At 69.3% G+C, this 57,030-nt stretch carries 46 protein-coding genes and 3 tRNA genes (1 of these 49 only partly in view); 15 read left to right on the forward strand and 34 right to left on the reverse strand.

The genetic code is table 11. The annotated features are described in order from the left end of the window. The 4 genes from AC07O8_RS00005 to AC07O8_RS00020 all read right to left on the reverse strand — a co-directional run. On the reverse strand, positions 1–365 hold a 365-nt coding region (locus AC07O8_RS00005), incomplete at its 3' end, for a GTP-binding protein (protein ID WP_495046094.1). A gap of 49 nt (positions 366–414) precedes the next feature. Then, positions 415–489: transfer RNA gene (locus tag AC07O8_RS00010), tRNA-Thr, on the reverse strand. 71 nt (positions 490–560) lie between these two features. Further along, a tRNA-Gly gene (locus tag AC07O8_RS00015) sits at positions 561–634 on the reverse strand. Between the two features lie 82 nt (positions 635–716). Next, a tRNA-Tyr gene (locus AC07O8_RS00020) sits at positions 717–802 on the reverse strand. Positions 803–1,287: 485 nt separating this feature from the next. On the opposite strand from AC07O8_RS00020, the gene AC07O8_RS00025 reads away from it, so the two are divergent. Next, positions 1,288–3,933, forward strand: coding sequence for a TonB-dependent receptor (locus tag AC07O8_RS00025; RefSeq protein WP_495046095.1), 2,646 nt, complete (start codon positions 1,288–1,290; stop codon positions 3,931–3,933). A gap of 109 nt (positions 3,934–4,042) precedes the next feature. Here the strand turns inward: AC07O8_RS00025 and AC07O8_RS00030 are convergent, their stop codons facing one another. From AC07O8_RS00030 to trpE, 15 genes are all read right to left on the reverse strand, one after another. After that, on the reverse strand, positions 4,043–4,744 hold the full coding sequence (locus AC07O8_RS00030) for a DUF6445 family protein (RefSeq protein ID WP_495046096.1): 702 nt from the start codon (positions 4,742–4,744) through the stop codon (positions 4,043–4,045). A gap of 41 nt (positions 4,745–4,785) precedes the next feature. After that, complete coding sequence (locus tag AC07O8_RS00035) at positions 4,786–5,859, reverse strand: acyltransferase family protein (protein WP_495046097.1); 1,074 nt, start codon at positions 5,857–5,859, stop codon at positions 4,786–4,788. Positions 5,860–5,878: 19 nt separating this feature from the next. Further along, the gene (locus AC07O8_RS00040) at positions 5,879–6,595 is read right to left on the reverse strand and encodes a glycoside hydrolase family 16 protein (RefSeq protein WP_495046098.1); all 717 of its coding nucleotides are present in this window, start codon (positions 6,593–6,595) and stop codon (positions 5,879–5,881) included. Positions 6,596–6,897: 302 nt separating this feature from the next. Continuing rightward, positions 6,898–8,241, reverse strand: a complete 1,344-nt coding sequence (locus AC07O8_RS00045; RefSeq protein ID WP_495046099.1) for an MFS transporter — start codon at positions 8,239–8,241, stop codon at positions 6,898–6,900. A 52-nt stretch (positions 8,242–8,293) separates the two neighbouring features. After that, positions 8,294–9,775 (reverse strand): beta-N-acetylhexosaminidase, encoded by a 1,482-nt coding sequence (gene nagZ, locus AC07O8_RS00050; protein WP_495046100.1) that lies wholly within the window; start codon positions 9,773–9,775, stop codon positions 8,294–8,296. Between the two features lie 89 nt (positions 9,776–9,864). Further along, a complete protein-coding gene (locus AC07O8_RS00055; protein WP_495046947.1) occupies positions 9,865–10,875 on the reverse strand; it encodes an SIS domain-containing protein in 1,011 nt (336 codons plus the stop codon). Continuing rightward, on the reverse strand, positions 10,865–12,004 hold the full coding sequence (gene nagA / locus AC07O8_RS00060) for an N-acetylglucosamine-6-phosphate deacetylase (protein ID WP_495046101.1): 1,140 nt from the start codon (positions 12,002–12,004) through the stop codon (positions 10,865–10,867). Before nagA ends, AC07O8_RS00055 begins: the two co-directional genes overlap by 11 nt. Beyond that, positions 12,001–12,744: a GntR family transcriptional regulator gene (locus tag AC07O8_RS00065; RefSeq protein WP_297524264.1), complete on the reverse strand. Its 744-nt coding sequence runs from the start codon at positions 12,742–12,744 to the stop codon at positions 12,001–12,003. Before AC07O8_RS00065 ends, nagA begins: the two co-directional genes overlap by 4 nt. A gap of 14 nt (positions 12,745–12,758) precedes the next feature. Continuing rightward, a complete protein-coding gene (locus AC07O8_RS00070; protein ID WP_495046102.1) occupies positions 12,759–13,703 on the reverse strand; it encodes a glucosamine kinase nucleotide-binding domain-containing protein in 945 nt (314 codons plus the stop codon). 216 nt (positions 13,704–13,919) lie between these two features. Next, positions 13,920–14,621: a uracil-DNA glycosylase gene (locus AC07O8_RS00075; RefSeq protein WP_495046103.1), complete on the reverse strand. Its 702-nt coding sequence runs from the start codon at positions 14,619–14,621 to the stop codon at positions 13,920–13,922. Further along, the gene (trpC, locus tag AC07O8_RS00080; RefSeq protein WP_495046104.1) at positions 14,621–15,412 is read right to left on the reverse strand and encodes an indole-3-glycerol phosphate synthase TrpC; all 792 of its coding nucleotides are present in this window, start codon (positions 15,410–15,412) and stop codon (positions 14,621–14,623) included. The genes AC07O8_RS00075 and trpC overlap by 1 nt, the downstream gene beginning before the upstream one ends. Positions 15,413–15,438: 26 nt before the next feature. Beyond that, positions 15,439–16,479, reverse strand: coding sequence for an anthranilate phosphoribosyltransferase (trpD, locus tag AC07O8_RS00085; RefSeq protein WP_495046105.1), 1,041 nt, complete (start codon positions 16,477–16,479; stop codon positions 15,439–15,441). A 13-nt stretch (positions 16,480–16,492) separates the two neighbouring features. Then, on the reverse strand, positions 16,493–17,572 hold the full coding sequence (ltaE, locus tag AC07O8_RS00090) for a low-specificity L-threonine aldolase (protein ID WP_495046106.1): 1,080 nt from the start codon (positions 17,570–17,572) through the stop codon (positions 16,493–16,495). Next, positions 17,569–18,153, reverse strand: a complete 585-nt coding sequence (locus tag AC07O8_RS00095) for an anthranilate synthase component II (protein WP_495046107.1) — start codon at positions 18,151–18,153, stop codon at positions 17,569–17,571. The genes ltaE and AC07O8_RS00095 overlap by 4 nt, the downstream gene beginning before the upstream one ends. Positions 18,154–18,180: 27 nt before the next feature. Further along, complete coding sequence (gene trpE, locus AC07O8_RS00100; protein ID WP_495046108.1) at positions 18,181–19,665, reverse strand: anthranilate synthase component I; 1,485 nt, start codon at positions 19,663–19,665, stop codon at positions 18,181–18,183. A 392-nt stretch (positions 19,666–20,057) separates the two neighbouring features. On the opposite strand from trpE, the gene AC07O8_RS00105 reads away from it, so the two are divergent. From AC07O8_RS00105 to AC07O8_RS00115, 3 genes are all read left to right on the forward strand, one after another. Next, on the forward strand, positions 20,058–20,732 hold the full coding sequence (locus tag AC07O8_RS00105) for a chalcone isomerase family protein (protein ID WP_495046109.1): 675 nt from the start codon (positions 20,058–20,060) through the stop codon (positions 20,730–20,732). Between the two features lie 91 nt (positions 20,733–20,823). Continuing rightward, positions 20,824–21,720, forward strand: coding sequence for a substrate binding domain-containing protein (locus tag AC07O8_RS00110; protein WP_495046110.1), 897 nt, complete (start codon positions 20,824–20,826; stop codon positions 21,718–21,720). A 168-nt stretch (positions 21,721–21,888) separates the two neighbouring features. Then, positions 21,889–22,506: a nitroreductase family protein gene (locus AC07O8_RS00115; protein WP_495046111.1), complete on the forward strand. Its 618-nt coding sequence runs from the start codon at positions 21,889–21,891 to the stop codon at positions 22,504–22,506. 59 nt (positions 22,507–22,565) lie between these two features. Here the strand turns inward: AC07O8_RS00115 and gph are convergent, their stop codons facing one another. After that, entirely contained in the window at positions 22,566–23,225 is a 660-nt protein-coding gene (gph, locus tag AC07O8_RS00120) for a phosphoglycolate phosphatase (protein WP_495046112.1), read from the reverse strand. Positions 23,226–23,245: 20 nt separating this feature from the next. Continuing rightward, complete coding sequence (locus AC07O8_RS00125) at positions 23,246–24,178, reverse strand: LysR family transcriptional regulator (RefSeq protein WP_495046113.1); 933 nt, start codon at positions 24,176–24,178, stop codon at positions 23,246–23,248. A 176-nt stretch (positions 24,179–24,354) separates the two neighbouring features. Here AC07O8_RS00125 and AC07O8_RS00130 point away from each other — a divergent pair, with 176 nt between their 5' ends. Then, a complete protein-coding gene (locus tag AC07O8_RS00130; RefSeq protein ID WP_495046114.1) occupies positions 24,355–25,464 on the forward strand; it encodes an alkene reductase in 1,110 nt (369 codons plus the stop codon). Positions 25,465–25,556: 92 nt separating this feature from the next. On the opposite strand, the gene AC07O8_RS00135 is transcribed toward AC07O8_RS00130, so the two are convergent. The 4 genes from AC07O8_RS00135 to AC07O8_RS00150 form a co-directional block, all read right to left on the reverse strand. Continuing rightward, positions 25,557–27,074 (reverse strand): methyl-accepting chemotaxis protein, encoded by a 1,518-nt coding sequence (locus tag AC07O8_RS00135; RefSeq protein ID WP_495046115.1) that lies wholly within the window; start codon positions 27,072–27,074, stop codon positions 25,557–25,559. Positions 27,075–27,179: 105 nt separating this feature from the next. Next, positions 27,180–28,655, reverse strand: a complete 1,476-nt coding sequence (locus tag AC07O8_RS00140; protein ID WP_495046116.1) for an ATP-binding protein — start codon at positions 28,653–28,655, stop codon at positions 27,180–27,182. 40 nt (positions 28,656–28,695) lie between these two features. Continuing rightward, positions 28,696–29,403, reverse strand: coding sequence for a heavy metal response regulator transcription factor (locus AC07O8_RS00145; protein ID WP_495046117.1), 708 nt, complete (start codon positions 29,401–29,403; stop codon positions 28,696–28,698). Between the two features lie 70 nt (positions 29,404–29,473). Further along, positions 29,474–30,295, reverse strand: a complete 822-nt coding sequence (locus AC07O8_RS00150) for an alpha/beta fold hydrolase (RefSeq protein WP_495046118.1) — start codon at positions 30,293–30,295, stop codon at positions 29,474–29,476. A 287-nt stretch (positions 30,296–30,582) separates the two neighbouring features. Between AC07O8_RS00150 and AC07O8_RS00155 the strand changes: the two genes are divergently transcribed. Together AC07O8_RS00155 and AC07O8_RS00160 are read left to right on the forward strand one after the other, a co-directional pair. Further along, on the forward strand, positions 30,583–31,710 hold the full coding sequence (locus tag AC07O8_RS00155; protein ID WP_495046119.1) for a patatin-like phospholipase family protein: 1,128 nt from the start codon (positions 30,583–30,585) through the stop codon (positions 31,708–31,710). 23 nt (positions 31,711–31,733) lie between these two features. Beyond that, positions 31,734–32,915: a ComEC/Rec2 family competence protein gene (locus AC07O8_RS00160; protein WP_495046120.1), complete on the forward strand. Its 1,182-nt coding sequence runs from the start codon at positions 31,734–31,736 to the stop codon at positions 32,913–32,915. On the opposite strand, the gene AC07O8_RS00165 is transcribed toward AC07O8_RS00160, so the two are convergent. Further along, entirely contained in the window at positions 32,893–34,503 is a 1,611-nt protein-coding gene (locus AC07O8_RS00165) for a CHAT domain-containing protein (RefSeq protein WP_495046121.1), read from the reverse strand. The two genes, AC07O8_RS00160 and AC07O8_RS00165, sit on opposite strands and share 23 nt — an antisense overlap. Beyond that, on the reverse strand, positions 34,496–37,027 hold the full coding sequence (locus AC07O8_RS00170) for a PAS domain-containing protein (RefSeq protein WP_495046122.1): 2,532 nt from the start codon (positions 37,025–37,027) through the stop codon (positions 34,496–34,498). The genes AC07O8_RS00165 and AC07O8_RS00170 overlap by 8 nt, the downstream gene beginning before the upstream one ends. 379 nt (positions 37,028–37,406) lie before the next feature. Between AC07O8_RS00170 and AC07O8_RS00175 the strand changes: the two genes are divergently transcribed. Continuing rightward, positions 37,407–38,318 carry a bestrophin family protein gene (locus AC07O8_RS00175; protein WP_495046123.1) on the forward strand — a complete coding sequence of 304 codons (912 nt, stop codon included), beginning with the start codon at positions 37,407–37,409 and terminating at the stop codon, positions 38,316–38,318. Between the two features lie 66 nt (positions 38,319–38,384). On the opposite strand, the gene AC07O8_RS00180 is transcribed toward AC07O8_RS00175, so the two are convergent. Together AC07O8_RS00180 and AC07O8_RS00185 are read right to left on the reverse strand one after the other, a co-directional pair. Next, a complete protein-coding gene (locus tag AC07O8_RS00180) occupies positions 38,385–39,812 on the reverse strand; it encodes an aminotransferase-like domain-containing protein (protein ID WP_495046124.1) in 1,428 nt (475 codons plus the stop codon). 293 nt (positions 39,813–40,105) lie between these two features. Then, a complete protein-coding gene (locus AC07O8_RS00185) occupies positions 40,106–42,214 on the reverse strand; it encodes a sigma-54-dependent Fis family transcriptional regulator (RefSeq protein ID WP_495046125.1) in 2,109 nt (702 codons plus the stop codon). Positions 42,215–42,506: 292 nt separating this feature from the next. On the opposite strand from AC07O8_RS00185, the gene adh reads away from it, so the two are divergent. Then, entirely contained in the window at positions 42,507–44,027 is a 1,521-nt protein-coding gene (adh, locus tag AC07O8_RS00190) for an aldehyde dehydrogenase (RefSeq protein ID WP_495046126.1), read from the forward strand. A gap of 257 nt (positions 44,028–44,284) precedes the next feature. On the opposite strand, the gene AC07O8_RS00195 is transcribed toward adh, so the two are convergent. Further along, positions 44,285–45,835: a methyl-accepting chemotaxis protein gene (locus tag AC07O8_RS00195; RefSeq protein ID WP_495046127.1), complete on the reverse strand. Its 1,551-nt coding sequence runs from the start codon at positions 45,833–45,835 to the stop codon at positions 44,285–44,287. Between the two features lie 186 nt (positions 45,836–46,021). On the opposite strand from AC07O8_RS00195, the gene AC07O8_RS00200 reads away from it, so the two are divergent. The 4 genes from AC07O8_RS00200 to AC07O8_RS00215 all read left to right on the forward strand — a co-directional run bounded on the left by AC07O8_RS00200 (position 46,022) and on the right by AC07O8_RS00215 (position 52,871). Continuing rightward, positions 46,022–47,122, forward strand: coding sequence for a carbohydrate kinase (locus AC07O8_RS00200; RefSeq protein WP_495046128.1), 1,101 nt, complete (start codon positions 46,022–46,024; stop codon positions 47,120–47,122). Between the two features lie 65 nt (positions 47,123–47,187). Continuing rightward, complete coding sequence (locus AC07O8_RS00205) at positions 47,188–48,117, forward strand: pseudouridine-5'-phosphate glycosidase (protein WP_495046129.1); 930 nt, start codon at positions 47,188–47,190, stop codon at positions 48,115–48,117. A gap of 251 nt (positions 48,118–48,368) precedes the next feature. Then, positions 48,369–49,670: an efflux RND transporter periplasmic adaptor subunit gene (locus AC07O8_RS00210; protein WP_495046130.1), complete on the forward strand. Its 1,302-nt coding sequence runs from the start codon at positions 48,369–48,371 to the stop codon at positions 49,668–49,670. A gap of 60 nt (positions 49,671–49,730) precedes the next feature. After that, positions 49,731–52,871 carry an efflux RND transporter permease subunit gene (locus AC07O8_RS00215; protein WP_495046131.1) on the forward strand — a complete coding sequence of 1,047 codons (3,141 nt, stop codon included), beginning with the start codon at positions 49,731–49,733 and terminating at the stop codon, positions 52,869–52,871. A gap of 90 nt (positions 52,872–52,961) precedes the next feature. Here AC07O8_RS00215 and AC07O8_RS00220 read toward each other — a convergent pair whose 3' ends face one another. From AC07O8_RS00220 to AC07O8_RS00235, 4 genes are all read right to left on the reverse strand, one after another. Next, on the reverse strand, positions 52,962–53,570 hold the full coding sequence (locus tag AC07O8_RS00220; RefSeq protein ID WP_495046132.1) for a DNA-3-methyladenine glycosylase I: 609 nt from the start codon (positions 53,568–53,570) through the stop codon (positions 52,962–52,964). Between the two features lie 68 nt (positions 53,571–53,638). After that, the gene (locus AC07O8_RS00225; protein WP_495046133.1) at positions 53,639–54,118 is read right to left on the reverse strand and encodes a low molecular weight protein-tyrosine-phosphatase; all 480 of its coding nucleotides are present in this window, start codon (positions 54,116–54,118) and stop codon (positions 53,639–53,641) included. 19 nt (positions 54,119–54,137) lie between these two features. Then, positions 54,138–54,824: a ribulose-phosphate 3-epimerase gene (rpe, locus tag AC07O8_RS00230; RefSeq protein ID WP_495046134.1), complete on the reverse strand. Its 687-nt coding sequence runs from the start codon at positions 54,822–54,824 to the stop codon at positions 54,138–54,140. Between the two features lie 74 nt (positions 54,825–54,898). Next, positions 54,899–55,732 (reverse strand): substrate-binding periplasmic protein, encoded by an 834-nt coding sequence (locus AC07O8_RS00235; protein WP_495046135.1) that lies wholly within the window; start codon positions 55,730–55,732, stop codon positions 54,899–54,901. A gap of 181 nt (positions 55,733–55,913) precedes the next feature. Here AC07O8_RS00235 and apaG point away from each other — a divergent pair, with 181 nt between their 5' ends. After that, on the forward strand, positions 55,914–56,288 hold the full coding sequence (gene apaG, locus AC07O8_RS00240) for a Co2+/Mg2+ efflux facilitator ApaG/CorD (RefSeq protein ID WP_297524240.1): 375 nt from the start codon (positions 55,914–55,916) through the stop codon (positions 56,286–56,288). Continuing rightward, positions 56,288–57,030, forward strand: the 5' portion of a protein-coding gene (tlpB, locus tag AC07O8_RS00245; protein ID WP_495046136.1) for a transporter-like protein TlpB. Its footprint extends 1,255 nt past the window's final position; 743 of the gene's 1,998 nt are visible here — the first part of the coding sequence; it begins with the start codon at positions 56,288–56,290; the stop codon falls past the right edge of the window. The genes apaG and tlpB overlap by 1 nt, the downstream gene beginning before the upstream one ends.

The raw sequence follows: 57,030 nt of genomic DNA on the forward strand, positions 1-57,030 counted from the left end.
AGCAGGATGTGCTCGCGGGTCTGGGGCATCGGGCCGTCAGCGGCCGAGCACACCAGGATCGCGCCGTCCATCTGCGCCGCGCCCGTGATCATGTTCTTCACATAGTCAGCGTGCCCCGGGCAGTCAACGTGCGCGTAGTGGCGGTTGGCCGTCTCGTACTCGACGTGCGCGGTGTTGATCGTGATGCCACGCGCCTTCTCTTCCGGCGCCGCGTCGATCTGGTCGTACGCCTTGGCTTCGCCGCCGAACTTCTTCGACAGCACCGTCGCGATCGCTGCCGTCAGCGTCGTCTTGCCATGGTCAACGTGACCAATCGTGCCCACGTTCACGTGCGGCTTGGTACGTTCAAACTTGCCTTTTGCCATCATGCGCTCCTGGCGATCAGATCAATCAAGAAACGGGATAGAAGAGAGGTGGTGCCCATGGCGCGGATCGAACGCGCGACCTCTCCCTTACCAAGGGAGTGCTCTACCACTGAGCCACATGGGCATCGACACAGGATTGATGACCTTATCAGCAAACCTGTGTCGATATCTCGACACAACACCTTGAACTTCCTATGGAGCGGGAAACGGGAATCGAACCCGTGTCATTAGCTTGGAAGGCTAAGGTTCTACCATTGAACTACTCCCGCCCGGGAGTTTTCCAATTCCCACCGCTTGAACCGCGAAGCGGGTGACGATCACCCGCTTCGTTGCTCTTGCATGGGTCTGCCTTGGTGGAGGAGGCTGGATTCGAACCAGCGTACGCGTTAGCGGGCAGATTTACAGTCTGCTGCCTTTAACCACTCGGCCACCCCTCCAAGGCAAGCCCACGACTATAGCACCGTTATTTTTTGGCGCAAACAAAAAATCCGCCGGGAAGTGCGCGCGTGCGATTGGCGCTCTCTGGAGAGGACAGCCGGAAGGGAGGCGCAACGCGCGCCGGCCCGCATCCAGCGTGCCCCAGCGCACGCTCGGACACGCTCCGACAAGGACCACTCCTAATACCAATTTGCGACCAAGTGGTCTCATCCAAGAACGTTCCGACGGCGGAGCGGTCACCGAGACGGCGGATGCCCAGACACCGCTGTCCATGCGGGTCGCGGCGATGCCACAGCAGGGAAAACACCGGCGTCAAACTGGTAGCAAAGTGGCTTTACCGCTCGTTATAGTGGCATGGCATTGGTTGCATTGAGGTGTATCGGGGGCGCCAGCTGCATGCCACTCCGCCGAAGGGTGTCGTGATTTCAGGTGCCAAGTCTTCATCACGGCCACAACTCCCTGGCCACTCGAGGAGCAGTTCATCATGAAGGTCAACAAGACCCCAATCGCGGCGGCGGTGACGCTGGCGCTGCTGAGTGCGGCGTTTGCCGTGCAGGCGCAGGAACAGAAGAAAGAAGAAAACACGCAGCTGGACCAGGTGGTGATCACCGGCATCCGCGCATCGCTGCAGACGGCGGCCAACATCAAGAAGAACGCCAACGCGGTGGTCGATGCCGTGTCGGCCGAGGACGTGGGCAAGCTGCCCGACTCCGACGTCGGCCAGGCGCTGGGTCGCATTCCCGGCATCTCGGTCGGACGCGATTTCGGCGTCGGCGCCTCGGTGTCGATCCGCGGCACCGACCCGCAGATGACCCTGACCACCCTGAACGGCCACAGCGTCGCGTCGACCGGCTGGTATGACCAGAAGGCGATCGACCGCTCGTTCAACTACTCCCTGCTGCCGCCCGAGCTGATCGGCGGCATGGAGGTCTACAAGTCCTCCCAGGCCGACCTGACTGAAGGCGGCATCGGCGGCACCGTGATCGTCAAGACCCGCAAGCCGCTGGACCTGGATCCGAACGCCGTCTTCGTCAGCCTGAAGGGCGGCAAGGGCACGGTCAGCAAGGACTGGACGAAGGAAGTGTCCGGCCTGTACAGCTGGCGTGACAGCGGCAAGATGTTCGGCGTGCTGGTGTCGGGCGCCTTCGAGCGCGGCGACTACATGCGTCGCGGCATCGAGGCCGACGGCCGCTGGTCCGGCGACGTCACGCCGGGTACCTTCCTGCAGGAACGCGAGCGCAAGGCGTTCAACGTCAGCCTGCAGGCGCGGCCGACCAAGAACATCGACCTCGGCCTGAACTACACCCGCCTGGAGTACGACGCCGACGCGTCCAACACCACCCACTACCTGTACACGCTGCAGGACCCGGGCAAGGGTTACGCCGACACCAACGCCTGCGTGCAGCCGAGCCCGGATCCGGCGCTGCTGTGCCAGAAGACCAACATCACGCAGGCCAACGCGACCAGCACCTTCCTGCAGACCTGGGCGCGCGCCGCCAAGATGACCTCGGACACCGTGGTCGCGGAAGGTTCGTTCAAGGGCGACGGCTTCAAGCTCGAAGGCTCGGCCGGCACGACCAAGGCCGACGGCGGCACCTCGCTGACGACGAACTACAGCTACCTGGGCTGGGGCAACGCGCCGGGCCTGCCGAAGTGGTGGGGTTCGACCGACGCGACCGGCAAGAAGATCTCGATCTCCCCGGGCCAGGACATGAGCGTGCCGCTGAGCGCGCTGGGCGCGACCTCCACGCCTGAATCCTGGGCGACCGCCCGCGGTCCCAACAAGGACAAGGAAGACTTCGCCCAGGCCGACGTCACGATCGATCTGGACTACAGCATCCTGACCTCGTTCAAGGCCGGCCTGCGCGCGACCAAGCACACCTTCACGAAGGACGAGTACCGTCCGACGATGGTGACCACGCCGGTCAGCGCCAACACCGACACGCTGTTCAGCGGCACCATCCCGATGGGCACGCCGGGCTGGAGCGTGCCCAAGCCGAACCTGGGCGCGATGTTCGCGCTGGCCAATGCCAACGTGGCGAGCTGGACCCAGTCGCGCGGCGGCTACGGCGAGATCGAGGAAAAGAACACCGCCATGTACGGCATGTTCAACTTCGAGAAGGATGCCCTGCACGGCAACTTCGGCCTGCGCTACATCCGCACGAAGGCGAGCAACGACGCCTACGTGTTCGACGGCACGCCGCTGGCGGCCGGCGACGTTCCGCAGAACGTCGGCTGGAACACCACGAAGGCGCAGCAGAGCTCGACTTACCACGACTGGCTGCCCAGCCTGAACGTCGTGTACGACATCAACCGCAACACGCTGCTGCGCTTCGCCGCGTCCAAGGCGATCACGCGTCCGAACTACGACAACATGTTCGCCGGCGCCACGCTGGGCTGGAACGACCAGGTCCAGAACAACGAGACGGTCAACTACGGCACCCCGGCGCTCAAGCCGCAGTCGTCCAAGCAGGTCGACCTCGGCATCGAGTACTACTACGGCCGCGGCAACCTGGTGTCGGTGGCGGTCTTCCACAAGAAGATCGACAACTTCATCACCACGGCAACTCAGGTCAACCAGAAGATCGGTCTGATCAGCCCGGACACCGGCCTCGACAACTGGACGATCAACCGCTACATCAACGCGGGCGGCGGCAAGATCAACGGCCTCGAGACGCAGCTGAACCACTCGTTCGACAACGGCTTCGGCGTGGTGGCGAACTACACGTTCACGGATGCGAAGGCGCCCAAGACGAGCTACCAGGACGAGCTGAACATGTTCACGCTGTCCTCGCGTCACAACGTGAACCTGGTCGGCTTCTACGAAACCGACGTGTACAGCGCGCGCCTGGCCTACAACTGGCGCTCGAAGTACATGGTTCGCGAGACCGGCTACTACGGCAACCGCATGCATGACGACTACGGCACGCTGGACCTGAGCCTGGGCTGGAACGTCACGAAGAACCTGCGTCTGAGCTTCGAGGCGATCAACCTGACCAAGGAAGACGACGTGCAGTACGGCGCCGCCGGTTCGAGCACCACGCTGCGCCAGTCGCTCAAGGGCGGCTACCCGGCCTGGTCCTTCATGGGCGAGACGACGTACCGCATCGGCCTGAACGCCAAGTTCTGAATCCAGAACATCTCCGAGGGTCTCCCGGCCCTCTTCAAGCCCGGCTCATGCCGGGCTTTTTTGTTTCTGCCCGCGCCAGGCCGCGCCGGGCCGCGCGGACGAAGCACCCTCAGAAGTCGACGAACGTATTGACGGTGAGTCGACCGCGGCGCGGATCGTCGCTGATGCTGAGCGCGGGATTCACGCAGGCGGTGTGGATGAGCCCGCCCGAATAGACCACCAGCCGGTTGAACTTCGCCGGCAGCATGCCCAGGAACTCGAAGTGTTCATCGCCGGCGTCGAAGTAGCGCTGCGGCGGCGGCCGGCGCTCGATCTGCTCGCGGACCGACGCGCCGTAGCGTTCGGTGTCATCGGCCGTGACCCGCTGGAGCCCGGTGGCCTTGTGCCGATAGAACCCCGTGCCGCCATGACGGCCGTCGCAGAGGTACAGCAGGGCCGCCATGTAATGCGGTGCGCTCGAATCGAAGTGCGGCACCCGCTGCAGCGGACCAAGCCGATCCGCCGCCAAGGTGGTGAGCGAGAACATGCACGGCGTCTTGCGCAGCGGCAGGTCCTCGTCGATGCCGAAGTTGATCCGGATGAGCGGATCCAACAACGACACCAGTTCCTGCGAGTAGGCCTCGGGCGCCGTGGCGCGCATGCCGGGATAGCCCTTGCCCTCGGTCGCGCCGGGGCACAGTTCGAACGTGCTGTCGCAGGCGACCTGCACGAGCGCCTGGGGATGCTCCAGGAAATCGTCGATCAGCAGCACCTGATGGCCGCCGATGGTGAGCGACTGCACGTCGGGCGGCATGCGGATGGAAAAGCTCATCGCCCGATTCTCCGTCCACGCGCCGGACGGCGCGTCGGGGTTCACACCTTGATGTAGATCCGGCGTGCGTCGAGCACGCGCACGATCGCCCACCACACGCCGACAAACACCAGCGCGAAGGCGAGCGAGCGCCCGTACGGTCCGATGAGCGGCTCCAGCCAGCCGAAGCCGTGCGCGTAGAGCGGGTCCATCCAGCCGAAGCCCGCCAGGAACACCGTGCACATCCACGCGCCGGCATAGGCGGCGATCGCATTGACGCCGAAGCTGCGGAACAGCGGCGGCCAGCCGAGACGATCGATCAAGGCATGGGCCCCCAGCAGCGCCAGCGCGGCGAGACCGCCGGTGAAGAGCACGAACGACGGCGTCCACAGGTTCTTGTTGATCGGCATCAGGCCGATCGCGTCGAGCGCGAAGCCCGCGGCTGCCGCCGTGAGTCCGATGGTCGCGAGCTGCTTCAACGCGCCGCTGCGCAGCGCCTCGCCGCAACGCCAGCCGAGCAGCGTTGTCGCGAGCGCGCCCAGCGTGGTGACGATGCCTTCCGGATCATGGCCGAGGCCGGTGGCCGCGTCCCACTCATACCCGTGAGGTCCCAGCAGCCACGCATCGATGCGGCTGGCGATATTGCCGGCCTTGTCGAGCGGCCCGCCCCACAGCAGCAAGGCCCCATAACCGAAGAGCAAGGCGGCGATCCAGAGCCGCTGCCCGGTGGCCCGCCACTGGATCGCGATCAGCCCGGTGAACGCGAAGCACAGGCCGATCCGCTGCAGCACACCAGGAATGCGCAAGGCCGGCTTGCCCATCAACCACCAGGCGAGCGCGTGCAGCACCAGTCCGAGCACGAGGATGCGCAGCGCGCGCTTGACGACGGTGCCGCGCAGCGCAGCGCCGTCGCCCGCCTCGATCCGGGCGCCCATCGCGAGCGACAGGGACACGCCCACGATGAACAGGAAGAACGGGAACACCAGGTCGGTCGGCGTCCAGCCGTTCCAGGCCGCATGCTCCAGCGGGGCGTAGACGTAGCCCCAGTCGCCGGGGTTGTTGACCAGCAGCATCGCGGCAACGGCCAGACCGCGCAGCGCGTCGACGGACGCGATGCGTTTCGAGGAAGCATTCATGGGAATGAGGTCGGAGGAATCAGAAGTCGCAGCGGCTCTCGAGCGCCGGCTCGGCGGCCTGCACCTGGTCCAGCCGCGCGACGCCGCCGGCACGCCAGCGCTTCACCTGCGTCTCCACCTGGGCCGGACTCAGCACCGCGTCCTTCGCGTGGAAGACCCAGTCGACGTCTTCTTCGTACACGCGCGGCGGCCCGCCTGCCGGTCCCTGCGCCAGCGGGCCCTCCGGCGAGAACCACAGGTTGAAGTTGATCGACATCGGCACCACCGGGTAATTCCGTCCGCCGTGGTCGTCGACCTTGCGGCCGTCGATGAACCAGTGCGTCCGACCCTCCGCCACCTGCATCACCAGCGTGTGCCAGTCCTTGCCCGGCTCGCCCAACGCGCCGAATTCCTCGTGCTGCTGGTTGAAGGCCAGCCAAGGATCGAGCCTCACCGTCTGCCAGGTGATGCCGTAGATCCGCGTCTTCTCGCTGCCCCAGCCACCGTTGGGCAGGTACTCCCAGTCGAGCTCGCTGAACTCCGGGTCGAAGTCGTGCTTCAGCGGGCTCACCACGTAGAAGGTCTGAATCACGGGATCGCCGTCGGCGCCGCTCACCGGCCGGTCGCTGAAGCGCACCCGCGCGGCGTAGGTGCCGGCCAGGTACTTGCGCTGGTGGCAGACCTGGACCTGCGTCGTGCCCACACCAGTGCCGTCGGTCGTGCCGCGCAGGCGCAGCTTGCCGTCGACGAGGCTCAAGGCCTCCGGCGCCCAGCGCGCGCCAGGCAGTCCAGGATGGCCGGCCGCCCTGCGAGCCGTCCACCCCTGCTTGAACATCGCGGTCGTGTCGGGGTAGCTGAAGTCGTCGAAGAAGAATTGCGGCGTGGCGGCTTGGGTGCCCGTCGCAGCAAGGAGCGTGGCGGCGACCGCCCACCTGAGGAGGCCTGAGCGTTGGCCGCCAGTGCATGGGGCCTTGGCGGCAAGCGCCAAAACCCCAAGCACAGCCGTCCCCAACCATTGCCGTCCTTCGACGGATCGGCCACCGAGGACTTCGAATGAGGTCATGTCGCGCTTTCGATCGGGGTCGGCGCATGGGCGTCGCCCTTGCCCTTGTCCGTGGCCTTGCCGGGCATGCGGACGAAGAGCAGCAGGATCAGCGCCGGAGCCCCGCAGCCGATCGTCCACAGGAAGAAGTGCTCGTAGCCCATCGCGATCTGGATGTCGCCGCTGATGGTCTTGGACAGGATGAAACCGAGCTGCATCACGCCGGAACCCAGCGCGTAATGCGCCGTCTGATACTTGCCCGGCGCCACGACCTGCATGATGAACAGGATCATCCCGACAAAGCCGAATCCGTACCCCAGCATCTCGATCGCCACGGCGGCACCGACGTGCCACAGGTCCGCCGGCATCGTGACCGCCAGGTAGTAGAAGGTCGCGTTGGGCACCGCCATGGCGACGATCAGGATCGGCATCGCGCGACGCAAGCTCAGCCAGCTCGTGAAATAACCGCCGACGATGCTGCCGACCAGGAATGCCGCCGTGCCCACGGTGCCGTAGATGCCGCCGACCTGCTCCGTCGTCAGACCCAGCCCGCCCTTCTCGCGTGGCTCGATCAGGAACAAGGGACCGATGGTCTGCACCTGCCCCTCGGCAAAACGGAACATGACGATGAACAGGACCATCAGCCAGATGCCCGGCTTCTTCAGGAAATCGGCGATCACCTCGCGCAAGGTCTGCCAGACACCCGCGACGGTGAGATCGCCGTGATCGGTGTTGAGCGCACCAGGCAAGGCATAGGCGTTGTAGCTGGCCAGCACGAACAGCAGCACCGCCAGCATCGCGAAGATCACCGACCAGGCGTTCATCACGCCGATGCCGCGCTCCAGGTGGCCGGCGAGCACGAGCAGCCCGCCCAGCGTCAGGAACTTCGAGGCGTTGAAGAACGCCCCCTGCCAGCCGGCATAGGCCGCCTGCTGCTTGTCGTCGAGCGAGGCCATGTAGAGACCGTCGCAGGCGATGTCGTGCGTCGCCGAGGCATAGGCCAGGAGGAACAGCACCGCGATGCTGGCCGCGAACCACATCGGCAGCTGCAGCGCCACCGCCATCAGGCCCAGCCCGACCGCGCCGGTGTACTGCCCCGCGACGACGATCAGTTTCTTGCTGCGCGCCAGCTCCAGGAACGGGCTCCACAACGGCTTGAACGCCCATGCGAGACCGAGCAGGCCCGTCCATCGCGCGATCTGGTCGTTGGCGACGCCCATGTTCTTGAACATCAGGCCGGCGATCAGCATGACGACGAAGAACTGCATGCCCTGCACGAAGTACAGGCTGGACACCCAGCGGATGGGGCTGCGATCGCCGCGCGCGTCGGCGGCGCCAGGGGGATTCTTCGACGAGCTCATGGGGGAGGACCTCGGTGCGATGCGATGCGGAGCAGGGCGGCGGACGCCGATGTCAATCCAGCGTGACCGGCGACTGGCCACCGGCCTGGCCGCGACCTTGCAGCCAGGCGCCGAGCGCGCCCAGTGCGCCGTCGGCATAGCCCCAGCTGATCACCGTGGGTGCGGAGACGTCCAGCGCCTGGAACGGATTCCACAGCACCAGGTGAAGGTCCGGACGCCACGCCGCGGCGTTGGCGCCGTAGCGCGCGCGGTGCGTCGAGGCCACGATCGTGAAGCGGCCGTCGTCCGGCACGAGGGACCAGTCGAGCGCCGCGATGTCGCCGAGCGAGACGAACTCGACATCGCCGTAGCCCTCGAACAGCGCGCGCACCTGCGCGCCGGTCGGGCCCGCCTCGGACACGCCGTCGGTGGGCACCTCGTCCTGCACCAGCACGCGGATCGGACGATCGCTCGCGGGCGGCGTCGCGCCGCGCAGCGCGCTCAGACCCGCGGCCCAGGCGCGGCGCATCAGCACGTCGTCGGCCTCGCGCTGCGCGCCCTGGTAATCGTCGAAGCGGACCGGGAAATCGCGCGCCAGCTTGTCCAGCCGTGCTTCCGCCTGGCGACCGCGCTCGGCGCTCAAGCCGCCGCGCGTCAGCGCGTCCTGCAGCGCATGGATCGCCTGCGCCTGCTCGTCCAGCGAGCCCTGCGCCAGGATCATGTCGGCGCCGGCGTTGATCGCCAGCACCGCCGCCTTCGCGTAGCCGTAGCGCTCGGCGATGGCCTTCATCATCAGCGCGTCGGTGATGACGACGCCGTCGTAGCCGTACTCGTCGCGCAGGATGCCGCCCAGGATGGTCTTGGACAGCGTCGCCGGGTACAACGGGTCGATCTTCGGATAGACGATGTGTGCCGTCATGATCGACGGCGCCACCTCGCGCAGCGCCTGGAAAGGCTTGAGTTCGAGCGCGTCCAGCTCGGCGCGGGACTTCTCGACCGTGGGCAGGTCGAGGTGAGAGTCGACGTGCGTGTCGCCGTGACCCGGGAAGTGCTTGATGCAGCACGCAACGCCCGCCGCCATCGAGCCCTTCATCCACGCGCCGGCCAGGCGCGTGACAGTGTCGGCGGTCTCGCCGAAGCTGCGCTCGGCGATGACCGGATTGGCCGGGTTATTGTTGATGTCGGTGACCGGCGCGAAGTTCCAGTTGATGCCGATGCCGCGCAGTCCGCGCGCCACCGCGGCGCCGACCTGCTCGGCCAGCCCCTCGTCACCGGCCGCGCCCAGCGCCATCGCCGACGGCGGCTGCGGCAGGAAGGTCGCGCGCACGACGGAACCGCCCTCCTGGTCCAGACCGATCAGCGCATCGGCGCCCATCGCGTCGCGCAGGTCCTGCGTGAGCCTGCGGACCTCGGCCTCGGTGCCCAGGTTCTTGCGGAACAGGCACACTGCGCGGATCTTGTTGTCGCGCAGGAAGGCCGCGGTCGTCGCATCCAGCGTCTTGCCCTGGATGTCCACCATCACCAGCCGGCCCGGATGGAATGCTGTCTCGCTCATGTCGCTCTCTTCTGCCTGGCCCGCGGGTCGAAGCTGGGTAATGCTGGAAATGAAGGTCCGATCACGCCGGACCGCCGGTCAATGCTCGATCAATGCGTCTTGGTGACCTTGGCCAGGTGCCGCGGCTGGTCGGGGTTCAAGCCCCGCGCCTGCGCCAGCGCCTCGACCATCGGATAGAAGCTCTGCACCGCGGTGATCGGATCGAGGTCCTCGTTGCCGGTGCAGGTCAGCGGCAGCTCGGCGCCCGGCGTGCCTTCCGGCGCCGCCAGCAGCACGCGCGCGCCGCGGCCGCGCATCTCCTCGGCGAGCGCCAGCAGGCCGGCCTGCGCGGGACCGCGCGGCGCGAAGACCAGCAGCGGATAGCCCTCCTCCACCAGCGCCATCGGGCCGTGCTTCACTTCAGCGCCGGAGAAGGCCTCGGCCTGGATGCCGCAGGTCTCCTTGAACTTCAGCGCCGCTTCCAGCGCGATCGGCAGCGAGGTGCCGCGGCCGATGACGAACAGCTTGTCCGCGCCCTTGAGCACGTCGACCGCCACGTCCCACCGCTGCGTCGCGGCCTGCTCCATCGCCTGCGGCAGGGTCTGCAGGGCGGCCGACAGGTCCTCGTCGCCCTGCCAGGCGGCGACGACGCGCGCGCCCGCCACCAGCTGCGCGATGTAGCTCTTGGTCGCGGCGACGCTCTGCTCGACGCCCGCATGCAGGCGGAACACGTGTTCGGCGGCCGCCTCGAGCGGCGATCCGTCGGCGTTCACGAAGGCGACCGTGCGCGCGCCGTTGGCGCGGAAGTACTGCGTCGGCGAGACCAGGTCCGGGCTCTGGCCCGATTGGGAAAACGCGAACGACACCAGCCCCTGGCTCTCGATCTTGCTCTGGTAGAGCGTGATCAGCGACATCGGCAGCGAGGTCACCAGCCGGCCCAGACGCGCCATCACGAGATAGGCGAGGTAGTGGGACGCATGGTCCGAGCTGCCGCGCGCGATCGTCAGCAGCGAGGTCGGCGGCTGCTCGCGCAGCGCGTCGCCCAGCGCGGCGTAGGCGTTCCGATCGGCGGCCAGTTGGCGGGCCACCACCTGCGGCGCGCTCAGCGCCTCATCCAGCATTCGCGAGGTCAATTGCTTCTCCTTCAACGACCACGCACTGCAACTGCAAGCCACGGTCCATCACCACGAAATCCGCCCAGGCGCCCGGTGCCAGCCGGCCCCGGTCGTCCAGACCCAAATAGTCGGCCGCGTTCGTCGACACGCGTCGGGCCGCGTCCTCGATCGTCAGGCCCAGCTTCAGCACCAGGTTGCGCAGCGCCTGGTCCATCGTCAGCGTCGATCCCGCCAGCGTGCCGTCGGGCAGGCGCACGCCGCCGAGGCACTTCGTCACGCGGTGGCGGCCCAGGCTGTAGTCGCCGTCCGGCATGCCGGCCGCCGCCGTCGAATCGGTGACGCAGAACAGGCGCGGGATGCAACGCAGCGCGACGCGGATCGCGCCGGGGTGCACGTGCAGCAGGTCCGGGATGATCTCGGCGTACTGCGCATGCGCCAGCGCGGCGCCGACCATGCCGGGCTCGCGGTGGTGCAGGCCCGTCATCGCGTTGAACAGGTGCGTGAAACCGCCGGCGCCGCGGCCGAGCGCGGCCACGCCGTCTTCGTACGTGCCCAGCGAGTGCCCGATCTGGACCTGGAAGCCGGCCTCGCGCAAGCGCGTGACGAGCTCGAGATGACCGGGGAGTTCCGGCGCCAGCGTGATCAGGCGGATCGGCGCGATCGCGTGCAGCTCGCGGATCTCGGCGATGGACGCGGCCTTGGCGAAGTCCGGCTGCGCGCCGAGCTTGCCGGGATTGATGTACGGCCCTTCGAGGTGAACGCCCAGCACGCGGGCGCCGCCCTCGGGGCGCACGACGCAGAGCTCGGCCAGTCCGCGCATCGCCTGCCGGATCTCGTCCAGCGGCGCGGTCATCGTGGTCGCCAGCAGCGACGTGGTGCCGTGTTTCGCATGCAGCTTCGCGAGCTGCGCGGCGGCATCGCCGCCTTCCATCGTGTCGCGACCCGCGCCGCCGTGGACGTGCGTGTCGATGAAGCCGGGCAGGACGATCGGCAGGTCCTGCGCGCCGTGCCGCACCTCGTGCTCCGACGCGGCGGTCCCGTCGATGCCGACGACGCGACCGTCTTGATGTTTCAGCACACCGCGGATGAACCCGCCAGGTGTCAGTAGGAATCCGTCGATGTGCTGGGTCGTCATCCGTCTCGCCTCATCTCCGCGACGAAGTCGTAGTAGTCGCTGCGGCAGTAGGAATGGGTGAGCTCCACGGCCTGACCCTGGTCCAGGTAGCCCACGCGGGTGATGAACAGCACCGCCTGCCCCACCGGCACCTGCAGCAGACCCGCCAGACGCGAGTCGGCATTGATGGCGCGGATGTGCTGCAGCGCGCGCACCGGCGCACCGCCGTGCTGGGCGAGGTGCTCGTACAGCGAGGACTCGACCTGCTGCGGATCGGGCAGCACGGCCTCGGGCAGGATCGAGAGCTCATAGGCCATCACCACGGCGTCCGCCAGGCGCAGGCGTTCCAGGCGCGCGACGCGTTGACCGGTCGTCAGGCCGAGCGAGAGCTGCTCGTCCGGCGCCGCCATGGCGAAGCCGCGGGTCAGCCAGCGGCTGCTGGGCTTGAAGCCGCGTTGATGGAGTTCCTCGGAGAAGCTGGTCAGGCGCGACAGCGGCTGCTCGAGCTTCGGGGCGATGTAGTTGCCGGAGCCGCGCTTGCGCACGATCAGGCCCTGCTCGACGAGGCGGTCGATCGCCTTGCGGGCGGTGACGCGCGAGAGGTCGAGCGATTCGGAGAGCACGCGTTCCGACGGCAGGGCCTCGTCGGCCTGGTACTGGCCTTCGCGGATCGCCTGCGCCAGCTTGTGGGCCAGCTGCATGTACAGCGGCGAGGCGGCGGCGGGATCGGGCTTGAACTGGAAGGGCAGCTTGGTGCTCATCGGGCTTCTCGTCTTCAACGGGGGTCGGAGAGAGCGCCGCGGACCAGCCGCAGCGCGCCGTCGGCCGAGTCGCCCTGGGGCGACACGCAACGGGCCCGAATGTTGCCTGAGAAAAGCGCGGCGAGCCGCTGCGCCACGCTGCCCGCGAGCGAGAGCGGCAGCTGCCGCGTCGGATCGAGCGCGAGCGCGAGCTGCTCCAGTTCCGCCACCGCCTGCGCGACGAGCGCCGCGGCGGCCGGATCGTCCGCCGATTGTTCGAACACCAGCGGCGCCAGCTGCGCGTACGCATGCTGGCCGGCCTGGGCGACCCAGGCGTTGATCGCATCCCGATCTTGATCGTCCTTGCAGCCGGCGGCGGCCCACACGGCGCGGGCCAGCGGTCCGGCCGCGACGCGGCCGTCCATCGCCTTCTGCGCGAGCCGCATCGCCTGGATGCCGAGCCACGCGCCGCTGCCCTCGTCGCCGCCGATCCAGCCCCAGCCGCTGACGCAGACCATCGAACCGTCCGAGCGCAGCGCCTCGCCCACCGTGCCGGTGCCGGCCGCAACCACGCCGCCGGGCCGGCCCGCGTGCGCGCCGATGACGGACGTGGTGCCGTCGTTCACGAGTTCGATGTGGACGTAGCCGGGCTGCTGCGCGACGAAGGCCTGCGCCTGGGCGGCGACACCGGCGCCGGACAGGCCGAGGCCGATCGCGGTCTCGCCGAGCGGCAGGCGCTCGATGCCCGCCTTGGCCGCCGCTTCCTGGACAGCCATCTGGATGTGGCGCCACGCCTGGGCGATGCCCTGCCCCAGCGCCGACGGTCCCGCCCAGCCCTGTCCGAGGAGCTGTCCCTGGACGTCGCTCAGCCGGACCCGCGTGCCGGTGCCCCCGCCGTCCACTCCCACGAGGAAGCGGACGCCCGCGAAGCGCGGCTGCAGAGGAGCGGACCAGGCGTCCGCCAGAGGGTGGCTTGTCATGATTAATACCAGTTTAGTACCAAAAAACGCAGAGCGTCAATTGGTAGCGCACTGGACTTAACCCTGATGCCGAGGCCCCTGTCAGAGGGGTTAGGTGGTTATGACCACCAACGTACCAGTTATGGCTCTGCGAGGAATGAACCCAGTGCCCGTTTTACTCCCTCTCCCGCTTGCGGGAGAGGGTGGGGGGGAGGGCCAGCGGCCGCGGCAGTACGGTCAATCCAGGGACCAGCTCAACTCGACGCCCTGCCCTTTGAGCCAGTCGCTCGCAGCCGAGAAGTGCCCGCAGCCGATGAAGGGCGCGGGACCGCGCGTGGCGGACAACGGCGACGGGTGATTCGCCTGCAGCACCAGATGCTGGCGGCCCGCGGCCTCGATCAACGGCGCCTTTGCCTGCGCATGGGCGCCCCACAGCAGATAGACCTTGGGGGCCGGGTCTTGCGCGGTCGCCGCGATGAGCGCGTCGGTCAGCGATTCCCAGCCCTTCTTCGCATGCGAGGCCGCGGCGCCATCCTCGACGGTCAGGCTGGTGTTGAGCAGCAGCACGCCGCGCCGCGCCCACTCGCCGAGGTGACCCGACATCGCCGGCTGCTGACCCAGGTCGCGCTGCAGTTCCTTGAAGATGTTGCGCAGCGAGGGCGGCAGCTTCTCCCCCACCGGCACGGAGAACGACAGCCCCTCCGCCTGCCCCGGCCCGTGGTACGGGTCCTGGCCGACGATGACGACCTTGACCTTGGTCAGCGGCGTGAGGCGCAGCGCACGCAGCGGATCGGGCGGATAGATCACCGCGCCTTCGGCGAGGCGCGCCTTCAGCAGCGCCTCGATGCGTCGACCGTCGGCGCTGTCGCGCCAGGCGTCGATGAGCGGCTGCCAGCCGTCGCCGACCGACCAGTCGAGGGCCTTGAGCGTCGCCGTCATCAACGGAACAGCGCCGACAGCGCCGCGCCCGGATCGGGCGCGCGCATGAAGGCCTCGCCGACGAGGAAGGCGTTGACCTGCGCGTCGCGCATGCGCTGCACGTCGTCGGGTCCGAGGATGCCGGACTCGGTCACCAGCAGGCGATCCGCCGGCACCTGCTTCAGCAGCCCGAGCGTCGTGTCCAGCGTGACCTCGAAGGTCTTCAGGTTGCGGTTGTTGATGCCGACCATCGGCGTCTTCAGCCGCAGCGCGCGCTCGAGTTCAACGCCATCGTGGACCTCCACCAGCACGTCCAGGCCCAAGCCCAGCGCGCAATCCTCGAGTTCGGCCATCAGGCCGTCGTCCAGGCTTGCCGCGATCAGCAGGATGCAGTCCGCGCCCATCGCGCGGGCTTCGTAGACCTGGTACGGATCGATCATGAAGTCCTTGCGCAGCACCGGCAGCGTGCAGGCCGCGCGGGCCTGCTTCAGGAACTCGACTGAGCCCTGGAAATGCGGCGCGTCGGTCAGCACGCTCAGGCAGGCCGCGCCGTGCTGCTCGTAGCTGCGGGCGATATCAGCGGGACGGAAGTCCTCGCGCAGCACGCCCTTGCTCGGGCTGGCCTTCTTCACCTCGGCGATGACGCCGCTGCGGCCCGCGGCGATCTTGGCGCGCAGCGCGTTCACGAACCCGCGCGTCGGCTCGGCGCGCGATTCGGCTTCGGCACGCAGCGCGGACAGCGGCACGCGCGCGGACGCGGCGGCCACTTCCTCGCGCTTGACGGCGTTGATGCGATCCAGGATGTCAGACATACGACTCTCTTGAGACTCTCTCGAATTCAGCCCAGCGCGGCCGCTTGCTGCTTCGTCTCCGCGACGAACTGGTCCAGCTTCGCGCGGGCGGCGCCGGACTCGAGGGCGACACGCGCCTTCGCGATGCCGTCGGCGATCGACTCGACCACGTTGGCCGCGTACAGCGTCGCGCCCGCGTTCAGCAGCACGATGTCGCGCGCCGCGCCGGGTTCGTTGCCGAGCACGCCCAGCAGGATCTGGCGGCTCTCTTCCGGCCCGCTCACGCGCAGGTTGCGGCTCGCGACCATCGGCATGCCGAAGTCTTCGGGATGGATCTCGTACTCGCGGATCTCGCCGTTCCGCAGCTCGCCGACCAGCGTCGCCGCGCCCAGCGAGATCTCGTCCATGTTGTCCTTGCCATAGACGACGACCGCGTGCTGCGCGCCCAGGCGCTGCATCACCCGGACCTGGATGCCGACGAGGTCCGGATGGAAGACGCCCATCAGGATGTTGGGCGCGTCGGCCGGGTTGGTCAGCGGCCCCAGGATGTTGAAGATCGTGCGCACGCCCAGCTCCTTGCGGACGGGCGCGATGTTCTTCATCGCCGGATGGTGGTTGGGCGCGAACATGAAACCGATGCCGGTCTTGCGCACGCATTCGGCGACCGCCTGCGGCGGCAGCGACAGCGTCACGCCGAGCGCCTCCAGCACGTCCGCGCTGCCGGTCTTGGACGACACGCTGCGGTTGCCGTGCTTGGCGACCTGCGCGCCCGCCGCGGCCGCGACGAACATCGAGCAGGTCGAGATGTTGAAGGTATGCGCGCCGTCGCCGCCGGTGCCGACGACGTCGACCAGATGCGGGCCCGGCTCGATCGGCACCTTGACGGAGAACTCACGCATCACCTGCGCGGCGGCGGTGATCTCGCCGATGGTCTCCTTCTTGACGCGCAGGCCGATCAGGATGGCCGCGGCGGTGACCGGCGAGATGTCGCCGCTCATGATCCGGCGCATCAGCGCCAGCATCTCGTCGTGGAAGATCTCGCGGTGCTCGATGACGCGGGTCAGCGCCTCGTTGTCGGTGATGGGCATGGCGATCTCCCGCTCAGGCGTTGAAGAACCGGCGCGTGGCCGCGACCGCGCGGTCGACACCCTCGGCGTCCACATCGAGGTGGGTCACGAACCGCAGCTTGTACAAGCCGGTCGTGAGCACGCCTTCGGACTTCAGATGCTCGACCAGCTTCGCAGCGATGCCCTTGTCGACGTCGCAGAAGACGATGTTGGTCTGCGGCGCTTCCACCGCCACGCCCGGCAGGCCTTGCAGCCCTTCGGCGAGACGCTGGGCCAGCGCGTGGTCCTCACCCAGGCGTGTGACCTGGTGATCGAGCGCGTAATGGGCCGCCGCCGCGAGCAGCCCGGCCTGGCGCATGCCGCCGCCGAGCATCTTGCGCCAGCGGTGCGCGCGCTGGATGAGCTCGCGCGAGCCGCACAGCACCGAGCCGACCGGCGCGCCCAGCCCCTTCGAGAAGCAGACCGACACGCTGTCGAAGTGCGAGCAGATGCGCCGGGCCGCGTCGTAGGGATCGCTCGCGTCGCGCGCGGCGACGGAGACCGCCGCGTTGAACAGGCGCGCGCCGTCGAGGTGGCGCGACAGGCCGTGGCGCCTGGCCAGCTCGGACGCCGCGGCGAGGTAGTCCATCGGCAGCACCTTGCCGCCGATCGTGTTCTCGAGCGCCAGCAGCCGCGTGCGCGCGAAGTGCGCGTCGTCGGGCTTGATGTTGGCCTCGATGTCGGCCAGCGGCAGCGAGCCGTCCGGCGCGTGGTTCAGCGGCTGCGGCTGGATCGAGCCCAGCACCGCCGCACCGCCGCCCTCCCAGCGGTAGGTGTGGGCGAACTGGCCGACGATGTACTCGTCGCCGCGCTGGCAGTGCGCCATCAGCGCGCACAGGTTGCTCTGCGTGCCGGTGGGCATGAAGAGCGCGGCCTCGAAGCCGAGGCGCTCCGCCAGCGCCGCCTGCAGCGCGTTGACGCTCGGATCGTCGCCGAAGACGTCGTCGCCCAGCGGCGCGGCCGCCATGGCGGCGCGCATGCCGGCGGTCGGCTGGGTGACGGTGTCGCTGCGCAGATCGACGATCGCGCCGATGTTCCCGCCGCGCTGACCGGTTGCCTTGCTGCCTTCGTTCATCGTGCCAACTCCAGGAAGTTCTTGAGCATCGCGTGACCGTGCTCCGAGAGGATGGATTCGGGATGGAACTGGACGCCTTCCAGCGGCGTCGCGGTGCCGGCCAGCGCGCGATGGCGAACGCCCATGATCTCGCCGTCCTCGCTGCGGGCGCTGATCTCCAGCTCCGCCGGGATCGTCGATTCCTCGATCGCCAGCGAGTGGTAGCGGATCACGTCGAAACGCCCGGGCAGCCCGCTGAAGACGCCCTGCGTGTCGGTCGTGATCGTCGAGGACTTGCCGTGCATCTGCACCTTGGCGCGGATGATGTTGCCGCCCAGCGCGGCGCCGATGCTCTGGTGGCCCAGGCACACGCCCAGGATCGGCATCTTGCCGATGAAGCGCTGGATCGCCGGCACGCAGACGCCGGCTTCCTTGGGCGTGCAGGGGCCGGGCGAGAGCACCAGGTGGGTCGGGTTGAGCGCGGCGATCCCGTCGAGCGTGATCTGGTCGTTGCGGACCGTCTTCACCTCGGCGCCGAGCTCGGCGAAGTACTGCACCAGGTTGAAGGTGAAGCTGTCGTAGTTGTCGATCATCAGCAGCATGTTCTTGCTCCTTCGTTCACTTCAGCTTCAGAAACCTTCTTCGACCAGTTCCGCGGCGCGCAGCAACGCGCGCGCCTTGGCCTCGGTCTCCTTCCATTCGAGCTCGGGGACCGAATCCGCCACGATGCCCGCCGCCGCCTGCACGTACAGCACCTGGTCCATGACGATGCCGGTGCGGATCGCGATGGCCAGGTCCATGTCGCCGCCGAAGCTCAGGTAGCCGCAGGCGCCGCCGTAGATGCCGCGCTTGACGGGCTCGAGCTCGTCGATGATCTCCATCGCGCGGATCTTGGGCGCGCCCGACAGCGTGCCGGCCGGGAAGCTGGCGCGGAACACGTCCATGTTGCCCACGCCGGGTTTCAGGAGGCCCTCGACGTTGCTGACGATGTGCATCACGTGCGAGTAGCGTTCGACCGCGAAGGCGTCCGTCACCTTCACGCTGCCGGTCCGGGCGATGCGGCCGATGTCGTTGCGGGCCAGGTCGATCAGCATCAGGTGCTCGGCGCGTTCCTTCGGATCGGCCTGGAGTTCGATCTCCAGCGCCTGGTCCTGCTCCGGCGTCCCGCCGCGCGGTCGCGTGCCGGCCAGCGGGCGGATCGTGACCTTGCGGCCGTCGGGCGTCTGCTCCTGGCGCACCAGGATCTCGGGCGAGGCGCCGACGATCTGGAAGTCCCCCATGTCGTAGAAGTACATGTAGGGGCTGGGATTGAGCGACCGCAGCGCGCGGTAGAGGCTCAGCGGGGACTCGGTGTAGCGCTTCTTCAGCCGCTGGCCGAAGACGATCTGCATGCAGTCGCCGGCGGCGATGTAGGCCTTGGCCTTGTCGACCGAGGCGAGGAAGTCGGCCTTCGCGAACTCGCGCTCGACCGGATGCGCCTGGGCGCGCGCGACGCGCGGCGCGGCGACCGAGTAGCCCAGCTTGTCCTTCAGTTCGGTGAGGCGCTTCTTCGCCTTGAAGTAGGCCTCGGGCTGGCCGGGGTCGGCGTACACGATCAGGTAGAGCTTGCCCGACAGGTTGTCGATGACGGCCAGTTCCTCGCACTGGAGCAGCATCACGTCGGGCGTCGGCAGGCCGCCGTCGGGGGTCGAGCCGGCCAGGCGCGGCTCGATGTAGCGCACGGCGTCGTAGCCGAAGTAGCCGGCGAGGCCGCCGCAGAAGCGCGGCATGCCAGGTCTGAGCGCGACCTTGAAGCGTTGCTGGTAGGCCTCGATGAAGGCGAGCGGGTCGCCCTCGTGGGTCTCGATCACGGCGCCGTCGCGGATCACGCGGGTGACGGGGCCTTCGCTCTTCAGCACGGTGCGCGCGGGCAGGCCGATGAAGGAGTAGCGGCCGAAGCGCTCGCCGCCGACCACCGATTCCAGCAGGAAGCTGTGGCGGCCCGGGCCGTTGCCGGCGCAGAGCTTCAGGTAGAGCGAGAGCGGGGTCTCGAGATCCGCGAAGGCCTCGCTGATCAGCGGGATGCGGTTGTAGCCGTCGGCGGCCAGGCTTTGGAATTCCAGTTCGGTGATCACGTCGTCAAACCTCTTGTCGAATGCGGCGCGTCGTCCGTGACGCAGGGCATCACGACGCGCGCGCAAGCGCTAACTCAGGTCGCCTGTTGGACCTGCCCCGTACGACAGGGTGCAGAGGATGTGTGACGGTTCCCGCGTCCGGGGGATAGGGTGGACGGCGGGTGGCAAGCATCAGGCGGCTTCAGGTGAAGTCGTGCCAGGATCGCCAGGGCCAGGCTCCCCGGTCGTTCGACCCCTTGATGTGCTTGCGCGTGATAAACATGGTGAAGATCAGTGTAGCAGGCGACGTGGGCAGGAGGATTCCCGGAGGGCCCGCTTCGCATCCCTGGCGGATACTTCGCCCCAGAGCCGACCGTGGAGTCGGCCGATCATTCCGGAGGGGATGGAGACACATGTCCAAGCGCAAAGTCCTGATGGCCGCGGGGGTGCTCGCGGCCGCGATGCTGACGTCGATCGCGGCCTCGGCCCAATCGTCGCCTGCGGCCGCACCGGCGGCCGCCGCGGCGCCGATCGAGGTGGCCGGCGTCAAGTACGACGGCAACGTCGAGGTGGCCGGCCAGAAGCTGCAGCTCAACGGCGCGGGGATCCGCTACAAGGCGATCTTCAAGGTCTACACGGCCGGCCTGTACATGAACGCGAGGGCGACGACGCCTGAAGCGGTGCTGGCCAACACCGGCCCGAAGCGCATGCACATCCAGATGCTGCGCGACATCGACGGCGAGGAGCTGGGCAAGCTCTTCACCAAGGGCATGGAGCAGAACGCGACGCGCGAGGAATTCGGGCGCTCCATCGTCGGCGTGCTGCGCATGTCGGAGATCTTCGTGCAGAAGAAGAAGCTCAAGACGGGCGAGAGCTTCGGCGTGGACTACATCCCCGGGACGGGCACGGTGGTCTTCGTCAACGGCCAGTTGATCCCCGGCGACCCGATCAAGGGCGAGGACTTCTTCAACGTGCTGCTCAAGATCTGGCTGGGCAAGTCGCCCGCTGACAGCGACCTGAAGGTCGCGCTGCTCGGCGGCGCCAAGGCGGTGGCGAGCAACCGCAACGCGGCGGGCAGCGGGCGCTGAAGTTGGCTAGCGCTGAAGTGGTCGAGCCCGACGCCGCGTCGCGCCGCGGTGCCGCTGCGCTCCGCCCTCGCTTGACCAACCGCCTCGGCTGATGGACCGGATCGATGCCTTGCGCCTGCTGCTGGATGTCGCGGCGGCGGGCAGCTTCTCCGGCGCCGCACGTCTGCGGGGACTGGCGACGTCGACGGTCGCGCAGGCCGTCGGCCAGCTGGAGGGCGAGAGCGGCGCGACGCTGATCACGCGCTCGACACGCAAGCTGGTGTTCACGCGCGAGGGCGAGACGCTGCTGTCGGACGCGCGACGGATCGTGTCGGACTGGGACGGCGCGATGTCGGCCCTCAAGGAGGACGGCACCCTGTCCGGCGCCATCCGGCTGACCGCCACCAACGACTTCGGCCGGAGCCAGCTCCGTCCGCTGCTGGATGACTTCCAGTCCCGGCATCCGGCGCTGCGGCTCAGCCTGCTGCTGAGCGACAGCACCCTGGACCTGATCGCGGGACGCATCGATGTGGCGATACGCACCGGCCCGCTGCCCGACTCCGGTCTCCATGCCCGGCTGCTGGTCCCCGGCGGGCGCGTGGTCTGCGCGTCCCCGGCCTACTGGGCGCGTGCGGGTCGGCCCACCCATCCGTCCGAGCTGTCGGCACACAACTGCCTGGTGCTCGCCCGGCCCGACGCCCCGCTGTCGAGCTGGCGCTTCCTGGACGGCAACGCTCCGCTGACGGTGAAGGTCACGGGCGATCGTGAAGCCAGCGACGGCGGTGTGCTGCGGGAATGGGCGGTGGAAGGCCACGGCGTGATCCTCAAGAACCGCTGGGATGTGCTGAAGGAGCTGTCCGCAGGCACGCTCGAGACCGAGCTGGATGCATTCGCCGGCGGTCCGATCGATCTCTTCGCGGTCTACCCCGCGTATCCGCCCAGTCGCCGGGTCGCGGCGCTGGTGGACTTCATCGCCGACGCCCTGGCGTCCGCCCCGCCCTCGGCCTAGGACCAGCGCCCGGCCCGGCCCGGGCGCGCCGTGCCGCGCATCTGCGTCGAAACCCGAAAGGTCCTTCGCCGGTCGGCCGGCTTATCGCCGCGACCCGGCCTTCCTACGATCTCTTCACTGCCGAAGTCCCGCGGTTCCGCGGACCGGCCACTCCGTGAAAGAGATCCCATGACTCATCCTCTCCTCCAGACCATCCAGTCGCGCCGCACGACGCAGCTGTTCGATCCGTCGCGTCCCATCGACGACGCACAGATCGAAGAACTGGTGAGCGTCGCCACGACGGCGCCGACCTCCTTCAATCTGCAGAACTGGCGCTTCATCGCCGTGCGCACGCCGTCGGAAAAGGCACGTCTGCGCGCCGTCGCCTGGGACCAGGCGAAGGTGACGGAGGCGGCGGTGACCTTCATCGTGTGCGGACAGCTGGCGGACGCCACCGTCATGTCGGCTCGGCTGGCTCCCTCGGTCGCCGCCGGCTTCATGCCGGCGGAGATGGTCCCGGGTTGGGAGGGTGCGGCACGCAGCTTGTATGCGGACCAGCCGCAGCGCCAGCGCGATGAGGCGGTGCGCTCCGCGACGTTCGGCGCCGGCACGCTGATCCAGGCGGCGCACGCGCTGGGCCTGGGTGCAGCCCCGATGATCGGCTTCGACGCCCAGGCGGTCACGGAGGCCTTCGACCTCGCGGCAAACGAGATTCCCGTGCTGCTGCTCGCCGTCGGTCATCCGGCGCCGGGCAACTGGCCGCAGAAGCCGCGTCGTCCGCTCGCGGAAGTGCTCACCTTGCGCTGAGGAAGCCGGGGCGCCCGCCCCGCGGTGTCAGCGGCTCATTCGCTGATCGGCTCATCCGCTCAACCGAGCAACTCGTCGAGCCGGTCGATGTAGCGTTCCGCGGGCACCTCGCGGATCGGCTGGCCGTGGTTGTAGCCGTAGCTGACGAGCGCGATCGGGCAGCCGGCGGCATGCGCGGCGCGGGCGTCGTTGCTGGAGTCGCCGATCATCCAGGTCGTCGCGGGCGCTGAACCCAGCGCCTCGCAGGTCTTGAGCAGCGGCATGGGATCGGGCTTCTTGCGCTCGAAGTCGTCGCCGCCGAAGACGCGGTCGAAGTAGCGGTCCAGTCCCTTGCGCTTGAGCAGCTCCCGCGCGAACGCGGCCGGCTTGTTGGTCAGGCAGGCCATCGGCAGGCCGAGCGCCTTCAGCGCGTCCAGGCCTTCGATCACGCCGGGAAACACGTCGGCGTGCTCGCCGTTGAGCACCTCGTAGTGGCGCTGGTAGAGCGCCCACGCCTGCTCGTAGTGCTCCTGCGGCGCGCCGACTTCGGTGAGCACGCTGCGGATCAGGTGTTCGCTGCCCTGACCGATCGTGTGCTCGACGAAGTCGCGGCCGACCGCCGGCAATGCCATGTCGGTCATTACGCGGTTCAACACCGCGACGAAGTCGCCCAGGGTGTCGACGAGCGTGCCGTCGAGGTCGAGCATGAAAGCGGTCGGGGTCGGATCGAGTGCAGGCATGCCGGCATCCTAGCCGCGCCTCACGCCTTCTTCGGGGAAGGGATCTCGCCCTGCGCCGCGACTTCCGCGGCGACCTCCGCCACCAGCGCCCTCAGCCACCGATGCGCCGGATCGTCGCGATACCGGACGTGCCACGCGATCTCCACCGGGAAGGTGCCAAGGTCCACCGGCGACGGCAGCACCTTCAAGCGCTTGTCCGACGCCAGCCTGCGGCAGATCTGCGCCGGCAGCGTCGCGCAGTAGTCGGTCACCGCGACCACTTCCGGCACCGCCAGGAAGTGCGTCACCGACACCGCCACCTCGCGCTTCAGCCCCTGCTTCTCCAGCGCCTGGAACAGGCCCACGCGCAGCCGGCCGGGCGGCAGCACGTTCACGTGCTTGAGCTGCTCGTACTGCTTGCGCGTCATCTTCCGGTCCACCGTCGGATGCCCGCGCCGCACGATGCAGGCCAGGCCGTCGTCCATCACGTGCTGCACCACGAGGTTGTCCGGCGGCTCGACCACCCGCCCCAGCACCATCGCCGTCGAGCCCGAGATCACCCCCGTCTCCGCCAGGTCCGTGCCGAACGGCGTCAGCCGCACCGTCATGTTCGGCGCCTGCTGCCGCAGCCGCGCGACGATCGCCGGCACCAGCACCAGCTCGACATAGCTGTTGGGCGCCAGCGTCACCAGCTGCGTCGACTTCGCCGGATCGAAGTCCCGCTGGCCCAGGATCGCCGTGTCCAGACTGGCCAGCGCGGCGGCGATGACCGGCGCGAGCTCCTCCGCCTTCTGCGTCGGCTGCATGCCGTAGCGCTCGCGGATGAAGAGCGGATCCATCAACATCGCCCGCAGCCGCGTCAACGCGTTGGACAGCGCCGGCTGCGTGATGCCCAGCCGCTGCGCCGCGCGGGTCACGCTGCGCTCCTCCATCACCGCCAGGAAGACCGGCAGCAGGTTCAGGTCGTATCGCATCCAGCCATGTTGCCCGACGCATATCTGTTGTTCAACGGATAAATTGGATGAATGTGGCGACTATGTCCAGACTTCGTCCTGTCATCGAGCCGCCGACATGACTCCCCCGGAACCCGACGGCTCACCCCTCACCGCCTCACCGCCTCACCGCCTTGGACTTCCTGGAAGGAACCGTCATGTCCGCTCATACCGCCCCCCTCGACCAGCCCCTCTTCACCCCCGGCCGCATCGGCGCGATCGAGGTCCGCAACCGCGTCGCGATGGCGCCGCTGACCCGCTCCCGCGCCAGCTCCGACGGCGTGCCGTCGCCGCTGGCCGTCGAGTACTACCGCCAGCGTGCCTCCGCCGGACTGATCGTGGCCGAGGCGACCAACATCTCCCGCCAGGGCCGCGGCTACGCCTGGACGCCGGGCATCTACACGCCCGAGCAGGTCGAGGCGTGGAAGCGCGTCACCGATGCCGTCCACGCCGAAGGCGGCAAGATCGTGCTGCAGCTGTGGCACGTGGGACGCATGTCGCATGTGAGCCTGCAGAAGGACGGGGCCGCCCCGGTCGCGCCTTCCGCGCTCCGGGCGGGCACCGTCGTGTTCACCGAGGCCGGCTTCGAGCCGCCGTCGGCACCGCGCGCCCTGGCCTTGTCCGAGCTTCCCGGTCTGATCGAGGACTACCGCCGCGCCGCGGTCAATGCGAAGCTCGCGGGTTTCGACGGCGTCGAGATCCACGCCGCCAACGGGTATCTGCTGGAGCAGTTCCTGCGCGACAGCACCAACCATCGGACGGACCAGTACGGCGGATCGATCGAGAACCGCGCCCGCTTCGTGCTGGAGGTGGTGGACGCCGTGACCGAGGTCTGGGGCGCGGACCGTGTCGGCCTGCGTCTGTCGCCGCTGTCGACCGCGATCGGCGACACGCCGATCGACAGCACGCCGGCGGAGACGCACGGCTACCTGGCCCGCCAGCTCGGTGAGCGCGGCCTGGCGTATCTGCATGTGGTGGAAGGCCAGCTGCACGCCGGCAACGGGGCCGATGCCTTCGATGTCGAGGCGCTGCGCTACGCCTTCGGCGGCGCGTACATCGCCAACAACGGGTACGACCGACAGCGCGCGTTGGATGCCACGTCGTCGGGCCACGCGGACATGGTCGCCTTCGGCAAGCCCTTCATCGGGAACCCGGATCTGGTCGAGCGGCTGAAGGGCAACCTGCCGCTGTTCGAGGCGCCGCAGTCGGCGTACTTCGGCGGCGGCGCGGAGGGCTACACGCAGTTCAGCGAGCAAGCCGCCGCATAAGCCTCCGCCCGGTCAGCTCGGTGCACTCTCACTCCCTCTCCCGCTTGCGGGAGAGGGCGGGGGTGAGGGCCAGCGGCCTCGGCAGTCAGCAATCAGGAAAAGACGCCCACCGCCGTGACCAGCACCTGCGACTGCTGCTCCAGCGACTCCGCTGCGGCAGACGCCTGCTCCACCAACGCGGCGTTCTGCTGCGTCGCCTGGTCCATCTGCGCGATGGCCTGGTTGATCTGCTCGATGCCAGCGGTCTGTTCCTGGCTGGCGCTGGAGATCTCGCCGACGATGTCGGTGACCCGCTTCACGCTGCCGACGATCTGCGCCATCGTCGCGCCTGCCTGGCCCACCAGCGCGCCGCCGGCCTCGACCTTCTGCACCGAGTCGCCGATCAGCGCCTTGATCTCCTTGGCCGCCGTCGCGCTGCGCTGCGCCAGCGTGCGCACTTCCGACGCCACCACGGCAAAGCCGCGCCCCTGCTCGCCCGCACGCGCCGCCTCCACGGCCGCGTTCAGCGCCAGGATGTTGGTCTGGAACGCAATCCCGTCGATCGTGCCGATGATGTCGACGATCTTGTTGGACGAGCTGCTGATCGACGCCATCGTCGCCACCACCTCGTCCACCACCTTGCCGCCCTGGACCGCGATCTCGGACGCGGACATCGCCAGCTGGTTGGCCTGACGCGCGTTGTCGGCGCTCTGCTTGACCGTCGCGGTCAGCTCCTCCATCGAAGCGGCCGTCTCCTCCAGCGCACTTGCCTGCGATTCGGTTCGCGACGACAGGTCGCGGTTGCCGGCCGCGATCTCGCCGGCGGCGGTCGCGATCGTGTCGGTGGAGCCGCGGATCTGGCCGACCGTCGTGGACAGGCTGCGCTGCATGCGGTCCATCGCGGACAGCAGGCTGTCCGCATGCGCGTCGCGCAGGTCGACCGCCACGTTCAGGTCGCCCGCGCCGATGCGGTGGACGATGTCCGAGGCATACGCCGGTTCGCCACCCAGCTGCCGGTAGATGCTGCCGGCCAGACGCCAGCCCAGCACGCCCACCACCGCCATCAGCACCAGGCCGAGGGACAGCAGCACCGTGGCGCTGCGCCAGAAGGCGCGGTCGATGTCGTCGATGTAATCGCCGAAACCGATGATCCAGTCCCAGGGCTCGAAGCGGACCACCGCATAGAGCTTCTCGACCTCGTCCTTCGTGTTGGGCCGCGTGCCCAGGGCGATCACGGTGCCGACCTTCTTGCCCTCGAGCGCGGTGCGGTAGCGCACGCCGGCTTCCTTGCCGCCCTTCGCGTCGACGATGCCCACGCGCTTCGGGTTCGGATGCACGAGGTTGACGTCGTCGCTGTAGCCGCGGACGAAGAAGTACAGCTCGTCCTTGCGGAAGCTGCCGATGATCAGCTTGCCCTGCTTCTGCGCTTCCTCGCGGGTGATCTTGCCCGCGGCCTCCTGCTCGTGGAGCTTCTCCAGCGCCGACTGCGCCAGCACGACCAGGGTCGACAGCTGCGCGGTGCGCTCCTTCATCATCGTCTGGCGCAGCGTGGTCAGCGACACCGCGGCCAGGACGACCATGCCGATCAGCGCGGCGAGGCAGAGGAAGAGGATTCGGGTTCGGAGTTTCATGGGGGCGTGTGGAAGGCTGGCGGCCGCGCACGGCGGACGGGGGAGCCCGAACGGGCCATCCAGGTTTATCGGCCAGTTCGAGCGCCGCCTGAGCCCCCGCCGCCGTTAACGCACGGCGTTATCCGTCACAACCGCACGGATAGTCGCGCGGAGCGTGAAACCGATTTCGGTCCTGCCGTCCGCGGCGTCGACGAAGGTCTCGCCGCCATGCATGCGGGCGACCGCGCGCACGATGGCCAGGCCGAGCCCGAAACGATCCCCCGCCTTCGAACGCGAGGACTCGCCCCGCCAGAAGCGGTCGAACATGCGTCGCCGGATGTCCTCGGGGATCGGGTCGCCGGGGTTGACCACGACGATCCTCGCGCCTTCGACATCGGCATCGAGGCCTCGGTCGCCGGTGACGCCCTCCCCGCCGCGGCCTTCGCGCAAGCCCTGACCCTCCGGCAAGCGCTCGATCCGCACCGTCAACGTCGCGCCTTCCGGTGCGTGACGCGACGCGTTGGTCAGCAGATTCACCAGCGCCCGTCGCAGCAGCGCCCGGTTGACCGGCATCCGATGGTCGCCCTCGACGGCCAGCCGCTGGTGCTTCTCCTCCAGCAGGACCTCGACGAACTCGCCCACGCCAAGCGCCTCGCCGCGCAGCGACAGCTCGACGAGATCGGCCGCCGCGTCGCCCTGGTCGGCGCGTGCGAGGAACAGCATGTCGTTGATCATCGACGCCATGCCGCGCAGCTCCTCCAGGTGGGACTCCAGCACGTCGCGCATCTCGGCTTCGGGCCGGTCCCGCGACAGCACCACCTCCGCGCCGTTGATCATGATGGCCAGCGGCGTGCGCAGCTCATGCGCGACGTTGGCGTTGAAGCCTTCGAGTTGGTGCCAGGCTTCTTCCATCCGCGACAGCACCTCGTTGAAACGCTGCGCCAGCGGCATCAGCTCGGCGCTGTCCTCGGGCAGCGTGAGCCGGCGCGACAGCGCGCCGGGCTGGATCACCGCGGCCTCGCGCGACAGCGCCGACAGCGCACGCAGTCCGCGCCGCGTCGCCAGCCACGCCAGCGCGATCGTGCACAGCACGCCCGCCACGCCCACCATCAGCCCCGCGTCGTCGTAGGTCGCCAGCATCAGCTGGCGCGGCCGCGGATCCATGCCGATCAGCACCTGCGCGTCCGGGAACACCGCATGGTCGGGCAGGCGGAAATGCGCGCCGCGTAGTTCGACGCCGTCCTGCCGCCGCAGCCAGACCTTGTCGCCGTCGCGCTGCACCGACGGGGGCATCGGCTCCGCGCCGTACAGCAGCGCGCCGTCGCGCCCGACCAGCCACACGTTCCAGCGGAAACGCCCGCCGACGCTGGTCGCCGCCAGATGGCGGCGCAGCATCGGCAGGTCGTCCATCGAGCGCGCCTCGCCGATGAAGTGCTTCACGACCTCCGTCTTGCCGAGCAGATCGGCGCGCTCGTCGGCGATCAGCACCTGCTCCAGCGCCTTGTGCAGCAGGAATCCGGCGGCGGAGAACACCACCACCGCCACCAGCGCGAGCATCAGCACCAGCCGCGCGGAGATGGAGCCGAGCCGACCCGCGCTCATCGCGCCCCCGTCACCGGCAGGATTGGCGCCATCGACCTTCTCATGACGACGGCGCCTCCAGCACATAGCCCATGCCGCGCACGGTGCGCAGCATCTTGGTCTCGAACGGGTCGTCGATCTTGGCGCGCAGGCGCCGCACCGCGACATCGACGACGTTGGTGTCGCTGTCGAAGTTCATGTCCCAGACCTGCTCCGCGAGCACGGTGCGCGACAGCACCTCGCCGCGACGCCGCATCAGCAGCGCAAGCAGCTGGAACTCCTTGGTGGTGAGCGCGATCGACTGCCCGCCGCGGAACACCTTGCGACGCGCGAGATCCAGCTGCAGATCGCCGAGCGTCAACGTCGTCTCCGACGCACCGCTGGTGCCTGGGCCTCCGCCCGATCCGGAACGCACGCCGCGGCGTCGCAGCGCGGTCAGCCGCGCGAGCAGCTCCGAGAACGCGAAGGGCTTGACGAGGTAGTCGTCGGCGCCCTCCTGCAGTCCGTGCACCCGATCCTCGACGCCGTCGCGCGCGGTCAGCATCAGCACCGCCACGTCCTTCTCCGCCTTGATCGCCTTCAGCACGCTGAAACCGTCGATGCCCGGCAGCATCACGTCGAGCACGATCAGGTCGTACTCGCCGTTCAGCGCCAGGTGGCGGCCGTCGATGCCGTCGCCGGCCACGTCGACGACGTAGCCGTTCTCCGTCAGTCCCTTGCGGAGGTAGCCGGCCAGCTTCGGTTCATCTTCGACGACGAGGACACGCATCTCTGCTCCTTGGGCGCCGTCGCGGGGCCTCATGCCCGGCGTCGGCGCCTGGCGGATTATCGGCAGCAGGTCAGCGCTGACCCTGCGCGGCCTTGACGATCAGGTCGGCGACCGCCTGCGGCTGCGACAGCAGCGAGACGTGGCTGGCGTTCAGCTCGATCGTCGCGGCGCCCATGCGCTGCGCCATGAAGCGCTGCAGGTCGGGGTGGATGGTCCGGTCCTGCGTCGACACGGCGTACCAGCTCGGCTTGACGCGCCAGGCGGCGGTCGTCGTCTTGCCGCTGGCCACGGCGCGGGCGAAGGGCTGCTGCACGGCGAAGTAGCTGAGCGCCTCGGTGGACGGCAGGTCGCCGGCGAAGTCCTTCAGGAAGGCCTCCTGCGACAGGCTGCCCCAGTCGCCCCGCCACGTCAGGCCGGCGGCCGCCGGCGCGGTCGGGAACCTGCGGGTCAGCGCGGGATAGTCTTCCCCGGCGTCCGGCGCGCGCGCCGCGATGTAGACCAGGCCGCTGACCTTGGGGTCGGCACCCGCCTCGCTGATCACCATGCCGGCATATGAGTGACCGACCAGCAGCGTCGGGCCGTCCTGCTGCGCCAGCGCGCGCATCACCGCGTCGGCGTCGTCCTGCAGGGTGGTCAGCGGGTTCTGCACCGAGGTCACGTGCAGGCCCTTGGCCTGCAGCAGCGGGATCACCTTGCCCCAGCTGGAGCCGTCGGCGTACAGGCCGTGCACCAGCACGACGTTGTGGACGGCGACCGGTGCGGACTTGCCCGGAGCGGCCGCCGAGTGCGGTGCGGAAGGCGCGGTGTCGGTGTCGGCGTGCGCGACGCCGAAGGGCGCGCTGGCGAGCACGGCGCTGGCCATCAGCTGGCCGAGGAAGGTCTTGCGGTTCATGAGGCGCTTTCGTGGGGATCGGGCGCCGCCTTGGGCGCCCCGGCTGGGGAGGACATCCGCAGCGGCCCGGTGCCGACTGCTTGGGATCAACTGTAGAAATCGGGCTCCCACGCCACGCGCACAGCTTCATGACAAGTTTGAAATCTTCGCCATGCCGGCCGCCGATCCCCTGTGCCGCCGCATGTCCCGTGTCCATGCGGCATCCGGGACGACATCCCCAACTTGGCAGATTGCCACCCGCAGCGCCGAGGCCTAGGCTCCGCATTCCTCACGGGCGGGAGACGGCGATGCCTTTCGACAACGACGCGCGCACCAGCGGCATCGCGCTGGCCCTCTCGGGCGGAGGCTTCCGCGCCGTGCTGTTCCACATCGGCGTGCTGTGGCGGCTCAACGAGCTCGGCACGCTGGGCAAGCTGGCCCGCATCTCCAGCGTGTCCGGCGGCTCGATCGCGTCGGGGCTGCTGGCCGTGCGCTGGCTGCGGCTCGCATTCGGCGAGGACGGCCGCTCCGCGCAGTTCGAGGCCGAGGTCGTCGCCCCGCTGCGCGAGTTCTGCGCGCGCAACATCGACGTCGCCTCGGTGCTGTCGGGTGCGTTCAACCCCTTCCGTTCCGCCGGCGAAGCCGTCGCCGACGAGTACCGCAAGCGCCTGGGCCTCGATGTCTCGCTGCAATCGCTGCCCGACGATCCCCGCTTCGTCTTCAACGCGACCAACTACGCGACCGGCGTCAGCTTCCGCTTCTCCAAACCCTATGCCGGGGACTACCGCATCGGCCTGATCCCGAAGCCGCGCTTCGACGTGGCGACGGCGGTGGCCTGTTCCAGCGCCTTCCCGCCGGTGCTGGCGCCGATCGAGCTGGACGTCCGGCCCGAAGACTTCACGAGGGTAGCCGGCGCCGACCTCTACGACCAGATCGACTACCGCCGCCGCCTGTTGCTCGCCGACGGCGGCGTCTACGACAACCTGGGCCTGGAGACGGTCTGGGGCCGCTACGAGACGGTGCTGGTCAGCGACGCGGGCAAGCCCTTCGACATCGATGCCGGCATCGGCACGATGGCGCCGCGTCAGCTCATGCGCACGATGGACATCGGCCTGAACCAGGCGCTGGCGCTGCGCAAGCGCATGCTGATCTCGGCCTATGCCCGCGGCGACGCGAAAGGCGCGTTCTGGGCCATCGACACGGACATCGCCGACTACCCGGCGACCGAGGAAGCCCCGCTGTCCGTTGCGCCGGCGCGCGCGGCCGATCTCGCGGCGATCCGCACCCGGCTCGACCGCTTCAGGGAGCAGGAGCAGTGCGAACTGATCAACTGGGGTTATGCGGTCAGCGACGCCGCGGTGAGATCGCGCGCGTCGCACGTGGCGCTGCGCCACCAGTCGCCGGCGTGGCCGTATCCGAAGCACGCGCTGGCCTGAGGGCGTTCGACTGACGCCGCGCCGTGGCCGACATCTTCCGCATCGACCTGCTGCCGGCGCGTCACGGCGACTGCCTGCTGCTCGCGTACGGCGACGACGCGCGCCCGCATCGCGTGCTGATCGACGGTGGGCCGATTGGCGCCTACGGCGCGCTGTCGCAGCGGCTGGCCGCGCTGCCCGACGACCAGCGCGAGCTGGAGCTGCTCGTGATCACCCATGTCGATGGCGATCACATCGAAGGCTGCCTCAAGCTGCTGAACCACCGCGAGCTGGCGACCTTCCGCGACATCTGGTTCAACGGCTGGCCGCACATCGCGCAGCCGCTGAAGGAGCCGCCGCCACCGCGGCCCGGCGCGACGGACGGCAACGCGAATGCCGATGTGAACGCCGATGTGAACGCTCAACGCAGCGCGCTGCAGGGCGCGATGATCAGCGTCCGCATCGAGGGCCGGCTGTGGAACGCGGCCTTCCAGGGCGCGCCGATCTTCGTGCCGGCCGTCGGCCCGCTGCCCGTGCGCGAGCTGCCCGGCGGACTGCGCCTGACGCTGCTGTCGCCGACGCTGGACAAGCTCGAGAAACTGCGGACCGCCTGGGAGCGGGCGCTGGAGCGGGCCGAACTTGATGCCACCGATGACGCCGCGCTGCAGGCGCGCCTCGACGGCCGCGCGGCCTTCCGTGCCGGCGGATTGCGCCGGCGGCCGCGGCCGGAGGAGATGCTGTCCTCGGCGGCGCTGGCGCTCGGGCCGATCGACAACGCGGTGGCCAACGGCTCCAGCATCGCCCTGATCGCCGAATACCAGGGCCGTCGCATCGCGCTGCTCGGCGACGCGCACGCACCGACGCTGACCGCCGCGCTGCGGCGCCTGGCCGGCGCGGCGGGCGAACCGCGGCTGCGGCTGGACGCGGTGAAGATGGCCCATCACGGCTCCGCCGCCAACCTGAGCGAGGACTTCCTCAGCCGGATCGACTGCGCGACCTGGCTGATCTCGACCGACGGCAGCATCTTCAACCACCCCGACGACGAGGCGATCCACACCGTCGTGCGGAACGTGCCGGGCGCACGTCTGCTCTTCAACTACCGATCGGCGCGCACGGCGCCGTGGGACGAGCCGGCGATGCGCGCCGCGCATGGCCACGAGGCCTTCTATCCGGCCGACGCCGCGGCGGGCCTCCAGCTCGATCTCATGACCGGGCGCCCGACGTGACCAGCATCGCCGAGGCCCAGGCGTTGTCCTGGCCCTCGTAGCGGCGGTAGAGGCGCCGCCGCGCATGCCCGAAGGCGGCATCCAGCGAGCGGCTGCGCTGCAGCATCCGGTAGAACAGCAGCGCCTGCACGGCGGCCGTGCGGTCGTTCACCCGGCAGCGGTAGCCCAGCACGGCGTGGATGCCGGCCTCCGCGGCCAGCGTCGCGAAGCCCGAGTTGCCGCTCTCGCAACTGCTCAGGTAGACGAAGCGCGTGTCGCGCAGATAGCCGAGGATGTCGCCGAAGTCGACGCATTGCGGCGCCTCCTCCGGTCCGACGAACAGGAAGCCCGTGCCGCCCAGCTGCCGCGCGCCCGCCGGCTGAAAGCAGGTGTGACCGGCGAAGTGGATCAGGTCCCAGCCGCCGTCGCCCAGCGCCGCCACCAGGCTCTCGCGGCTGAGCGGGCCGTCGAGCCCGATCACGCTGACGTTGCGCTCATGGAAGAGCGGCTGGCCGCTGCGGGGATCGGGGCGCGTCAGCAGCTTCCTCACGCGCGAGCACTCGCGCCGGACCGCCGTCAGCGGCGCCAGCTGCAGCGCCCCGCCCTTGAGCTGGTCGTCGTAGGCGGTGCCGTGCGTGTTGGCGCAGATCAGCAGCGCGCGGCGGGCCGCCACCGGGCCGGCGAACAGGCTGCTCTGGCTCTCCTTCGAGGCTGCGAGCCGGCGCGACATCGACGCCGCCTTCGCCAGCCACGGGACTTCCTGCGAGGGCTCGAACATCGCCTCGAGCAGCAGCGGATAGCAGTCCTCCGAGACCTCGAAGGTGATCCGGTCCGTCACGTCCTTGCCGGCGTCGCCAAGCTGCTGGACGGCCTTGAGCCGCGCGTTCTCGCGCTGCAGGCGGAAACTCTCCTGGTCCTCGCACAGCGCGATGCGGATGCTCTTGCCGATGCGGGAGAACTCCTTGTACCAGTCCGGCTCGTGCATGTACTGGGCCTGCCAGTCGAGGCGCGCCGACTTGCTCACCGTCAGCGGGCCCGCGCCCTGGAACTGGAAGTCGATGCCGTGCATCTCGAAGCGCCAGTTGTCGGCGATCGCCGAGACGCGGATGTCGAGGCAGGGATTCAGCGCCGCGACGCGGGACCGGCCGCCGCGGCCGGCGAGCATGCCGTTGCCGCTGCCGCTGCCGTTGCCGCTGCCATCGGCGTCGGTGCCGTCCGCATCGGGCGATTCCAGGCCCAGCAGCTCCAGCGCGAAGCTGCCCGCCGACGCCGGATCCGCATGCAGCGTCACCCGCAGCCGGATGCAGGCCATGTTCAGCTCGGTGGTCATCGCCGGCGCCAGCAGCATCATCGGCGTGTTGCCGAGCACGCGGACCTCGCGGCAGAACGCGAGGCCGCCGTCCTCGGCGACGACCGCGCCCGCGTCCTCGGCCAGCTGGCTGCCGACGATGAGGTAGTCGAAGGGCTGGCTGTTGAGAAGCTCGAGCCCGGTCCCCCGGTTGGTCTCTTCCTGGATCGTGTGACGACCCAGCTGCCGCAGCTGCTTCTTGATCTGCGGACCGAGGCTGCCCTGCTGCTGCGGGCTGAGCACGAGGAGGATGTCAGCCATGGACCCTCCGGCGCGGGAAGCTCAGCACGAACTCGGTGTCGCCGTCCGGCAGCACGCCGGCCTTGAGCGCGCCGCCCTGGTTCTTCATCAGCTTGCCGAGCAGGGGATTGGCCAGGCGCAGGTCTGCCTGCGCCGCCTCGGGCGCGGAGAAGCGCTCGCCGTGCCGTCGCGCCGGCGGCAGCCGGCCGCGCAGGCGCAGGTACACCAGCTCGTCGTCGGGCACCAGCGTGAGCCGCACCATCGCCGTCTCCGGCGCCGCGCGCAACAGCACCGACAGCAGGCTCTCCACGACGATGTGCAGCTGCATGTGGTCGGCTTCCACCTCCACTTTCCGGGCGGCGGTCTCGAACACGACCTTGCGGCGCTCCGAGGCCGCCAGGCTGGCCAGCAGGGCGTCGATCTCGCAGTCGATCCGGATCGTGCTCGCGACGCGCGACGCGACCCGCGCCTCGCGGTTGTACATGGCGAGCCGCGTGAACGCGTGCTTCACGCGCCCCAGCTGCCGCAGCACGGTCTGCAGCTCGCGACCGCGGGTCTGCTCCCGCGCTGCGTCCGACTGGAACGCGGCTTCGAGCTGATCCTCCAGGCACGACATCGCCATGCCCAGCGGTGCCTGCGTCTCGACGGCCAGTTCATAGGCCGTGTCCTCGAGGAACTCCAGTTGCACCGAGCGCCGGATCGGTCGCAGGTCGCGCGCGATGAAGACATGACCGCCGAGCTTGCCCGGGAAGTCGCGCCGCGTGATGAAGACGGGGGTGCCGTCCCCCGCCGCGTCGGATGCGGCCTGGGGCGCGCCACTCGTCGCGCCACTCGTCGCGCCACTCGGCGGGACATCGGGCCCCTCGTCGACGGCGGCGCCCGGACGGCAGGCGCGCAGCTCCCCGATGCGGTCGCCGGCCTCGGTGCCGTCGAGCAGCGCCGCGAGCGGCTCCGGGTTCTGGAACAGCGTCAGCAGGCTGCGCCCCTCCAGCGCCTTGCGCGCGACGCCGAACAGCGCCTCCGCCGCCGGGTTGACGCGCCGGATCCGCAACTTCGCGTCGGTCGCGATGATCGGGTCGGAGACGTTGTTGACGCACTCCGTCATCAGCGTCAGGTCGCTGATGCGCTCCATGGCGCCGGCCACCTCGTGCGCGATGTCGGCCAGCTGCCGGACATGGTCCCGCGAGAAGGCGTTCACCCGCGGATCGTCGACGTTGACGATGAAGCGCACCCGCTCGCCTTCCGGGAACAGGATGGGCACCGCCAGCTCCGAGCGGATCGGTTCCCCGTCGGGGGTCGGGAGGTACTCGGCGTCGCGCCTCACGTCGGGGATCTTCTGCGGGGCCAAGGTCCGCGCGACCCGGCCCAGGATCCCCTGGTCGATGCCTTGCGAGTAGTCGCCCCACGACACCCCGGTGTCCACGGCCAGGCCGTCGTCGCCGCGCCGGGCCGAAGCGACGCGCACGATCGCGTCCCGGGCACTGTCGATCCGGAACAGCGACACGTGCTGCCAGTCGAAGATCTCGATCAGCGCGTCCGACAGGCAGCGGCAGGCGCCCTGGATGTCGACGCAGCGGTTGAGGTCCCGGAACATCCGGAGCTCACGGCGGTCACGCACGCGCTCCGCGTGGTCGAGGCTGCACAGCACCGCCTCGATCAGCGGCAGCTGGTTGAACAGCGCAAGGTGCTGCTCGTCGTACGCGCCGCGCTCGCGGCTGAGCAGGGTCATGATCGCGACGGTCCGCTCGTCCTCGCCCTCGCCGCGGGTGATGCGGCGCCACATGCTGGACTGGAGATCCATGGCACGCATCTGGCGACACATCGGCTCGTCGGCCATGTCGGACCACGGCGGCTCGCTCATCACCGTCTCGAAGTCGTGGACACCGCCGTCCTGGCCCTCCATGAACCCGCGCTGCGCCGCGTTCAGCTCGTACCAGGCCGTCGGCACGTCCTGCCGGAACGGCGGATGGTTGAAGACGATCTCGGATTCCCAGGCGCTGTCGTCCTCCACCACGCGCGACACCAGCATCAGGTCGAACGGCAGTTCCCGCCGCAAGGCCTCCGCGACCAGCGGCAGCAGGTCCGGGCGGCCGGCATGGCTCAGCGTGAGCGCGCGCACCTGGTCGGTCAGCACCTGGTGCTGCAGGCTGCGGAAGAAGCCCAGCGATCCGACGACGGTGCCGCGCTCGTCCATCAGCGGCAGGCCGGTGACCTCGACGGCCACCTGCCGCTCCGGATCGTCCTGGCAGGTCAGCGTCACGCGGTAGGCGCCGAGCTCGCGGTTGCGGCGTCCGCGCGTCTCCTCGTCGAGCACGCGGCCGGCCTCGCCGGCGAAGAGCCGGTCCAGGCGCAGCTGGTCGACGTCGGCCACCCCGCTCATCGTCAGCGCCGCGGCGTTGGCGTAGAGCACGTTGTTCTGGAGGTCGCGCTGGATCACGGCGATCCGCGAGCCGTCGAACACCGCCCGCTTCATCTGTCCCAGCATCGCGGCGGCGGCGGCCGAGGTGGGCCGCTGCCGTGCGGAGTCTTGTCCGGAGTCATTCATGAGGCCGCCTCCCGGCCATCCCTGGCCATCCATCGCTGGTCGACGTCGCTTGCCGACATCCCTTGCCAACGGCCTGAAGGCTACGCCGATTGACCGCTCGACGCGCCTGACAACATAGGGGTCCGGCGCCGCAGATCCCCATGTCATCGGCATTCCCGGCCCCTCGAGGCCGATGCGCCACGCGCCGGACCGGAACTGTGCTCCTCGGCGCGGGTCCGAACTGCATGCCCCACGCGACGCCGCCGTTGGTCACCATGGATCCCGATGTGCGCAAGCGCCCGGAGTTCCTGGAGCCCTCAATGAGCAAGATGCCCACTGCGATCCCGCAGCCCTGTCCTCGACGCGTCGTCCCTGCGGGACGTCGGAACGGAGCCTCACGATGATCATCCGACCGAGACAGAGCTGGTTCCGGCTGCTGTTCGTGTGGCACGGCTCGGTGCTGCCGTCCATCCTGCCGCAGCTGGGTTTCATGGCGGCGGTGAGCGTGCTGGCCGTGGCGACGCACGGCCAGGTCTTCGGCGAGAAGATCCCGCTGAACGCGACGCTGATGACGCCCTTCGGGTTGACGCTGGCGATCTTCCTGGGCTTCCGCAACAACGCGAGCTACGAGCGCTTCAACGAGGCCCGGCACCTGTGGGGCAACCTGCTGATCGCCTCGCGCGCGCTGGTGTCGGAGCTGCTCTGCTACCTGCCCGACAAGGCGATGGCGCGACCGGCGGTGGACCGCCTGCTCGCGGCCGTCTACGCGTTGAAGCACGAGCTGCGCGGCACCGACCCCGAGGAAGACCTGGTGCGCCTGGTCGGCCGGCGCGAGGCCTTCCAGCTCCGGCGCGATCCGCAGACCTCCAGCGCGGCGCTGCACGCGGTGCGTGAGCAGCTCTGCCGGCTCCAGGATGACGGGCATCTCACCGACGCGCGCTTCTGGACCCTGGACACGCAGTTGACGGAGATCGGCAAGGCGATCGGCGGCAGCGAGCGGATCGCGTCGACGCCGATCCCCTTCGCCTACGGCGTGCTGCTGCATCGCACCGTCTACACCTACTGCTTCCTGCTGCCCTTCGGCCTGGTGGACGCGACCGAGTTCTTCACGCCGCTGTTGTGCGTGTTCCTCTCCTACACGCTGATCGCGCTGGAGGCCGTGGCCAACGAGGTCGCCGAGCCGTTTGGCCTGGCACCCAACGCGCTCGCGCTGGATGCGATGGCGCGCGGAATCGAGCGCTCGGTGCTGTCGCTGAGCGGACGGGCCATGCCGGAGCGCGTCACGCCGACCGAGTCCTTCCAGTTGACCTGACGATCCGGTCCGGGCCTGGACCGGACCGGTCGGACCCGTTGGACCTCAGGGACCTGCCGCCGAGGGTCAGCAATCCTGGCGCGCGCAGGTGGCGGCGAGCTTGCCGACGGTGATCACCGCCTGCTCGATGGCCGGGGACCACGGCGTGCTGTAGTTCAGACGGATGAAGTGCCGGTAGCTGTTGCTCACCGAGAACATGTAGCCGGGGCCGATCGTGATGCCGCGCTCCAGCGCGAGTTCATAGAGCCGCAGGCCGTCGACGGCCGGCGGCATCTCCACCCAGAGCACATAGCCGCCGGCCGGCGTCGAGACGCGCGTGCCCTCCGGGAAGAAGCGCAGCACCATCGCGCGCATCAGCTTGGCCTGCTGGGCGAAGGCCTTGCGCAGCCGGCGCAGATGGGCCTCGTAGCCGTCGCGTTCGAGGAAACGCGCGATGGCGATCTGCGGCAGGGGCGGCGTCGTCAGGGTGTTGAGGAACTTCAATTTCTCGACCTCGTCGCGGTAGCGGCCCGGCAGCGCCCAGCCGATGCGGAACGTCGACGCCAGCGTCTTCGAGAAGGTGCCGCAGTGCAGGACCAGCCCGCGCGTGTCGCAGGCCTTCAGCGTGCTGGGGGGCGCGTTGCCGTAATAGAGCTCGTTGTAGACCCCGTTCTCGATCAGCGGCATGTCCAGCCGCGTGGCGAGCTCGACCAGCGCGCGCTTGCGCTCGTCCGGCATCTGGAAACCGAGCGGGTTCTGGAAGTTCGGCATCACCATGCAGGCGGCGATCGGCTGCGTCGCGGCGATGGCGGCCAGCGCGTCGACGTCCAGGCCGAGCACCGGGTCGGTCGGGATCTCCAGTGCCCGCATGCCCAGGCGCTCGATGGCGTGGAGCATGGCGTAGAAGGTGGGCGTCTCGACCGCGATCACATCGCCGGGTTTGGCCACGGCCTGCAGGCAGAGGTTGAGCGCCTCGGTCGCGCCCAACGTGACGAGGATCTCGGCGGGGTCGACGGCCTGGCCCTTGTCGAGGTAGCGGCGGGCGATCTGCCGGATCAGCAGCGGATGCCCGGGCGGCAGCGCGTCCTTGAGCGAGCGCAGCGCCGGGTCCTGCCCGGCGGCGAAGGCGTAGCGGTTGAGCTTCTCGAAAGGGAAGCTGCCGGTGTCCGGATAGGGAGAGCCCAGCGGCACCGCGTCGTGCGCGGCGATCGAGCGCAGCGTGGACAGCACGAGCCGGCTCACGTCGACCGAGGACGAGACGGCGATCGGCTGCGGCGTGGACGGCGCGTCGAGGCCGGCGTCGCCCTGCTTGAGCTGCACGTAGTAGCCCGACTGCGGCTTGCTGACGACGAGGCCGCGGCTCTCGAGAAGCACGTAGGCGCGGATCACGGTGGTGACGCTGAGCTGGCGCTGCTTGCTGGTCTCGCGCACGGACTGGAGGCGGTCGCCGTGGCGGAAGACACCGCCGCGGATCTGGCGTTCGATGTCGTCGGCGAGCGTCTCGTAGAGCTTCATGGCGCGCGGTTGAGATCTTCCCCCACGGGTATCGGTGGGTGCGCTAGTTTATGAGCGGCATCCGGGCTGAATGCCCTCCGGTCGGGCGGCCCCAAAAGACGAAGGCGGACATCCTTTCGAATGTCCGCCTTACCCATTGACGTCCGGCTTGCGCCTCTGCGATCCACCACCAGGAACCCTGGACCGCATGAACGGAAGAATACGCAGCGTCCGGCGGGCTCGAAAGGCGGGTTCACCCCATCGCGGCTTCGGCGGATCGCTGATGCGTGCGTGAGGCGATGCCCTACCCCGCTCTATGCGTCTGGCACCTTGAGCAGCCGGTACAGGGTGTTGCGTCCGATGCCCAGACGCCGCGCCGCCGCAGAGTGGTTGCCGTCGCACTCGTCCAGGACCCGTCGCGCATGCGCCCGGGATTGTTCCCGCAACATCGCCGGCGCAGCCTCGGTCGACGCGGCCCGTGGCGACGTCGCGCCCGGCCGGGATGACGCCGTGGCCGTCGCCCGCGTCTGGACCGGCACCAGCACCGGAATGGCCATCGGCGCGGTCTGGTCCAGCTCCTCCACGAGATCGTCCGGCAGATGTCCGCGCCGGATCACCGATTCGCCGGGCTCCATCAGCGCGCAGGCGATGCGCAAGGCCTGCTCCAGCTGGCGCACGTTGCCGGGCCAGCGATAGGCCGACAGCTCGCGCGCCAGCGATGGGTCGAGCACGACGCGCCGGGACGGCTCCAACGCCGCCAGCAGGCGCGCCACGAGCACCGGCAAGTCCTGTCGCTCCCGCAGCGGCGGCAGGCACAGGGTCAGGCCGTTGAGGCGGTAGTACAGGTCCTCGCGGAACAGCCCCTGCGCGACCAGCGGTCGCAGCGGGCGGTGGCTCGCGCCGATCAGCTGGAAGTCCACCTGCACCGACGGTCCGCCACCCAGCGGCTGCACCTGGCGGTCCTGCAGCACGCGCAGCAGTCGTGCCTGCAGCGGCAGCGGCATGTCGCCGATCTCGTCGAGGAACAAGGTGCCGCCATGCGCCTCGCGCAGACGCCCCTGCGCGCCTTCGCGCGACGCACCGGTGAACGCGCCGGGCCGGTAGCCGAAGAGCTCCGCCTCGATCAGCGTCTCCGGCAGCGCCGCGCAGTTCACCGCGACGTAGGGTCGATCGCGGCGCGGTCCGCTGTCGTGCACCGCGCGGGCGAACAGATCCTTGCCGACGCCCGACTCGCCCTGCAGCAGCAGCGGGATCGGCTTGTCGAGCACGCGACGCGCGCGCAGCACCGCCTGATGCATCGCGGCATCGCCGAGGTCCAGCGCCTGCAGGGCGTCTTCGACGATCGCCCCGTGCGACGAGCGCTCCGGACCCGAGTGCCGCCCGTCGTGTTCATGGCCCTTGGCGTCCACCGACGACGGCGCGACCCGCTCCGCATCGACGATCGCCGAGATCCTGCTCGTACTCGGAGCGGGCGAGGCAAGACGTCGCCAACCGCGCGGCGCGTCCAGGCGCAGCCACAGCGGCGGTGCATCCTCGCGATGCATCAGGCGAGCTCCCTCGCCGCCCTGTCGCGCCCAGTCCATCAACTCGGCCCACCGTACCGGCAGGACCGACTCCAACGGACTGGGGCGTGCCGCGTCCGTTCCGAGCCAGGCCTGCGCCGCCGCGTTGCAGCCGAGGATCCAGCCGTCCTCGCTCAGCGCGAGCAGGCCTTCGGTCGGCGTCCCCAGCCCCTCCGGCTGGACGTGGATCTGCAGACGCAATCCACCCGCGTGTCGTGTCTGGAACAGGCGGTGCTCGACCATCCGCGCCGCCGAGCGCACCAGCGCCAGCGTGTGCCGCTGGAAGCCGCGCTGCTCGCCGGAGATGTCCAGCACGCCCAGCACCCGCCCTTGTGGATCGCGAATCGGCGCCGCCGTGCAACTGAGGAAGGCGTTGCGCTCCAAGAAGTGCTCGCCGCCCAGCACGGACACCGGCCGTTGCTCCGCCAGCGCCGTGCCGATCGCGTTCGTGCCCCGCCAGCGCTCATCCCAGATCGCGCCGGGCCGCAACGCGACCCGCTGTGCGCGGTCGACGAAACGCCCGTCGCCGAGCGCGCCCAGCAGCAGTCCCTGCGCATCGGCCAGGATCACCAGGCCGTCGCCATCGCCGGTCTGCTCGAAGAGGTCCTCCATGACCGGTCGCGCGTGAGCGACCAACTCATGCTGGCGCTCCAACGCGCGCCGCAGTTGCGCGCCGGACGCATGCGGCGCGCCCGCCGGTCGGCCGACGGGGCTCAAGCCGAAATCGCGGCTGCGCAGCCAGCTGCGGCTCAGCCCTTCGTCGAGCGTCTCGACGCTGAGCCGACCGGTGTCCAGCAGCTCGCGCCGTGCCGCGCGCAGCAGTCGCGGCGCCAGTGCGGCACCGCTCGGTGTTTTCACCATGCTTTTGTCTCCTTGGGCGCATCGCTCGCGCTCACCGGGGCGCCATCGCCGGTTTGAACCGGTCCTGACGCTCCGTTGAGGCTCAGTTGCGGCTCCGGTGTTCCATTCCGGAGCACCTGTGCCGCCGATCCCATGCCTGCGCCACCTTGGACCGATCCTGACCAAATCGGAGCGCGATGGGAAGAGGCTTTCCGCCCGGCAAGGAGGGTCTTGCGCTGGAAGCCCGTGTTGGCACGGGCCATGCAATGAGGCCCTGGGCGTTCCCCGCCTCAACAACCACGGAGACAACACCATGATCTACGCCAAGCCCAACGCGGCCGGCGCGCCGCTGGAGTTCAAGAAGCGCTACGACAACTTCATCGGCGGCCAGTGGACGGCGCCGCGCGACGGCCAGTACTTCGACGTGATCACGCCCATCACCGGGCAGGTCTTCACGCAGGCGGCGCGCTCGACGGCCGCCGACATCGAGCTCGCGCTGGACGCCGCGCATGCCGCGGCGGAAAAGTGGGGCGCCACCTCCGCGGCCGAGCGCGCCAACGTGCTGCTGCGCATCGCCGACCGCATCGAGCAGAACCTGGAGCTGCTCGCCTACGCCGAGACCGTCGACAACGGCAAGCCGATGCGCGAGACGCTGAACGCCGACCTGCCGCTGGCGGTCGACCACTTCCGCTACTTCGCCGGCTGCCTGCGGGCGCAGGAGGGCGGGCTCAGCGAGATCGACGCCAACACCATCGCGTACCACTTCCACGAGCCGCTGGGCGTCGTCGGCCAGATCATCCCGTGGAACTTCCCGATCCTGATGGCGGCCTGGAAGCTGGCGCCGGCGCTGGGCGCGGGCAATGCGGTCGTGCTCAAGCCGGCCGAGTCGACGCCGGTCAGCATCCTGGTGCTGGCCGAGCTGGTGGCGGACCTGCTCCCGCCGGGCGTGCTCAACATCGTCAACGGCTACGGCAAGGAAGCCGGGCTGCCGCTGGCGCAGAGCAAGCGCATCGGGAAGATCGCATTCACCGGCTCCACCGCGACCGGTCGCGTCATCGCGCAGGCCGCGGCGACCAACCTGATCCCGGCCACGCTGGAGCTCGGCGGCAAGAGCCCGAACGTCTTCTTCCCCGACATCGCCGCGCAGGACGACGACCTGCTCGACAAGGCGATCGAGGGCCTGGTGCTCTTCGCGTTCAACCAGGGCGAGGTCTGCACCTGCCCGTCGCGGGCGTTGATCCATGAATCGATCTACGACAGCTTCATCGCGCGTGCGATCGACCGCGTGAAGGCCATCAAGCAGGGCAACCCGCTGGACACCGACACGATGATGGGCGCGCAGGCCTCGTCGATGCAGCTGGACAAGATCCTGTCCTACCTCGAGATCGGCAAGCAGGAAGGCGCGCAGTGCCTCATCGGCGGCGGACGCGCGCAGCTGGGCGGCGACCTGGCGGGCGGTTACTACATCGAGCCGACGTTGTTCAAGGGCACCAACGACATGCGGATCTTCCGCGAGGAGATCTTCGGGCCCGTGCTGGCGGTGACGACGTTCAAGACGGAGGAGGAGGCGCTGCGCATCGCCAATGACACGCCGTACGGGCTGGGCGCGGGGGTGTGGTCGCGCGACATCAACACGGCCTTCCGCATGGGCAAGGGGATCAAGGCGGGCCGCGTGTGGACCAATTGCTATCACGCCTATCCGGCGCACGCGACCTTCGGCGGCTACAAGGAGTCCGGCATCGGTCGCGAGACCCACAAGATGATGCTGGACCACTACCAGCAGACGAAGAACCTGCTGGTCAGCTACTCGCAGAAGAAGCTCGGGTTCTTCTAAGGGCCTCGGCTTCCGTACTGCCGCGGCCGCTGGCCCTCACCCCTGCCCTCTCCCGCAAGCGGGAGAGGGAGTAAGAAGGGCGCGGCCACGCCCCTCTTCCGCAAGGAAAAAAGGGGAGGCAGGGCTCCGGCGGAACTCCCTCTCCCGCTTGCGGGAGAGGGGGAAAGAGGCGGCGACGCTGCGAGTGGCGCCGGTCGGACTCCCTCTCCCGCTTGCGGGAGAGGGCGGGGGTGAGGGCCAGCGGCCTCCCGCAGTCCTCAGCTCATCCTGAAGACCGCAACCGCTTGAACGAGCTGCGTGGCCTGTTTCTCGAGGGAATCGCTCGCCCCCGCGGAACGCTGCACCAGTGCCGCGTTCTGCTGGGTCGTCCGATCGAGCTCGCTGACCGCCTGACTGACCTGGGCAATGCCTGTCGCCTGCTCGCGCGTCGCGTTGCCGATCGTCGAGATCAGCGCCGACACGCGCTTCACCTGCTCGACGATCTCGTGCATCGCCTTGCTGGCCTCGTCGACCTGCCGTCCGCCGGCTTCGACGCGTTCGACGCTTTCCCCGATCAACTGCTTGATCTCCTTCGCCGCCGCCGCGCTGCGCTGCGCCAGCGAGCGCACCTCGCTCGCGACCACCGCGAACCCGCGCCCCTGCTCCCCGGCCCGCGCGGCCTCCACCGCCGCATTCAGCGCCAGGATGTTGGTCTGGAACGCGATCCCGTCGATGACGCCGATGATGTCGCCGATCCGCTTGCTGGAGGTCGTGATGCCGACCATGGTCTCGTTGACGTGACGGACCACCTCCCCGCCCTGCGCCGCCGCGACACTCGCGCCCTGCGCGAGGTCTTCAGCCTGACGCGCCGCGTCGGCGTTGCTGCGCACGGTGGCGCTCATCTCCTCCATGGACGCCGCGGTCTGCTGCAGGCTGGCCGACGCCTGCTCGGTGCGCGCGCTGATCTCGTTGTTGCCGCTGAGGATGTCCCCGCTGGACGAGCGCACCGTCACCACCTGGGCCGCGACATCGTCGATGACCCAGCGGAACATCAGCCCCAGCTGGTTGAGCGAACGCAGCGCCATGCCGATCTCGTCGACGCGGTCCATCTGGAGCGGCTCGCGCGTGTCGCCGCTGGCGACGCGCTTCGCGTGCCGCGCCAGCGACTCCATCGGCGCCACGACCTGCGCCTCCAGGAACCACATCGCCAGCAGCGACACGACCACGAAGGCGCCGATGCACAGCGACGCGCCGGCCAGCGAGTCGGCGCTCATCCACTCGGAGACGATCGCCGCGACCGTCAGCGCCAGCACCGGCAGGCGCACGCGCCACCGCACCGGCATGGTCTTGAGCATCGAGGCCCACGCCATCGCGCCCTGGCGCACCACGACGCCCTTGTGGATGCGCAGGTGCTTGGCGCGACCTTCCCGCATGTCGGCGTAGAGGCGTTCCGCGCCGGCGATGTCCTCGGCCGAGGGCCGCGTGCGCACCGACATGTAGGCGACCGGCTGGCCATTGCGCATCACCGGTGTGGCGTTCGCACGGACCCAGTAATGGTCGCCGTTCTTGCGCCGGTTCTTCACCAGGCCGGTCCAGGACTCGCCGCCCTGCAGCGTCTGCCACATGTCGCCGAAGGCCTCGGGCGGCATGTCGGGATGCCGGACGATGTTGTGGGGCTGGCCCAGCAGTTCCTCCGTCGTGAAGCCGCTGGCTTCGACGAAGGCCTCGTTGGCGTAGGTCACCCGACTCTTCGTGTCCGTCGTGGACATCAGCGTCGCGTCGGCGGGGAAGTCGTACTGGCGCTGGGTGACGGGCAGGTTCTTCCGCATGGCGTCCTCCTTGTCTGTTCGCTGCGGCATGCCCCCCGCCGTATCCGGTCTGTGGGAGCGTCTGAAGCGTATGCAAAGTTCGCTATCCGCGCGAGCCCTTGCAGCGCCGGCGATAAGAATAAACAAATGTCTTATCGAAAGACATATGTTTGCGTCAAAGATCGAAGCTCTCTAGAATCCGCCGCCATGACGCCCCCCAAGGACCCCTCCTCGAAGGCACAGCTGCTGTCGCTGGTCGAAGCCAACCCCTTCATCGGCCAGCAGGAACTGGCGGACCGGCTGGGACTGTCCCGGTCCGCCGTGGCCGGCCACCTGGGGCAATTGACCCGCGAAGGGCGCATCCTCGGCCGCGCCTACGTGCTGCCGCAGCGCCAGCCCATCGTCTGCATAGGCGGCACCAACCTGGACCGCAAGCTGCGCGCCGTCGGACCGCTGCGCATGGGCAGTTCGAATCCGGCGCATCAGCATGAATCGGCCGGCGGCGTTGCCCGCAACATCGCGGAGAACCTGGGGCGCCTCGGTCTGCCGGTGCACCTGCTGACCGCCGTCGGCCGCGACGCCGCCGGGCAGACGCTGCTGGCGCAGCTGCAGGGACTCGGCGTCGATTGCGCCGGCTGCCTGCAGGCCGGGGACGCGGCGACGGGCAGCTACACGGCGGTGCTCGATCCCGACGGCGAGCTGGTGCTCGCGCTCGCGCACATGGAATTGACCGATCGGCTCGATCCCGCCTTCCTGCGCCAGACCGCGCCGCAGCGTGCGCCGGCGCGCTGGCTGGTCGCCGACCTGAACCTGCCGCGCGAGACGCTGGACGAACTCCGCGCCGAGGCGCGCCTGCGCGACCAGCGCCTGCTGCTCGTGGCCGTGTCGGAGCCGAAGATGGCGCGTCTCGGGCCCGACCTGCGCGGCGTCGAGTTGCTGGTGCTCAACCGGGGCGAACTGCAAGCGCTCATCGGTCGTCCGCTGCCCGACGACGACGAATTGAATGCCGCCTGGCGATCGCTGCGGCAGGCCGGCCTGCAGCGGCTCGTGATCAGCGACGGCGCGGACGGCGTCCGCTTCTCCGACGGCGACGCGCTCGTGCTGCTCCCCGCGCCGCCGCTGGACCCGGCCTCGATCCGCGAGGTCACCGGCGCTGGCGATGCGATGACCGCCGGCATCGCCGCCGCGCTGCACCGCGACCCCGACGACCTGCGCGGCGCCTGCGCGCTCGGCCTCCAGCTGGCGGCACTGACGCTGCAGAGCGACGCCACCGTCAGCGAGGCGCTGAGCCCGGCGCTGCTCGTCTGATCGACCCCTTCGACTCCTTCGACCCCTTCGAACCCTTCGAACCCTTCGAACGCGAAAGCACCCGCATGAACACGCAAGACCTGATCGACCGGAACCTCCTCGACTTCTCGCCCGAAGTGGCCGCCGCGCGTGCCGACGGCCGCCCGCTGGTGGCGCTGGAGTCCACGATCATTTCGCACGGCATGCCTTATCCGCAGAACGTGCAGACCGCGCGCGAGGTCGAGGCGATCGTGCGCGAACACGGCGCCGTGCCCGCGACGATCGCGGTGCTGGACGGGAAGATCCGCGTCGGCCTGAACGACGCGCAGCTCGAACTGCTGGGCCAGTCGCCCGACGCGATGAAGCTCAGCCGCCGCGACCTGCCCTTCGCGATCGCGACGGGCCGCGTCGGCGCCACGACGGTGGCCGCGACGATGATCTGCGCGCGTCTGGCGGGCATCGAGGTCTTCGTGACGGGCGGCATCGGCGGCGTGCATCGCGGCGCGGAAACCTCCTTCGACATCTCCGCCGACCTGCAGGAACTGGCCCGCACGCCGGTGGCCGTCGTCTGCGCGGGCGCCAAGAGCATCCTCGACCTGGCGCTGACGCTGGAGTATCTGGAGACGCACGGCGTGCCGGTGCTGTCGGTGGGTCAGGAGAACTTTGCCGCGTTCTACACGCGCGACAGCGGCTTGAAGGCGGACTTCCGCATCGACGCGCCGGCCGACCAGGCGCGGTTCCTGCGCACGAAGTGGGCGCTGGGACTGAGCGGCGGCGCGGTGATCAGCAACCCGGTGCCGGCCGCGCATGAAATGCCGCAGGCGGTCATCGACGGCTTCGTCGAGCAGGCGCTTCAGGAAGCCGCCACGCAAGGCATCAGCGGCAAGGCAGTCACGCCCTACCTGCTCGCCCGCATCAAGGACCTCAGCGGCGGCGCGAGCCTCGCCACCAATATCGCCCTCGTGAAGCACAACGCCGTCGTCGGGGCGGCGCTTGCCAAGGCACTCGCCCTCTGACGGCCGCCGGCCCTCACCCCCACCCTCTCCCGCAAGCGGGAGAGGGAGTCCGACCGGCTCTACTCGCAGCGCCTGCTCCTCTTGCTCCCTCTGGAAACGCTCGTTCACGCTCCAATCGCACAGGTTTTCCTCCCGCTCGCGCAGGATTAACCTGAACGAAACAATCATCGAAAGGACCGGACTTAACCTTCCGCGCCCTCAGGGAGCTTTGCAACGCGCTCCCTGGATGACTGTCGTTGGAGAACGTGTTCATGCGCCGCAAGCCCCTTGTCCTGTCCTTGATCGTCGTCCTGCTCGTCGCGGGCGGGGGATGGTGGTGGAAGTCGCGCGCCACCTCGCGTGACGGCGGCGACGCCGGCCCGGCGGCGGCCGCGCGCGGCGCCTCCGGCCCGGCCGGCACCCAGACCGTCGGCGTCGTCACCGCGCAGCGCCGCGACGTCCCGGTCACCGTCGAGGCCTCCGGCACCGTCACCCCGATCAACCAGGTCGACCTCCGCGCCCAGACCACCTCGACCATCCGCGACGTGCTGGTCCACGACGGCCAGACGGTCAACAAGGGCCAGGTGCTGTTCCGCTTCGACGAGCGCGCGGACCGCGCCAACCTCGACAAGGCCCGGGCCCAGCTTGCCCGCGACAAGGCCGCCCTCGGCGACCTGCAGCGCCAGTACGAACGCGCCAAGGACCTGCTGGCCCAGAACTTCGTCGCGCAGAGCGCCCTCGACACCGCGCTGGCCAGCCTGCAGGGCGGCCGCAGCCTCGTCGACGCGGACGCCGCCGCCGTCGAATCCGCGTCCGTCGCGCTCAGCTACAACGAGATCCGCGCCCCCTTCGCCGGCCGCGCCGGCGCCGTCAACGTCTGGCCCGGCAGTCTGGTCCAGGCGAGCGCCACCGGCACGCCGCTGGTCAACATCGTCCAGATCGATCCGATCGCCATCAGCTTCAACCTGCCCGAGACTGAGCTCGCCCCCGTGCTGGACGCGATGCGCCCCGGCGCCACCGGCGCGCAGGTCACGCCGCCCGAGGTGCAGGTCGTGCTGCCGTCGATCGAAGGCGGTCCGTCCCGCAAGGACAGCAAGGGCGGCAAGCCGGTCGAATCCGTGGCCCGCGGCAAGCTGACCTTCGTCGACAACCTCGTCGACGCGACCACCGGCACGATCAGGCTGAAGGCCGAGTTCACCAACGACGCGCAGAAGCTCTGGCCCGGTCAGTACCTGCGCGTGCGCATGACGCTGCGCAGCATGAAGGACGCGATCGTGATCCCGCAGGCCGCGATCATCCTGCGCGGCAACGACCGCCAGGTCTACGTCGTCGGTCCCGACAGGACCGCCCAGCTCAAGCCGGTGAAGCTGCGCTACACCTTCGGCGAGATGGCGGTGGTCGACGGCGTCGACGCGGGCGCGACCGTGGTACTGGACGGCAAGCAGAACCTCCGTCCCGGCACGCCGCTGCGCACACAGCCCGCCGCGGTCGATCCGGCCGCGGCCGCGCGCCTGGCCGCAGCTTCGGCCGCCGCGGGCGGTGGCGCCTCCGGCAACGACGTCGCCGCGCCCTGATCCGGCCTCCCGGCCCACGCCTTCGACGTTCCGACGCCTTCAGCCCCTGCGGAAGCTGCCATGAATCTCACCGAACTCTTCATCCGCCGGCCGGTCATGACCGTGCTGCTGAACGTGGCGCTGGTCGTCGCCGGCATCGCCGCCTGGAGTCGCATCCCGGTCGCCGCGCTGCCCAGCTTCAACACGCCGGTCATCAACGTGCAGGCGACGCTGCCCGGCGCCAGCCCCGAGACGATGGCCTCGTCCGTCGCGCTGCCGCTGGAGAAGCAGTTCTCGACGATCGCCGGCATCACGACGATCTCCTCGACCAACACGCTGGGCAACAGCTCGCTGACGCTGGAGTTCGACTCCGCGCGCGACATCGACGCCGCCGCGGTCGACGTGCAGGCGGCGCTGTTCCGCTCGCTGCGCGCGCTGCCGGTCGAGATGACGACGCCGCCGTCCTATCGCAAGGTCAACCCGGCCGACGCGCCGGTGCTGCTGGTGGCGCTGACCTCGCCGTCGATCAACCTGTCCGAGCTCAACGACTACGCCGAGAACCTGATCACCCCCAGCCTGTCGACCATCGACGGCGTGGCGCAGGTGTCCATCTACGGCCAGAAGCGTTTCGCGGTGCGCATCAAGGCGCGCAACGAGCTGCTCCAGCAGCGCAACATCACGCTCGACGAGCTGCAGGCCGCCGTCAAGGGCGCCAACGCCAACACGCCCGTCGGCACGCTGGACGGCGCGCGCCAGACGCTCACCATCCAGGCCAACAAGCAGCTGCGCGACGCCAACGCCTTCGGCGGCATCGTGGTGGCCACGCGCAACGGCGCGCCGGTGTTCCTGCGCGAGGTCGCCGACGTCGAGGACAGCTACGAGACCGTCAAGTCCTTCTCCAACTTCAACGGCGAGCGCTCCATCGTGCTGGCCGTGCAGCGCCAGCCCGACGCCAACACCGTCAAGGTCGTCGACGCGGTGAAGGCCATGCTGCCGCGCTTCGCCGCGCAGCTGCCGGCCTCGGTGCAGATGAGCACGCTCAACGACCGCTCGGTGTCCATCCGCGAAGGCCTGCACGACGTCTACTTCACGCTCGCGCTCACGGTGGCGCTGGTCGTGATGGTGATCTTCCTGTTCCTGCGCCGCATGGTGGCGACGCTGATCCCGACGCTGTCGCTGCCGATCTCGCTGATCGGCGCGGTGACGCTGCTGTTCGCGCTGGGCTACAGCCTGGACAACATCTCGCTGCTGGGCATCACGCTGGCCGTGGGCCTGGTGGTCGACGATGCGATCGTGATGCTGGAGAACATCTACCGCCACGTCGAGGACGGCATGGCGCCCTTCGACGCCGCCATCCGCGGCGCGCGCGAGATGGCCTTCACCATCATGTCGATCTCGATCTCGCTGATCGCGGTGCTGATCCCGATCTTCTTCATGCCGGGCGTGATCGGGCTACTGTTCCACGAGTTCGCCGTCGTCGTGTCGCTGGCCATCGGCGTGTCGGCCGGCGTCTCGCTGACGCTGGTGCCGATGCTGTGCAGCCGCTTCCTCAGCAGCCACCACGAGGTCGAGGAGAACGCGCTCGGCCGCAGCTTCGAAGCCGGCTTCGGCTGGGTGCTGAACAAGTACACGGCGTCGCTGGACTGGGCGCTGGCGCGCCGCTGGGTCGTGGGCGTGGTGGCGCTGGCCACCTTCATCGCCAGCGCGTGGCTCTGGATCGTCATCCCCAAGGGCTTCTTCCCGGAAGAGGACATCGGCCAGATCCAGGCCAGCACGGAAGCGTCCGAGGACATCTCCTTCGCCGCGATGACGGTGCTGCAGGAACGCGTCGCGCAGATCGTGCAGGACGATCCGTCGGTGGCCTCGGTGTCCGCCGCGGTGGGCGGCGGCGGGGGCGGCGGCAACGTCAACACGGGCCGGCTGTTCATCAACCTGAAGTCGCGCGGCGAGCGTCCGCCGATGCCGCAGGTGCTGGAGCAGCTGCGCAAGAAGCTGCGCGGCGTGCCCGGCATCGCGGTCTACCTGCGGCCGGTGCAGAACCTGCAGCTCGGCGGCCGGCAGTCCAAGAGCCGCTACCAGTTCACGCTGCAGTCGGTCAGCACCGGCGAGCTCAACACCTGGGCGGTGAAGCTGCAGGACAAGCTGCGCAACGACCCGGTGTTCCGCGACGTCACCAGCGACTCGCAGCTGCGCGGGCTGCAGGCCAACCTCGTCATCGACCGCGAGCGCGCGACGCTGCTGGGCGTGCAGATGCAGGACCTGCGCAACGCGCTGTACTCGGCCTTCGGCGAGCGCCAGGTCTCCAGCATCTACGCCGAGAGCAACACCTACCAGGTGATCATGGAGGCGACCGACAGCGACCGCCTGAGCGAGGACGCCTTCAACAAGATCTACCTGCGCGGCAAGAACAGCACGATGGTGCCCCTGACGGCCTTCGCGAGCGTGAAGCGCGAGCTGGGCCCGACGGCGGTCAACCACCAGGGCCAGCTGCAGGCGATCACGCTGAGCTTCAACCTGGCGCCGGACGTGCCGCTGGGCACGGCCACGGGCAAGATCGACCAGTTCACGAAGGAGATCGGCCTGCCGCCGTCCATCATCACCAGCTACGGCGGCGACGCGGCGGTGTTCAAGGACTCGCAGGGCGGCCAGCTGCTGCTGATCCTGCTGGCGATCGCGGTGATCTACGTGCTGCTGGGCGTGCTCTACGAGAGCTACATCCATCCGCTGACCATCCTGGCGGGCTTGCCGTCGGCGGCGGTGGGTGCGCTGCTCACCCTGCAGCTCGCGGGCATGGAGCTGACCATCATCGCGACGATCGGCATCCTGATGCTGGTGGGCATCGTGAAGAAGAACGCGATCATGATGATCGACTTCGCGCTCGACGCGCAGCGCAACGGCGGCATGACGCCGCAGCAGGCGATCCGCGAGGCCTGCATCCTGCGCTTCCGCCCGATCATGATGACGACACTGGCCGCGCTGATGGGCGCGCTGCCGATCGCGCTGGGCCTGGGCGCCGGCGCGGAGCTGCGCCAGCCGCTGGGGCTGGCGGTGGTCGGCGGGCTGATCCTGTCGCAGGCGGTGACGCTCTACATCACGCCGGTGATCTACCTGGCGCTGGACCGGTTCAGCGGGAAGGGGCCGGACACGCGGGAGGTGGCGCCCACGCGGTTGACCGAGCATCCCGAGCATCCGGAGCTTCCGGCGCCAGGGGTGGCGGACTGACGGGGACCGCCCACCTGCCATCGCCGAGCGCGGCCTCCACGGGGCATGGGGGCTCCCTCCAGGACCCCCAAGCCCCATGCCGGCCCGGCGTCACCGCGGCGGCTTGAAGTCGAGTCGGGCCGCGGCGGCCGTTTGTCGGCCGATGCATCCGGGCGCATGGTCGTTGACCAGCCCCATCGCCTGCATGAACGCGTAGACCGTCGTGGGTCCGACGAACTTCCAGCCGCGCTTCTTCAATTCCTTGGAGAGCTTCACCGAGGTCTCCGACGTGGGGCGCACATCGCCGCCCTCCTCCGGGTCCTCGAAGCGCCAGAAGAACGCGGCCAGCGAACCGGCTTCCTGCTGAAGCTCGAGCGCGCGGGACGCGTTGTGGATCGCCGCCTCGATCTTGCCGCGGTGGCGCACGATGCCCTCGTCCGCGAGCAGACGCGCGACGTCGGCCTCGCCGAACTTCGCGACCTTGGCGATCTCGAACTGTCGAAAGGCCTTGCGGAAGTTCTCGCGCTTGGCAAGGATGGTCCGCCAAGACAGCCCCGACTGGAACCCCTCCAGGCAGAGCTTCTCGAACAGCCGCCGGTCCTCGTGGACGGGGTAGCCCCATTCGTTGTCGTGGTACTCGCGGTACATGTCGAAGCCCGGGGCCTCGCACCACTTGCATCGCCACTGGCCGTCCGGCCCCTGCGCCAATCGATCGCTCATCGCCGCCCTCCCAGGCGTGTCTTGGACGCGCGATTCTGGCCCGAGCGCCGCCCGGCCTTGGCAGCAACTCAGCCGCCGGCCGTCTTGTGGAACACCGCCTCGTCCCTCGGCCACGTGTGCACGCGGGCCTCGATCAGGTCGAGCACCTGCACGAAGGCGCTGCCCGCGCCGTAGTACGGATCGGGCACCTCGTCCAGGCCCAGTCCGTTCATGCCCGCGAGGAACAGTCCGAGCTTCGCCGGCGAGATCGCGGGTTTCGCGGCCTTCAGGCCGCGCAGCACGTTGCGGTCCATCGCCAGGATCAGGTCGTAGCGGTCGAAATCCTCGGTCTTCACCTTGCGCGAGCGCCAGCGGCGGTCCATGCCGTAGCCGCGCTGCGCCAGCACCGTCAGCGCGCGCTTGTCGACGGGGTGCGCGCGCGACGACGCGAACACGCCGGCGGAGTGCACCTCGGTCAGGCCGAGTTCTCCGGCGCGCAGGCGCAGCACCGCCTCGGCCATGGGCGAGCGGCACAGGTTGGCCGCGCAGACCAGCAGCAGTCGGGTCACCGGGACGACGCCTCCGGACTCAGAGCGCCAGCTCGGCGCGCATCGCGTCGATGACGCCCTTGTAGTCGGGCTTGCCGAAGATCGCCGAGCCCGCCACGAAGGTGTCCGCGCCCGCAGCCGCGATCTCGCGGATGTTGTCGACCTTCACGCCGCCGTCGATCTCCAGGCGGATGTCGCGGCCGCTGGCCAGGATCATCGCCTTGGCCTGCTGCAGCTTCTTCAGCGCGCCAGGGATGAAGCTCTGGCCGCCGAAGCCCGGGTTGACGCTCATGATCAGCACCAGGTCGACCTTGTCGATCACCCACTCCAGCACGTCCAGCGGCGTGGCCGGGTTGAACACCAGGCCCGCCTGCGCGCCCTCGGACTTGATCAGCTGGATCGTGCGGTCGACGTGCTGGCTGGCCTCGGGATGGAAGCTCACCAGGTTCGCGCCCGCGCGGCAGAAGGCCTGCGCCAGGCTGTCCACCGGCTGCACCATCAGATGAACGTCGATCGGCGCCGGCGTGCCGTCGGGCTTGACGGCGTGCTTCTTCAAGGCCTCGCAGACCATCGGGCCGAAGGTCAGGTTGGGCACGTAATGGTTGTCCATCACGTCGAAGTGGATCCAGTCCGCGCCGGCCGCCAGCACATTGCGGACTTCCTCGCCCAGGTTGGCGAAATCGGCGGACAGGATGCTGGGGGCGATGCGGTAGGTGGGCGGGTTCATGGCGGGGCGGGCGCGCGGGCGCTGGCGGGGAAAGACGAGGATTGTAGGAAGGCTGCCGCGTGCGCGGGCGCCCGCTAGCGGTAACGCTCCGCGAGCCGTGCGATCTCGCCGGTCGCGCTGAGCTGGCGCAGGCGGTCGGTGAGCCGCTCCACCACCGCCTCGGGCAGCTGGCGCGAGACGACGACGTACTGGGTCTCCTCCTCGAAGACCTGCGGCCCGATGCGCACGCGCGACTCCAGGCCCGCGCCGCGCGCGGCCTGGCGCAGGTTGAAGTCCTGGCCGTAGACCCCGGCCGCGCGACCGCGCACCAGCATCTGCAGCGCTTCCTTGTCGCTGCGCGCCGATTCGATGAAGGCCACGTCCGCCTCCTGCAGCGTCGCGGCCAGCTTGGTGCCCTGCGCCAGCAGCAGCGGCTGGCGGCGCGCGAAGGCGCGCAACTCGTCCCAGGTGCGGGGCGTGCGCTCGTCGCCGACGCGCATCGCCAGCACATGCGAGATCCGGTACAGCGGCACCGGCAGGTAACGCATCAGCGCGTGGCGGTGCTCCGACTTCAGCAGGCAGAAGAACACGTCGAGGTCGCCGTTGCTCAGCATCAGCTCCAGGCGCCGCAACGGCACCTGCTGGTCCAGGCCCTCGATGTGCAGGTCCGGATCGGTGCGCATGACGGCGGCGGCGATCTCGCCGCACAGGCCGGGTCGCTGCGGGTCGCCCGACGCGTACTTGGCCGGCGCGCCGGCCTGCGCGGCGCTGCGCAGCGTCAACGGCCCCGTCGCCCCGGCGCCCGCAACCCCGGGAACGGCGGGCGCCGCGGGTCCGGACGGCGCCGCCATCACCGAATTCGCGGCGACCAGTCCCAGGTCGACGCAGACGGTCGCGGCCACGCCGACCAGCGCGCAGCCGCGCGCCATGGCCTGGCGTCGCGTGGGGCGAAGGAATGCCGACGGGTGTCCTGCCCTTGTCTCCATGACGGATGGCGTCCGGTGCGTGCCGGTCGCGTGTGGTGGTCCGCTCGAGCGCGTTCTGATGCTTGCTCTGTGCGGTACCCAGCATAGCCCACGTGGCGCTCCGCAGATTCCCTAGAATCCGTCGATGGCCCATCCGCACTTCCATTGCAGCGTCGTCGTCGAGCCGCTCGCCGACCAGACCTTCCCCGACCGCAACGAGTTTGCGTACGGCTACACCGTGACGATCGAGAACCGGGGCGACGTCACCGCCCAGTTGATCGGCCGCCACTGGACCATCGTGGACGGCAACGGCAAGGAACAGGAAGTGCACGGGCTGGCCGTCGTCGGCCACCAGCCGCTGCTGCAGCCGGGCGAGCGTTTCCAGTACAGCTCGTGGGCGCAGATCTCGACCCGCCACGGCACGATGAGCGGGCGCTTCCTGTGCGTCACGGACAAGGCCGAGGTCTTCCACGCCGAGGTGCCCGAGTTCCTGCTGGCCGACTCCGGTTCCCTGCATTGATGTTCCGTCGCCAGGGCTGGGACCTGACCGCGCTGCTGAACGCGGCGCAAGCGGCGCATCCGCAGGCGCCACTGGCCGAGCGCAATCTCTGGCTGGTGCGATTGATCGAATGGCTCCGGCACGCGCCGCTCAAGGACGACCGGGCACCGTCCGCACCGTCCGCGCCGCTGCCGATCCGCCGCCTCAAGTACCTGCTCCGCATGCTGGAGCGCCACCCCGATCATGCGAAGGCCTTCGCCGCGGTCATCGCCAGCGTCTGGGCGGACGTCGATGCGATCAGCCTGTTCGCGGAGGTCGGCTTCGCGCCGCGCATGGCGCTGTGGAACGAGTTCCTCGGCCGCCTGCGCCGTCGCCTGCTGCCGCTGAGCGCGGACACCAAGGACCTGTCCGAGCTCTTCGAGCTGCTGTTCCCGCACGAGGCCGACGAGCAGTGGATCAACGCGGTCGACGATGAACTGCTGGAGCGGCTGGGCCTGCTCTTCGCCGGCGCGCCCGAGGGCGACTGGCGCGACGAGATGCGCGCCGCGATCACGGTGCTGGTGAGCTCGGTGCGCTCGGCCGGCCTGTCCGGCGCGCTGCGCGTGCGCATGGATCCGCAGTTGCTGGCGCGGCGGCCCTTCCGGAACCTCGCGACGGCGTGGGAGCAGGTCGAGCACGCGCTCGTCGAGCACAACCGGGCCACGCTGCCGGGCCAGCTGCAGTACCTGCGCGGGCTGCTCGACGAATGCCGCGCGGCGGTGCG

It is taken from the genome of Roseateles sp. GW821-FHT09G09 (assembly GCF_059415965.1).

What these genes read in the sequence shown, in the direction of transcription:
- AC07O8_RS00025 (WP_495046095.1), top strand. Translation starts at nt 1,288, where the DNA reads ATGAAGGTCAACAAGACCCCAATCGCGGCGGCGGTGACGCTGGCGCTG.
- AC07O8_RS00030 (WP_495046096.1), bottom strand. Translation starts at nt 4,744, where the DNA reads ATGAGCTTTTCCATCCGCATGCCGCCCGACGTGCAGTCGCTCACCATC.
- AC07O8_RS00035 (WP_495046097.1), bottom strand. Translation starts at nt 5,859, where the DNA reads ATGAATGCTTCCTCGAAACGCATCGCGTCCGTCGACGCGCTGCGCGGT.
- AC07O8_RS00045 (WP_495046099.1), bottom strand. Translation starts at nt 8,241, where the DNA reads ATGAGCTCGTCGAAGAATCCCCCTGGCGCCGCCGACGCGCGCGGCGAT.
- nagZ (WP_495046100.1), bottom strand. Translation starts at nt 9,775, where the DNA reads ATGAGCGAGACAGCATTCCATCCGGGCCGGCTGGTGATGGTGGACATC.
- AC07O8_RS00055 (WP_495046947.1), bottom strand. Translation starts at nt 10,875, where the DNA reads ATGCTGGATGAGGCGCTGAGCGCGCCGCAGGTGGTGGCCCGCCAACTG.
- nagA (WP_495046101.1), bottom strand. Translation starts at nt 12,004, where the DNA reads ATGACGACCCAGCACATCGACGGATTCCTACTGACACCTGGCGGGTTC.
- AC07O8_RS00065 (WP_297524264.1), bottom strand. Translation starts at nt 12,744, where the DNA reads ATGAGCACCAAGCTGCCCTTCCAGTTCAAGCCCGATCCCGCCGCCGCC.
- AC07O8_RS00070 (WP_495046102.1), bottom strand. Translation starts at nt 13,703, where the DNA reads ATGACAAGCCACCCTCTGGCGGACGCCTGGTCCGCTCCTCTGCAGCCG.
- AC07O8_RS00075 (WP_495046103.1), bottom strand. Translation starts at nt 14,621, where the DNA reads ATGACGGCGACGCTCAAGGCCCTCGACTGGTCGGTCGGCGACGGCTGG.
- trpC (WP_495046104.1), bottom strand. Translation starts at nt 15,412, where the DNA reads ATGTCTGACATCCTGGATCGCATCAACGCCGTCAAGCGCGAGGAAGTG.
- trpD (WP_495046105.1), bottom strand. Translation starts at nt 16,479, where the DNA reads ATGCCCATCACCGACAACGAGGCGCTGACCCGCGTCATCGAGCACCGC.
- ltaE (WP_495046106.1), bottom strand. Translation starts at nt 17,572, where the DNA reads ATGAACGAAGGCAGCAAGGCAACCGGTCAGCGCGGCGGGAACATCGGC.
- AC07O8_RS00095 (WP_495046107.1), bottom strand. Translation starts at nt 18,153, where the DNA reads ATGCTGCTGATGATCGACAACTACGACAGCTTCACCTTCAACCTGGTG.
- AC07O8_RS00105 (WP_495046109.1), top strand. Translation starts at nt 20,058, where the DNA reads ATGTCCAAGCGCAAAGTCCTGATGGCCGCGGGGGTGCTCGCGGCCGCG.
- AC07O8_RS00110 (WP_495046110.1), top strand. Translation starts at nt 20,824, where the DNA reads ATGGACCGGATCGATGCCTTGCGCCTGCTGCTGGATGTCGCGGCGGCG.
- AC07O8_RS00115 (WP_495046111.1), top strand. Translation starts at nt 21,889, where the DNA reads ATGACTCATCCTCTCCTCCAGACCATCCAGTCGCGCCGCACGACGCAG.
- gph (WP_495046112.1), bottom strand. Translation starts at nt 23,225, where the DNA reads ATGCCTGCACTCGATCCGACCCCGACCGCTTTCATGCTCGACCTCGAC.
- AC07O8_RS00125 (WP_495046113.1), bottom strand. Translation starts at nt 24,178, where the DNA reads ATGCGATACGACCTGAACCTGCTGCCGGTCTTCCTGGCGGTGATGGAG.
- AC07O8_RS00130 (WP_495046114.1), top strand. Translation starts at nt 24,355, where the DNA reads ATGTCCGCTCATACCGCCCCCCTCGACCAGCCCCTCTTCACCCCCGGC.
- AC07O8_RS00135 (WP_495046115.1), bottom strand. Translation starts at nt 27,074, where the DNA reads ATGAAACTCCGAACCCGAATCCTCTTCCTCTGCCTCGCCGCGCTGATC.
- AC07O8_RS00140 (WP_495046116.1), bottom strand. Translation starts at nt 28,655, where the DNA reads ATGAGCGCGGGTCGGCTCGGCTCCATCTCCGCGCGGCTGGTGCTGATG.
- AC07O8_RS00145 (WP_495046117.1), bottom strand. Translation starts at nt 29,403, where the DNA reads ATGCGTGTCCTCGTCGTCGAAGATGAACCGAAGCTGGCCGGCTACCTC.
- AC07O8_RS00150 (WP_495046118.1), bottom strand. Translation starts at nt 30,295, where the DNA reads ATGAACCGCAAGACCTTCCTCGGCCAGCTGATGGCCAGCGCCGTGCTC.
- AC07O8_RS00155 (WP_495046119.1), top strand. Translation starts at nt 30,583, where the DNA reads ATGCCTTTCGACAACGACGCGCGCACCAGCGGCATCGCGCTGGCCCTC.
- AC07O8_RS00165 (WP_495046121.1), bottom strand. Translation starts at nt 34,503, where the DNA reads ATGGCTGACATCCTCCTCGTGCTCAGCCCGCAGCAGCAGGGCAGCCTC.
- AC07O8_RS00170 (WP_495046122.1), bottom strand. Translation starts at nt 37,027, where the DNA reads ATGAATGACTCCGGACAAGACTCCGCACGGCAGCGGCCCACCTCGGCC.
- AC07O8_RS00175 (WP_495046123.1), top strand. Translation starts at nt 37,407, where the DNA reads ATGATCATCCGACCGAGACAGAGCTGGTTCCGGCTGCTGTTCGTGTGG.
- AC07O8_RS00180 (WP_495046124.1), bottom strand. Translation starts at nt 39,812, where the DNA reads ATGAAGCTCTACGAGACGCTCGCCGACGACATCGAACGCCAGATCCGC.
- AC07O8_RS00185 (WP_495046125.1), bottom strand. Translation starts at nt 42,214, where the DNA reads ATGGTGAAAACACCGAGCGGTGCCGCACTGGCGCCGCGACTGCTGCGC.
- adh (WP_495046126.1), top strand. Translation starts at nt 42,507, where the DNA reads ATGATCTACGCCAAGCCCAACGCGGCCGGCGCGCCGCTGGAGTTCAAG.
- AC07O8_RS00195 (WP_495046127.1), bottom strand. Translation starts at nt 45,835, where the DNA reads ATGCGGAAGAACCTGCCCGTCACCCAGCGCCAGTACGACTTCCCCGCC.
- AC07O8_RS00200 (WP_495046128.1), top strand. Translation starts at nt 46,022, where the DNA reads ATGACGCCCCCCAAGGACCCCTCCTCGAAGGCACAGCTGCTGTCGCTG.
- AC07O8_RS00205 (WP_495046129.1), top strand. Translation starts at nt 47,188, where the DNA reads ATGAACACGCAAGACCTGATCGACCGGAACCTCCTCGACTTCTCGCCC.
- AC07O8_RS00210 (WP_495046130.1), top strand. Translation starts at nt 48,369, where the DNA reads ATGCGCCGCAAGCCCCTTGTCCTGTCCTTGATCGTCGTCCTGCTCGTC.
- AC07O8_RS00215 (WP_495046131.1), top strand. Translation starts at nt 49,731, where the DNA reads ATGAATCTCACCGAACTCTTCATCCGCCGGCCGGTCATGACCGTGCTG.
- AC07O8_RS00220 (WP_495046132.1), bottom strand. Translation starts at nt 53,570, where the DNA reads ATGAGCGATCGATTGGCGCAGGGGCCGGACGGCCAGTGGCGATGCAAG.
- rpe (WP_495046134.1), bottom strand. Translation starts at nt 54,824, where the DNA reads ATGAACCCGCCCACCTACCGCATCGCCCCCAGCATCCTGTCCGCCGAT.
- AC07O8_RS00235 (WP_495046135.1), bottom strand. Translation starts at nt 55,732, where the DNA reads ATGGCGCGCGGCTGCGCGCTGGTCGGCGTGGCCGCGACCGTCTGCGTC.
- apaG (WP_297524240.1), top strand. Translation starts at nt 55,914, where the DNA reads ATGGCCCATCCGCACTTCCATTGCAGCGTCGTCGTCGAGCCGCTCGCC.